The sequence below is a fragment of the Saccharothrix coeruleofusca genome, assembly GCF_014648515.1.
Lineage (GTDB): Bacteria > Actinomycetota > Actinomycetes > Mycobacteriales > Pseudonocardiaceae > Actinosynnema > Actinosynnema coeruleofuscum.
Genome location: NZ_BMRG01000001.1, coordinates 131,101 through 185,186, shown reverse-complemented (window position 1 = coordinate 185,186; position 54,086 = coordinate 131,101). Strand labels below are relative to the sequence as shown.

61 protein-coding genes and 1 pseudogene (1 of these 62 running past the window's edge) are annotated in these 54,086 nt (G+C 73.1%); 32 read left to right on the top strand and 30 right to left on the bottom strand.

Annotation, left to right across the window (positions count from 1 at the left end; translation table 11 throughout):
• Positions 1–54, top strand: partial view of an HAD-IIA family hydrolase gene (locus tag IEZ00_RS01005; protein ID WP_189221119.1) — the end only. The gene continues 741 nt to the left of window position 1, outside the view; 54 of the gene's 795 nt are visible here — the last part of the coding sequence; the start codon falls outside the window, past its left edge; the stop codon is at positions 52–54.
• Between the two features lie 47 nt (positions 55–101).
• Positions 102–836: a maleylpyruvate isomerase family mycothiol-dependent enzyme gene (locus tag IEZ00_RS01000; RefSeq protein ID WP_189221118.1), complete on the top strand. Its 735-nt coding sequence runs from the start codon at positions 102–104 to the stop codon at positions 834–836.
• A 19-nt stretch (positions 837–855) separates the two neighbouring features.
• Here IEZ00_RS01000 and IEZ00_RS00995 read toward each other — a convergent pair whose 3' ends face one another.
• Positions 856–1,131 (bottom strand): hypothetical protein, encoded by a 276-nt coding sequence (locus tag IEZ00_RS00995; RefSeq protein WP_189221117.1) that lies wholly within the window; start codon positions 1,129–1,131, stop codon positions 856–858.
• A 143-nt stretch (positions 1,132–1,274) separates the two neighbouring features.
• Here IEZ00_RS00995 and IEZ00_RS00990 point away from each other — a divergent pair, with 143 nt between their 5' ends.
• Positions 1,275–2,066: a metallophosphoesterase gene (locus IEZ00_RS00990; RefSeq protein WP_189221116.1), complete on the top strand. Its 792-nt coding sequence runs from the start codon at positions 1,275–1,277 to the stop codon at positions 2,064–2,066.
• Between the two features lie 20 nt (positions 2,067–2,086).
• Here IEZ00_RS00990 and IEZ00_RS00985 read toward each other — a convergent pair whose 3' ends face one another.
• Entirely contained in the window at positions 2,087–2,461 is a 375-nt protein-coding gene (locus IEZ00_RS00985) for a YccF domain-containing protein (protein ID WP_189221115.1), read from the bottom strand.
• A 32-nt stretch (positions 2,462–2,493) separates the two neighbouring features.
• On the opposite strand from IEZ00_RS00985, the gene IEZ00_RS00980 reads away from it, so the two are divergent.
• Positions 2,494–3,465 (top strand): Gfo/Idh/MocA family protein, encoded by a 972-nt coding sequence (locus tag IEZ00_RS00980; protein WP_189221114.1) that lies wholly within the window; start codon positions 2,494–2,496, stop codon positions 3,463–3,465.
• On the opposite strand, the gene IEZ00_RS00975 is transcribed toward IEZ00_RS00980, so the two are convergent.
• Positions 3,458–4,036: a TetR family transcriptional regulator gene (locus tag IEZ00_RS00975; protein WP_189221113.1), complete on the bottom strand. Its 579-nt coding sequence runs from the start codon at positions 4,034–4,036 to the stop codon at positions 3,458–3,460. The genes IEZ00_RS00980 and IEZ00_RS00975 overlap by 8 nt on opposite strands.
• Positions 4,037–4,087: 51 nt before the next feature.
• Between IEZ00_RS00975 and IEZ00_RS00970 the strand changes: the two genes are divergently transcribed.
• Complete coding sequence (locus IEZ00_RS00970) at positions 4,088–4,747, top strand: HAD family hydrolase (RefSeq protein WP_189221112.1); 660 nt, start codon at positions 4,088–4,090, stop codon at positions 4,745–4,747.
• Here IEZ00_RS00970 and IEZ00_RS00965 read toward each other — a convergent pair.
• Positions 4,713–4,904 carry a hypothetical protein gene (locus IEZ00_RS00965; protein ID WP_189221111.1) on the bottom strand — a complete coding sequence of 64 codons (192 nt, stop codon included), beginning with the start codon at positions 4,902–4,904 and terminating at the stop codon, positions 4,713–4,715. The two genes, IEZ00_RS00970 and IEZ00_RS00965, sit on opposite strands and share 35 nt — an antisense overlap.
• A gap of 121 nt (positions 4,905–5,025) precedes the next feature.
• Between IEZ00_RS00965 and IEZ00_RS00960 the strand changes: the two genes are divergently transcribed.
• Complete coding sequence (locus tag IEZ00_RS00960; protein ID WP_189221110.1) at positions 5,026–5,412, top strand: cold-shock protein; 387 nt, start codon at positions 5,026–5,028, stop codon at positions 5,410–5,412.
• A 198-nt stretch (positions 5,413–5,610) separates the two neighbouring features.
• Here the strand turns inward: IEZ00_RS00960 and IEZ00_RS00955 are convergent, their stop codons facing one another.
• Genes IEZ00_RS00955 through IEZ00_RS00945 form a run of 3 tightly spaced genes read right to left on the bottom strand, consistent with a single transcriptional unit; the run spans position 5,611 to position 8,461 of the window.
• Positions 5,611–6,084 carry a DUF2771 family protein gene (locus IEZ00_RS00955; protein WP_189221109.1) on the bottom strand — a complete coding sequence of 158 codons (474 nt, stop codon included), beginning with the start codon at positions 6,082–6,084 and terminating at the stop codon, positions 5,611–5,613.
• A gap of 10 nt (positions 6,085–6,094) precedes the next feature.
• A complete protein-coding gene (locus IEZ00_RS00950; protein WP_189221108.1) occupies positions 6,095–7,639 on the bottom strand; it encodes an MFS transporter in 1,545 nt (514 codons plus the stop codon).
• 60 nt (positions 7,640–7,699) lie between these two features.
• Positions 7,700–8,461, bottom strand: a complete 762-nt coding sequence (locus IEZ00_RS00945) for a glutaminyl-peptide cyclotransferase (RefSeq protein ID WP_209624612.1) — start codon at positions 8,459–8,461, stop codon at positions 7,700–7,702.
• A 78-nt stretch (positions 8,462–8,539) separates the two neighbouring features.
• Between IEZ00_RS00945 and IEZ00_RS00940 the strand changes: the two genes are divergently transcribed.
• Together IEZ00_RS00940 and IEZ00_RS00935 are read left to right on the top strand one after the other, a co-directional pair.
• Positions 8,540–9,352: a DUF3027 domain-containing protein gene (locus IEZ00_RS00940; protein ID WP_229794862.1), complete on the top strand. Its 813-nt coding sequence runs from the start codon at positions 8,540–8,542 to the stop codon at positions 9,350–9,352.
• Positions 9,349–12,168, top strand: a complete 2,820-nt coding sequence (locus tag IEZ00_RS00935; protein ID WP_189221105.1) for a sacsin N-terminal ATP-binding-like domain-containing protein — start codon at positions 9,349–9,351, stop codon at positions 12,166–12,168. The genes IEZ00_RS00940 and IEZ00_RS00935 overlap by 4 nt, the downstream gene beginning before the upstream one ends.
• 52 nt (positions 12,169–12,220) lie before the next feature.
• On the opposite strand, the gene IEZ00_RS36080 is transcribed toward IEZ00_RS00935, so the two are convergent.
• Positions 12,221–12,496, bottom strand: a complete 276-nt coding sequence (locus IEZ00_RS36080) for a DUF2530 domain-containing protein (RefSeq protein ID WP_229794861.1) — start codon at positions 12,494–12,496, stop codon at positions 12,221–12,223.
• Between the two features lie 76 nt (positions 12,497–12,572).
• Here IEZ00_RS36080 and IEZ00_RS00925 point away from each other — a divergent pair, with 76 nt between their 5' ends.
• Genes IEZ00_RS00925 through IEZ00_RS00915 form a run of 3 tightly spaced genes read left to right on the top strand, consistent with a single transcriptional unit; the run spans position 12,573 to position 15,824 of the window.
• A complete protein-coding gene (locus IEZ00_RS00925; protein WP_189221103.1) occupies positions 12,573–14,024 on the top strand; it encodes an NCS2 family permease in 1,452 nt (483 codons plus the stop codon).
• A 47-nt stretch (positions 14,025–14,071) separates the two neighbouring features.
• Positions 14,072–14,503, top strand: a complete 432-nt coding sequence (locus IEZ00_RS00920) for a MarR family winged helix-turn-helix transcriptional regulator (protein WP_189221102.1) — start codon at positions 14,072–14,074, stop codon at positions 14,501–14,503.
• A gap of 4 nt (positions 14,504–14,507) precedes the next feature.
• Positions 14,508–15,824, top strand: coding sequence for an MFS transporter (locus IEZ00_RS00915; protein ID WP_189221101.1), 1,317 nt, complete (start codon positions 14,508–14,510; stop codon positions 15,822–15,824).
• A 39-nt stretch (positions 15,825–15,863) separates the two neighbouring features.
• Here IEZ00_RS00915 and IEZ00_RS00910 read toward each other — a convergent pair whose 3' ends face one another.
• The 4 genes from IEZ00_RS00910 to IEZ00_RS00895 form a co-directional block, all read right to left on the bottom strand.
• Complete coding sequence (locus IEZ00_RS00910; protein WP_189221100.1) at positions 15,864–16,274, bottom strand: hypothetical protein; 411 nt, start codon at positions 16,272–16,274, stop codon at positions 15,864–15,866.
• A gap of 4 nt (positions 16,275–16,278) precedes the next feature.
• On the bottom strand, positions 16,279–17,895 hold the full coding sequence (locus IEZ00_RS00905; RefSeq protein WP_189221099.1) for an ABC-F family ATP-binding cassette domain-containing protein: 1,617 nt from the start codon (positions 17,893–17,895) through the stop codon (positions 16,279–16,281).
• 157 nt (positions 17,896–18,052) lie between these two features.
• Positions 18,053–18,721: a hypothetical protein gene (locus IEZ00_RS00900; protein ID WP_189221098.1), complete on the bottom strand. Its 669-nt coding sequence runs from the start codon at positions 18,719–18,721 to the stop codon at positions 18,053–18,055.
• Between the two features lie 325 nt (positions 18,722–19,046).
• Positions 19,047–20,543 (bottom strand): glutamate-cysteine ligase family protein, encoded by a 1,497-nt coding sequence (locus IEZ00_RS00895; RefSeq protein WP_189221097.1) that lies wholly within the window; start codon positions 20,541–20,543, stop codon positions 19,047–19,049.
• Between the two features lie 195 nt (positions 20,544–20,738).
• Here IEZ00_RS00895 and IEZ00_RS00890 point away from each other — a divergent pair, with 195 nt between their 5' ends.
• Together IEZ00_RS00890 and IEZ00_RS00885 are read left to right on the top strand one after the other, a co-directional pair.
• Positions 20,739–21,524 (top strand): TrmH family RNA methyltransferase, encoded by a 786-nt coding sequence (locus tag IEZ00_RS00890; protein ID WP_189221096.1) that lies wholly within the window; start codon positions 20,739–20,741, stop codon positions 21,522–21,524.
• Positions 21,525–21,563: 39 nt separating this feature from the next.
• Positions 21,564–22,205 carry a DUF2537 domain-containing protein gene (locus tag IEZ00_RS00885; RefSeq protein ID WP_189221095.1) on the top strand — a complete coding sequence of 214 codons (642 nt, stop codon included), beginning with the start codon at positions 21,564–21,566 and terminating at the stop codon, positions 22,203–22,205.
• A gap of 16 nt (positions 22,206–22,221) precedes the next feature.
• On the opposite strand, the gene IEZ00_RS00880 is transcribed toward IEZ00_RS00885, so the two are convergent.
• Both IEZ00_RS00880 and IEZ00_RS00875 read right to left on the bottom strand, forming a co-directional pair.
• Positions 22,222–24,099 carry an ABC transporter ATP-binding protein gene (locus IEZ00_RS00880; protein WP_189221094.1) on the bottom strand — a complete coding sequence of 626 codons (1,878 nt, stop codon included), beginning with the start codon at positions 24,097–24,099 and terminating at the stop codon, positions 22,222–22,224.
• Positions 24,096–25,859 carry an ABC transporter ATP-binding protein gene (locus IEZ00_RS00875; protein WP_229794860.1) on the bottom strand — a complete coding sequence of 588 codons (1,764 nt, stop codon included), beginning with the start codon at positions 25,857–25,859 and terminating at the stop codon, positions 24,096–24,098. The genes IEZ00_RS00880 and IEZ00_RS00875 overlap by 4 nt, the downstream gene beginning before the upstream one ends.
• A 108-nt stretch (positions 25,860–25,967) precedes the next feature.
• Between IEZ00_RS00875 and IEZ00_RS00870 the strand changes: the two genes are divergently transcribed.
• Entirely contained in the window at positions 25,968–26,195 is a 228-nt protein-coding gene (locus IEZ00_RS00870; protein WP_189221092.1) for a hypothetical protein, read from the top strand.
• Positions 26,196–26,214: 19 nt separating this feature from the next.
• On the opposite strand, the gene IEZ00_RS00865 is transcribed toward IEZ00_RS00870, so the two are convergent.
• From IEZ00_RS00865 to serC, 4 genes are all read right to left on the bottom strand, one after another.
• A complete protein-coding gene (locus IEZ00_RS00865) occupies positions 26,215–26,643 on the bottom strand; it encodes a hypothetical protein (protein WP_189221091.1) in 429 nt (142 codons plus the stop codon).
• Positions 26,636–27,058 carry a hypothetical protein gene (locus IEZ00_RS00860; protein ID WP_189221090.1) on the bottom strand — a complete coding sequence of 141 codons (423 nt, stop codon included), beginning with the start codon at positions 27,056–27,058 and terminating at the stop codon, positions 26,636–26,638. The genes IEZ00_RS00865 and IEZ00_RS00860 overlap by 8 nt, the downstream gene beginning before the upstream one ends.
• Before the next feature lie 79 nt (positions 27,059–27,137).
• The gene (gene sepH, locus IEZ00_RS00855) at positions 27,138–27,995 is read right to left on the bottom strand and encodes a septation protein SepH (protein WP_189221089.1); all 858 of its coding nucleotides are present in this window, start codon (positions 27,993–27,995) and stop codon (positions 27,138–27,140) included.
• Between the two features lie 231 nt (positions 27,996–28,226).
• Positions 28,227–29,360 (bottom strand): phosphoserine transaminase, encoded by a 1,134-nt coding sequence (serC, locus tag IEZ00_RS00850; protein WP_189221088.1) that lies wholly within the window; start codon positions 29,358–29,360, stop codon positions 28,227–28,229.
• A gap of 645 nt (positions 29,361–30,005) precedes the next feature.
• On the opposite strand from serC, the gene IEZ00_RS00845 reads away from it, so the two are divergent.
• Genes IEZ00_RS00845 through IEZ00_RS00835 form a run of 3 tightly spaced genes read left to right on the top strand, consistent with a single transcriptional unit; the run spans position 30,006 to position 32,724 of the window.
• Positions 30,006–30,752 carry an ATP-binding cassette domain-containing protein gene (locus tag IEZ00_RS00845; protein ID WP_229794859.1) on the top strand — a complete coding sequence of 249 codons (747 nt, stop codon included), beginning with the start codon at positions 30,006–30,008 and terminating at the stop codon, positions 30,750–30,752.
• Complete coding sequence (locus tag IEZ00_RS00840) at positions 30,745–32,028, top strand: hypothetical protein (RefSeq protein WP_189221086.1); 1,284 nt, start codon at positions 30,745–30,747, stop codon at positions 32,026–32,028. The genes IEZ00_RS00845 and IEZ00_RS00840 overlap by 8 nt, the downstream gene beginning before the upstream one ends.
• 39 nt (positions 32,029–32,067) lie before the next feature.
• A complete protein-coding gene (locus tag IEZ00_RS00835; protein ID WP_189221085.1) occupies positions 32,068–32,724 on the top strand; it encodes a hypothetical protein in 657 nt (218 codons plus the stop codon).
• A 47-nt stretch (positions 32,725–32,771) separates the two neighbouring features.
• Here IEZ00_RS00835 and IEZ00_RS00830 read toward each other — a convergent pair whose 3' ends face one another.
• The 3 genes from IEZ00_RS00830 to IEZ00_RS00820 form a co-directional block, all read right to left on the bottom strand.
• Positions 32,772–33,890: a citrate synthase 2 gene (locus tag IEZ00_RS00830; protein WP_189221084.1), complete on the bottom strand. Its 1,119-nt coding sequence runs from the start codon at positions 33,888–33,890 to the stop codon at positions 32,772–32,774.
• Between the two features lie 146 nt (positions 33,891–34,036).
• Positions 34,037–34,468, bottom strand: a complete 432-nt coding sequence (locus IEZ00_RS00825) for a DUF5980 family protein (protein ID WP_189221083.1) — start codon at positions 34,466–34,468, stop codon at positions 34,037–34,039.
• A 179-nt stretch (positions 34,469–34,647) separates the two neighbouring features.
• Entirely contained in the window at positions 34,648–34,926 is a 279-nt protein-coding gene (locus tag IEZ00_RS00820) for a helix-turn-helix domain-containing protein (RefSeq protein ID WP_189221082.1), read from the bottom strand.
• Between the two features lie 177 nt (positions 34,927–35,103).
• On the opposite strand from IEZ00_RS00820, the gene IEZ00_RS00815 reads away from it, so the two are divergent.
• Positions 35,104–35,598, top strand: coding sequence for an RICIN domain-containing protein (locus tag IEZ00_RS00815; protein ID WP_189221081.1), 495 nt, complete (start codon positions 35,104–35,106; stop codon positions 35,596–35,598).
• 104 nt (positions 35,599–35,702) lie between these two features.
• Here the strand turns inward: IEZ00_RS00815 and IEZ00_RS00810 are convergent, their stop codons facing one another.
• Positions 35,703–36,347, bottom strand: a complete 645-nt coding sequence (locus IEZ00_RS00810; protein ID WP_189221080.1) for a TetR/AcrR family transcriptional regulator — start codon at positions 36,345–36,347, stop codon at positions 35,703–35,705.
• Positions 36,348–36,492: 145 nt separating this feature from the next.
• Between IEZ00_RS00810 and IEZ00_RS00805 the strand changes: the two genes are divergently transcribed.
• The 7 genes from IEZ00_RS00805 to ureG all read left to right on the top strand — a co-directional run bounded on the left by IEZ00_RS00805 (position 36,493) and on the right by ureG (position 41,619).
• Positions 36,493–37,272, top strand: coding sequence for a glucose 1-dehydrogenase (locus tag IEZ00_RS00805; protein WP_189221079.1), 780 nt, complete (start codon positions 36,493–36,495; stop codon positions 37,270–37,272).
• A complete protein-coding gene (locus tag IEZ00_RS00800) occupies positions 37,269–37,757 on the top strand; it encodes a nitroreductase/quinone reductase family protein (protein WP_189221078.1) in 489 nt (162 codons plus the stop codon). The genes IEZ00_RS00805 and IEZ00_RS00800 overlap by 4 nt, the downstream gene beginning before the upstream one ends.
• Positions 37,758–37,845: 88 nt before the next feature.
• Complete coding sequence (locus tag IEZ00_RS00795) at positions 37,846–38,148, top strand: urease subunit gamma (protein WP_189221077.1); 303 nt, start codon at positions 37,846–37,848, stop codon at positions 38,146–38,148.
• Between the two features lie 55 nt (positions 38,149–38,203).
• Positions 38,204–38,515 (top strand): urease subunit beta, encoded by a 312-nt coding sequence (locus IEZ00_RS00790; protein WP_189221708.1) that lies wholly within the window; start codon positions 38,204–38,206, stop codon positions 38,513–38,515.
• A complete protein-coding gene (locus IEZ00_RS00785) occupies positions 38,512–40,221 on the top strand; it encodes an urease subunit alpha (RefSeq protein WP_189221076.1) in 1,710 nt (569 codons plus the stop codon). The genes IEZ00_RS00790 and IEZ00_RS00785 overlap by 4 nt, the downstream gene beginning before the upstream one ends.
• A 44-nt stretch (positions 40,222–40,265) precedes the next feature.
• The gene (locus IEZ00_RS00780; protein ID WP_189221707.1) at positions 40,266–40,919 is read left to right on the top strand and encodes an urease accessory protein UreF; all 654 of its coding nucleotides are present in this window, start codon (positions 40,266–40,268) and stop codon (positions 40,917–40,919) included.
• Between the two features lie 4 nt (positions 40,920–40,923).
• Positions 40,924–41,619, top strand: a complete 696-nt coding sequence (gene ureG, locus IEZ00_RS00775) for an urease accessory protein UreG (RefSeq protein ID WP_189221706.1) — start codon at positions 40,924–40,926, stop codon at positions 41,617–41,619.
• Here the strand turns inward: ureG and IEZ00_RS00770 are convergent.
• Positions 41,589–42,125 carry a DUF4232 domain-containing protein gene (locus IEZ00_RS00770; RefSeq protein WP_189221075.1) on the bottom strand — a complete coding sequence of 179 codons (537 nt, stop codon included), beginning with the start codon at positions 42,123–42,125 and terminating at the stop codon, positions 41,589–41,591. The genes ureG and IEZ00_RS00770 overlap by 31 nt on opposite strands.
• 77 nt (positions 42,126–42,202) lie before the next feature.
• On the opposite strand from IEZ00_RS00770, the gene IEZ00_RS00765 reads away from it, so the two are divergent.
• Both IEZ00_RS00765 and pdxH read left to right on the top strand, forming a co-directional pair.
• Positions 42,203–42,949: an urease accessory protein UreD gene (locus IEZ00_RS00765; RefSeq protein WP_189221074.1), complete on the top strand. Its 747-nt coding sequence runs from the start codon at positions 42,203–42,205 to the stop codon at positions 42,947–42,949.
• Positions 42,950–43,091: 142 nt separating this feature from the next.
• Positions 43,092–43,748, top strand: a complete 657-nt coding sequence (gene pdxH / locus IEZ00_RS00760; protein ID WP_189221073.1) for a pyridoxamine 5'-phosphate oxidase — start codon at positions 43,092–43,094, stop codon at positions 43,746–43,748.
• A 54-nt stretch (positions 43,749–43,802) separates the two neighbouring features.
• Here the strand turns inward: pdxH and IEZ00_RS00755 are convergent, their stop codons facing one another.
• Entirely contained in the window at positions 43,803–44,393 is a 591-nt protein-coding gene (locus tag IEZ00_RS00755) for a TetR family transcriptional regulator (protein WP_189221072.1), read from the bottom strand.
• Positions 44,394–44,455: 62 nt separating this feature from the next.
• Here IEZ00_RS00755 and IEZ00_RS00750 point away from each other — a divergent pair, with 62 nt between their 5' ends.
• A complete protein-coding gene (locus IEZ00_RS00750) occupies positions 44,456–45,256 on the top strand; it encodes an SDR family NAD(P)-dependent oxidoreductase (RefSeq protein WP_189221071.1) in 801 nt (266 codons plus the stop codon).
• A gap of 50 nt (positions 45,257–45,306) precedes the next feature.
• On the opposite strand, the gene IEZ00_RS00745 is transcribed toward IEZ00_RS00750, so the two are convergent.
• Complete coding sequence (locus tag IEZ00_RS00745; RefSeq protein ID WP_189221070.1) at positions 45,307–46,908, bottom strand: polysaccharide lyase family 8 super-sandwich domain-containing protein; 1,602 nt, start codon at positions 46,906–46,908, stop codon at positions 45,307–45,309.
• A 72-nt stretch (positions 46,909–46,980) separates the two neighbouring features.
• Here IEZ00_RS00745 and IEZ00_RS00740 point away from each other — a divergent pair, with 72 nt between their 5' ends.
• Complete coding sequence (locus IEZ00_RS00740; protein WP_189221069.1) at positions 46,981–48,240, top strand: MFS transporter; 1,260 nt, start codon at positions 46,981–46,983, stop codon at positions 48,238–48,240.
• 7 nt (positions 48,241–48,247) lie between these two features.
• On the opposite strand, the gene IEZ00_RS00735 is transcribed toward IEZ00_RS00740, so the two are convergent.
• From IEZ00_RS00735 to IEZ00_RS00725, 3 genes are all read right to left on the bottom strand, one after another.
• On the bottom strand, positions 48,248–49,003 hold the full coding sequence (locus IEZ00_RS00735; RefSeq protein WP_189221068.1) for a hypothetical protein: 756 nt from the start codon (positions 49,001–49,003) through the stop codon (positions 48,248–48,250).
• Between the two features lie 705 nt (positions 49,004–49,708).
• Complete coding sequence (locus tag IEZ00_RS00730) at positions 49,709–49,918, bottom strand: DUF397 domain-containing protein (protein WP_189221067.1); 210 nt, start codon at positions 49,916–49,918, stop codon at positions 49,709–49,711.
• Between the two features lie 12 nt (positions 49,919–49,930).
• Positions 49,931–50,770: a helix-turn-helix domain-containing protein gene (locus tag IEZ00_RS00725; RefSeq protein ID WP_268248641.1), complete on the bottom strand. Its 840-nt coding sequence runs from the start codon at positions 50,768–50,770 to the stop codon at positions 49,931–49,933.
• 94 nt (positions 50,771–50,864) lie between these two features.
• Here IEZ00_RS00725 and IEZ00_RS00720 point away from each other — a divergent pair, with 94 nt between their 5' ends.
• The gene (locus tag IEZ00_RS00720) at positions 50,865–51,104 is read left to right on the top strand and encodes a hypothetical protein (protein ID WP_189221065.1); all 240 of its coding nucleotides are present in this window, start codon (positions 50,865–50,867) and stop codon (positions 51,102–51,104) included.
• A gap of 70 nt (positions 51,105–51,174) precedes the next feature.
• Entirely contained in the window at positions 51,175–52,557 is a 1,383-nt protein-coding gene (locus IEZ00_RS00715; protein ID WP_189221064.1) for an APC family permease, read from the top strand.
• 1 nt (position 52,558) lies between these two features.
• On the opposite strand, the gene IEZ00_RS00710 is transcribed toward IEZ00_RS00715, so the two are convergent.
• The gene (locus IEZ00_RS00710; protein ID WP_189221063.1) at positions 52,559–53,374 is read right to left on the bottom strand and encodes an MBL fold metallo-hydrolase; all 816 of its coding nucleotides are present in this window, start codon (positions 53,372–53,374) and stop codon (positions 52,559–52,561) included.
• Positions 53,371–53,940, bottom strand: coding sequence for a TetR/AcrR family transcriptional regulator (locus tag IEZ00_RS00705; RefSeq protein WP_189221062.1), 570 nt, complete (start codon positions 53,938–53,940; stop codon positions 53,371–53,373). The genes IEZ00_RS00710 and IEZ00_RS00705 overlap by 4 nt, the downstream gene beginning before the upstream one ends.
• Before the next feature lie 56 nt (positions 53,941–53,996).
• Here IEZ00_RS00705 and IEZ00_RS36075 point away from each other — a divergent pair.
• Positions 53,997–54,086 (top strand): annotated as a pseudogene (locus IEZ00_RS36075) (aldose epimerase); the annotation flags it as partial.

The following is a 54,086-nucleotide window of genomic DNA, read 5'->3' as shown; positions in this document are numbered from 1 at the left end:
TCGATCGCCGACCTGGTCGGCAACTCCGCCAACCCGTTCCCCGACCAGGGCTGACCCGGCGGCCCCGGAAACTGTCGGTGCTCGGGGCTAGCTTGCCCGGCATGAGCATCGACCACATGGCGGTCCTGGAGGCCTACAGCGCGTCGTTCACCTCGGCGGTGGAGGGCGCGCTGGACCGCCCCGTGCCCAGCTGCCCCGGTTGGACGGTCGACGACCTGGTCGAGCACGTGGCCGAGGTCCAGGCGTGGTGGACCACCGCGGTGCTGGCCAAGGGGGAGTACCCGGACGAGGAGGCGGCCCGCCGGGCCGCCGACACCGGGCCGGACCGGGTGGCCGGGTGGCGCGAGATCAACGCCCGGTACCTGGCGGTGCAGCAGACCTACCCGGCCGACGGGCCGGTGTGGACGTGGTGGAACGAGGCCCGGTGCGACACGGCGGCGGCGCTGGCGTCCCGGCAGGCGCACGAGATCGTCGTGCACTGCTGGGACGCGCGCAACGCGGTGGGCGCGGTCGAGCCGATCCCGGCCGACATCGCGGCCGACGGGGTGGGCGAGTTCCTGGAGCGCTTCCTGCGCGGCGGGGAGTGGGCCCGCCCGTTCCTGCTGCGGCTGGCCGCCGTCGACGCCCCCGCCTCGTGGTCGGTCGCCTCCACCGGCGGCGCGCCCGCCCTGGTGGCCGAGGAGGTGCCGGAGGCGATCGTGCCGGACGCGGTCGTGCGGGGCACCGCCGAGCAGCTCTACCTGCTGCTGTGGCGCCGCCTGCCGGTGTCCGGGGTGGCCGTGGAGGGCGACGCCGCACTGGTCGCCGAGTTCCTGGCCTGGCCGGGGCTGGACTGAGCAGCGGGACGCCGGGCTCTCAGACCCCGGTGGGGTGCGGCACCGGGTCGGGCTCGAACGCGGGCACCCGGTTGAGCCGGTCGGCCATCCGCTCCGCCTCGTCGCGCAGCAGCGCCGCCCGCCCGGACAGCGGGTGGCCGGGGCCCGCCGCCGCGGCCAGCCGGTCCAGCAGGTCCGCCTGCAGGCGCAGCCACTCCACGTGCTCCCAGGGGGTCCAGGTCGAATCCGCCGCGGCGGTGGCGGTCATCGTCTCGTCCAGCGTGTGGGCGATCCGCTCCAGGTGGTGTGCCCTCATACTGGCGGGGTGCGCCCCGCCGGGGGTGTTCTCACGTGCCCTCACGCTGCTTCACCCACTCAGGCAGGTGGGTGTGGCGGTCCGCCGGTGACGGTCTGATCGACTTCTGCGCTCCCCGCCACCCCGTTGCATAAGGTTGTTCCGTGGAAAGACCGCTCTTCGTGGTCGGCGACGTGCACGGGCACCTCGCCGAACTCGTCCGCGCCCTGCACGCCGCCGAGCTGGTCGACGCCGACGGCGGGTGGTGCGGTGGCGAGGCGGAGCTGTGGTTCCTGGGCGACTTCGTCGACCGCGGCCCCGACGGCGTCGGGGTCATCGAGTTCGTGATGGGGCTGTCCGAGCAGGCCGCCGGGGCGGGCGGCAAGGTGGACGCGCTGGTCGGCAACCACGAGGTGCTGCTGCTGGGGATGCACCGGTTCGGCGACGAGCAGGTGCCCGGCGCGCCGTCGCCGCGCAGCTTCGCGCGCAGCTGGACGATCAACGGCGGCCTGCGCAGCGACCAGGACCGGCTCACCGACGAGCACATCGCGTGGCTGACCTCCAGGGCGGTGCTGCGGCTGGTCGACGACCACCTGCTGATGCACTCCGACACGCTGGCCTACCTGGAGTGGGGCGGCACCATCGACGAGGTCAACGCCGCCGTGGCCGAGGTGCTGCGCGGCGACGACCTGGCCGAGTGGTGGGAGTGCTGGCGGCGGATGACCACCCGCTACGCCTTCCGCGGCCCGGACGGCGGCGCGGTCGCCGAGCAGCTGATGCGGATGCTGGGCGGGCGCGAGGTGGTGCACGGGCACAGCGTCATCGCCGACCAGCTCGGCGTGCCGCCCGCGCAGGTGGACGGGCCGCTGCGCTACGCCGACGGCAAGGTGCTGGCGGTCGACGCGGGCCTCTACAGCGGCGGCCCCTGCCTGGTCGTCCCCCTGCCCTACCGCTGACCCGCCGCGGGCTGGGCCGGTCAGGGTGCGGGGACGATCTCCTTGCCCAGCGGCATCAGCGACACCGGCACCATCTTGAAGTTCGCCACGCCCAGCGGGATGCCGATGACCGTCACGCACAGCAGCGCGCCGGTCACCACGTGGCCGATGGCCAGCCAGATGCCCGCGACCACGACCCAGATGACGTTGCCCAGCAGCGACGGCGCACCCGCGTCGGGTCGGTCCACCACGGTGCGCCCGAACGGCCACAGCGCGTAGTTGGCGATCCGGAATGCCGCCAACCCCCACGGGATGGTGACGATGAGCAAGCAGCAGATTACTCCGGTGATGACGTAGCCCACCGCCAGCCAGAACCCGCTGAGCACCAGCCAGATCACGTTGAGGATGAGCCGCATGTGCCCATCTTGCCCGATTAAGCTGCTCCCTCGTGGTGAACAGAGTGCGCTGGGGAATCGTGGCCACGGGCGGCATCGCCGACGTCGTCACCGCCGATCTGCTGCGGGTGGCCGAGGCCGAGGTGCTGGCCGTGTCCTCCCGGCAGCTGCCGAGGGCGCTGGAGTTCGCCGCCAAGCACGGCATCCCGCGCGCCTACGGCGGCACCGCCGAGCTGCTGGCCGACCCGGACGTGGAAGTGGTCTACGTGGCCACCCCGCACGCGCAGCACTACGAGGTGACCCGCGCGGCGCTGGAGGCGGGCAAGCACGTGCTGTGCGAGAAGCCCATCACGCTGGACCTGGCGGGCGCGCGGGACCTGGTCGACCTGGCCCGCGAGCGCGGGCTGTTCCTGATGGAAGCCATGTGGACGCGGTTCAACCCGCTGATCCGCGAGCTGCGCGGGCTGGTGGCGGAGGGCGTCGTCGGCGAGGTGCGCAGCGTCCGCGCCGACTTCGGGTTCGTGCACGAGTTCCTGCCGCAGCACCGGCTGTGGAACCTGGCGCTGGGCGGCGGGTCGCTGCTGGACCTGGGCGTCTACCCGGTGGCGTTCGCGCAGATGCTGCTGGGCGAGCCCGCGGTGGTGCACGCGCACGGCTCGCTCGCGCCGACCGGCGTCGACGCGGAGGCCGCGCTCCTGCTGGGCTACCCCGACGGCGCGCACGCGCTGCTGACCTCGACGCTGACCACCGCCCCGGCGGCCAGCGCGACCGTGTACGGCACCAAGGGCCGCATCGACGTGCCGGACCGGATGTACAACCCGGACCGGATCGTGGTCAACGGCGAGGAGCGCCGCGCCGAGATCGAGGGCTCGGGCTACACGCCGCAGCTGCGCGAGGTCGTCGCGCGCGTGCGCGCGGGAGATACGGAGAGCCCGGAGATGTCCCTGGAGGACACGCTCGCCGTCATGCGCACCATGACCACCGCGCTGGACCAGCTCGGCGTCCGCTACCCCGTGCTCAGGTAGCGGGCGCGGGAGTGGCGGGCGCTGGAGTAGCGGGCAGCAGCGCCGCCACCACGGCCACCACGTCGTCCACCGGGTCGTGGGTGGTCGGGGTGAGCAGGTGGCTCATGCCCAGCCGGGCGGTGGTCTCGGCCACCAGCCGGACCCGCTCGGCGGGCAGCGCGGGCCAGTGCCGCCGCACGTGCTCGGCGAACACCTCGGTGGCCTGCGCCAGCACCGGCTGCCCCCTGGTGGTCAGCAGCGGCAGCATGTCCTCGGCGTTCGCGCCGGAGAACACCGAGCGGGCCAGCGCGTCCCGCTCGGCCAGGTCGAGGGCGAACCGCAGGCCCGCGCGCAGCCCCTCGACCGGGTGCGGCTCGCGGGCCAGCCGCTCGCCCACGCCGTCCAGGAACTCGCCCACCTTGACCAGGGTGACCTGCTGGACCAGCCGCTCCTTGTTGCCGAACTCGTTGTAGACGGTCTGCCTGCTGACGCGCGCCCTGGCGGCCACGTCCACCACGCGCAACCCGTGCGAGCCGCGTTCCGCGAGCAGTTCCGCGGCGTGGAGCAGCAGCGATCGGGTGAGATCGGTCACGGCGCGTACTTTACACAATAGGGTTGTTTGTAAAGCCCGTAGAGTGGCAACGTGCCGCTGATCGTGGGATTCGACCTGGACATGACCCTCATCGACCCCCGACCCGGCATGGCGGCGGTGATGGACGCGGTGGCCGCCGAGAGCGGCTACCCCCTCGACGGGGCCCACTTCGCGGCCAACCTCGGGCCGCCCCTGGACATGACCTACCGGGACTTCGGCGTGCCCGAGGAGGAGATCCCGGAGCTGGTGGCGCGGTTCCGCGCGCTCTACCCGGAGATCGTCATCCCGGCCACGGTGGCGCTGCCCGGCGCGGCCGAGTCGCTGGCGGCGGTGCGCGAGCTGGGCGGCACCACCATCGTGGTCACCGGCAAGTACCGGGCCAACGCCGCGCTGCACCTGGCCGCGCTGGACTGGGAGGTCGACCACCTGTTCGGCGAGCTGTGGTCCACCGGCAAGGCCGAGGCGCTCAAGCTGCACGGGGCGTGCGCGTACGTCGGCGACCACGTGGGCGACGTGCGCGGCGCCAAGGCCGCCGAGGCGGTCTCCGTGGCCGTGGTCAGCGGCCCGTGCAGCGCCGAGGAGCTGACCGCCGAGGGCGCGGACGTGGTGCTGCCCGACCTGACCGGGTTCCCGGACTGGCTGCGCGCCAACGCCGAGCGGCTCAGCGCCAAACAGGTCAGCGCCGCGAACGGGCGTCGCGCACCGCGCTGAACACCCCGATCGCCAGGCCGAGCGGGGCGAGCAGCCACCCCGCCACGAACACCCAGACGGGCAACCCGGCCGCGCCCGCGGCGAACATGGCGGCGATCGCCACGACGCCGAGCGCGAACATCGCCACTGCCAGCGGCATCAGCTTCGAGGTCGACATGCGGGTGAGCGTAGTCGCGCGATCGGAGGTGCCCTGTCGGCGGTGGACTGGCTAGTCTGGTCAGACGCGTCCTGGGCACGCCCCCGGACGCGTTCGTCATGTGGAACGAAGGAGCGGTGAGGTGCCGACCGGCAAGGTCAAGTGGTACGACTCGGAGAAGGGCTTCGGCTTCGTCACCCAGGACGGTGGCGAGGACGTCTACGTGCGGAAGTCCGCGCTGCCTCCGGGGGTCGAGGGCCTGAAAGCCGGTCAGCGCATCGAGTTCGGCATGGCGGAGGGCAGGCGCGGCCCCCAGGCGCTGTCGGTGCGCCTGATCGACCCGGCCCCGTCCGTGGCCGAGGCGCGCAGGCGGCCCGCGGAGGAGCTGCACGGCCTGATCGAGGACATGATCAAGCTGCTGGAGCTGAAGGTGCAGCCGGAGCTGCGCCGGGGCCGGTACCCCGACCGCAAGAACACCAAGCTGATCGCCGACGTGGTCCGCGCCGTCGCACGGGAGCTCGACCCGTAACCCCCCGCCCCCCACTCCTGGTGCGTCGGCAAGTACTACCCGGCGGGGCTGAGAGGGCAGGTAAGTACCGCCCGAGGCGCGAGAGCGGGGTCGGGGTGCGCGAATGGTGAATTCGCGGTGTCTGGACGTTCGACTCGCGGGGGCGACACGCCCACCACGCCCGCAACCGGGTGAGACCGGGGGCGGGCGTGGTGGGGGTCAGTGCCTGTCGTCGACGGAGAGGACCCAGGTGCCTCGGGCGACGAAGTCGAACGCGCCGGTGGTGCTGGTCTCGATGCGCGCGCCGTACTGCTGGACCTCGACGCTCTCCAGCTGGTCGTCGGGGTTGGGCAGCACGAGCGTGTACGCGTAGCGCGGCTCGTTCGCGGTGAACAGCTTGCTGCGCAGCGGCTCCTGCTGCTCGCCTCGGGCGTTGCGGTAGGTGAACTTCACCGACCACGCCGACTCCGCCAGCTCGCCGGGCACCGAGATCTGCACCGGCTTGCCGGGGCGCACCCGCAGCACGCCCGCGGCCTCGACGTCCACCTCGCAGTTCTCCGACTCCAGGTCGCAGTACTGGGTGGGCTCGACGTTGATCGCCTCGCCGTCGGCGTAGAAGGTCACCTCGGGGTCGGTGGGGGCGGCGCAGCCGGCCGCCATGGCCAGCAGCAGCACGGTGAGGACTTTGCGCACGCCAGGCACCCTACGGGGTGACCGGGGTGGGCTTGAGCGGGCGGTCGCCGCCGAGGCCGGGGACCAGCGACCCGCCGCGGCGGGTGGCGATGGTCTGGGCCAGGCCCAGCGCCAGCAGCGCCGACAGCACGGTGAAGCCCACCCAGTACTCGGTGGGCAGCAGCACGCCCAGCGCGCCGCCGAACACCCAGCCCAGCTGCAGGATGGTCTCCGAGCGGCCGAACGCCGACGCGCGGGACTCCTCGGGCAGGTCGTCCTGGATCACCGCGTCGAGGCTGATCTTGGCCAGCGAGCTGGCCGTCGCGCCGATCAGGCCGACCGCCGCGGCGGTGATCAGGCCGGGCAGCACGGCGGCCACCACGGTGGTCGCCAGCGCGCCCACCAGGCAGCCGATCACCACCTGGTCGGGCGAGCCGAAGTGCAGCCGCGCGCCCACCGCGTTGCCCAGGAAGCTGCCCACGCCCGCCGCGCCCGCGATCACGCCGAGCAGCAGCAGCTGCAGCAGCGCCTCGCCTTCGGTCTGGGCGCGCACCACGAACGCGGCGAACAGCGTCAGGAAGCCGGTGAGCATCCGGATGGCGCCGTTGCCCCACAGCGCCACGACGACCGAGCGGCCCAGCGCCTGGCGGGGCTTGCGCGGCCGGGCCCGCAGTGAGGTGGGCACCTCGCCCTCGGTGACCTCCACCCAGGCCGGGATGCGCAGGCAGAACCAGGCGTTGGCCAGGGACAGCACGGCGGTGAACCACAGCGCGCCCGGCGAGCCGAACAGGTTCGCGAAACCGGCCGCGACCAGGCCGAACACGCCGCCCGCAGCCAGGCCGAACACGGTCATCCTGGCGTTGGTCTTGGACAGCGTGATCTCCGGCGGCACCACGCGGGGCGTGATCGCCGCCTTGAGCACGGTGAACGACTTGGACAGCACCATGCTGCCCAGCGCCGCCGGGTACAGGCCCCAGTTGTCGAAGTTCAGCGCCATGACGATCGACAGCAGCACGCGCAGCGCGCACGAGGCGGCCAGCGCCACCCGCCTGCCGTGCTGGACGCGGTCCAGCGCGGGCCCGATCACCGGGGCCACCAGCGCGAACGGGGCCACCGTGATCAGCAGGTAGAGGGCGACCCGGCCGCGGCTCTCGCCGGTGGCGGCGGAGAAGAACAGGGTGTTGGCCAGCGCCACGGCCATAGCCGCGTCGGCGGCGTAGTTCAGCATCACCGCGTAGGTCAGCGACGACAGCCCGGACTGCTTGGCGCCGTCGGCGTGCGCGGCGCGGCGGAACGCGGCCACGCCCCGCGTGGTGAGCTGCCGCGTCCGGTAGAGCGCGACGCGCGTCACGGTCAGCTTCTTCGGCGGTGGGGGCGCGCCCTGGAGGCGGGCCCTGGCGCGGGGCTGAGCGCGGGGTTGGGGACGCGGTTCGGGCTCGGGGGGCCTGCCCGGCGTGGGGTAGGGGCGGGTGTCGCGGGGGCGGGGGCGGTACTCGTCGTCCTCCCACGGGTACCGGCGGGGTGGCGGCGTGCCCCGGCCTGCCCGGCCGGGCTGGTCCTCGGGACGTCGCGTCACGGCGTCAATCCTGCCTCACCGGGGACGGCCTGTCCGCCGCATCGGCGCTCGTGGGCGCGCTCACCCCGTGGTGAACCGAATCCGGAAGATCGTCGGCCAGTTCTTGCCGGTCACCAGGAACTCGTCGGTGCCGGGGACGGCGGCGATGCCGTTGAGCACGTCGGTGGGCGGCACGCCCGGCGGGCGCAGCGGGCCGAGGTCGGCGGTGGTGAGCACGCGGCCGGACGCCGGGTCGACGCGCACCACCTCCTCGCTCTGCCACACGTTGGCCCAGACCTGCCCGTCGACGCACTCCAGCTCGTTGAGCCGGTCCAGCGGCCTGCCGTCGCGGGTGACCCGCACCGCGCCGGTCTCGGCGAAGGTCACCGGGTCGCGGAAGGTCAGCTCGTCGGTGCCGTCGCTCATGACCAGCCGCCCGCCGTCCAGGCACAGCCCCCAGCCCTCGCCGTCGTAGCGGACCCGGCGCAGTTCCCGCAGGCTGGCCCGGTCGCGCTCGATGGCCACGCCGTCGCGCCAGGTCAGCTGCCAGATGCGGTCGTCGACCACGGTGATGCCCTCGCCGAACAGCGGGGCGGGCAGCTCGACGCGCTGGGCCACCTCGCCGGTGGTCGGGTCGAGCCTGCGCAGCGACGAGCGCCCCTCCAGGCCGGTGCCCTCGTACAGCGCGCCGTCGGCCAGTTCGAGGCCCTGGGTGAACGCCTCCGGGTCGTGCGGGATGGTGCCCAGCACCTCGGCCCGCGCGGTGGTGGGAGCGGTGCTGGACGGGGGTGGTGAGGGGGCGGGTTCGGCCGCGCAAGCCGACGCGACCGCTGCGAACGCCACTGCCACCGGGAGCCACCGCACGTCCGAAAGGGTGGCACGTGTGCGCGGCCCTGCGAAGACGTGCGGCACAATCAGGACGTGACCGCCACGCCGACTCAGCAGCCCCAGCCCGTGCTCGCCGACCAAGCGGCCGTCCGGTTCGCCCGCGCCGCCGCGCAGGAGGAAGCCGGTGCGGAACGGGTGGGCGCGCACGTCGGCGTGCTCGCCGAGGACGAGGTGTCCGCGACCCACCTGTTCGAGGCCGAGCACGCGGGCTACCGCGGCTGGAACTGGGCCGTGACCATCGCGCACGCCGGCCCCGGCACGCCGCTGTCGATCAGCGAGGTCGTGCTGCTGCCCGGCCAGGACGCGCTGGTCGCGCCGCAGTGGGTGCCGTGGAACGAGCGGGTCCGCGCGGGCGACCTGGGCGTGGGCGACCTGCTGCCGCCGAAGGAGGACGACCCCCGGCTGGTGCCCGGCTACGTCGCCTCGGACGACCCGGCGGTGGAGGAGGTCGCGCTGGAGGTCGGCCTCGGCCGGGTGCGGGTGCTCTCCCGCGAGGGCGTGCTCGACGCGGCCCAGCGCTGGCAGGGCGGCGACTTCGGCCCGCGCAGCGACATGGCGCGCAGCGCCCCCGCGCACTGCGGCACGTGCGGCTTCTACACCCGCCTCGCCGGTTCGCTCGGCGCCGCCTTCGGGGTGTGCGCGAACGAGCTGACGCCCGCCGACGGGCACGTGGTGCACGTGGAGTACGGCTGCGGCGCGCACTCCGAGGTCGAGGTCGAGGGCGGCCCGATGGTGCCGGTGGCCGACGTGGTCTACGACGACGCGGAGCTGGAGGTCGAGCCCACCGGGGCCGAGCCCGGCCCCGCCGCCGACGCCGGTGCGCCGGTGGACGAGACCGCGCGGTGAGCCGGGACCCGTTCGGCACCGAGGCGCTGCGCGAGTCGGTGCTGGCCGCGTGGCGCGGCTCGCCGACCCGGTTCCGCGAGGACGCCAACGCCGAGGAGGACCTGCGGCTGGGCGGCTACCGCGACCGGCTGCTGGTCGAGCTGGCGCAGAACGCCGCCGACGCGGCCGGTGACGAGCCCGGCGTGCTGCGGCTGACGGCGGTGGGCGGCGAGCTGCGGGCGGCCAACACCGGGGCCCCGCTGGACGCGGCGGGCGTGGCGGCGCTGGCGTCGCTGCGCGCGTCGGCCAAGTCGGCCGACACCGTGGGGCAGTTCGGCGTCGGGTTCGCCGCGGTGCTGGCGGTGACCGAGGAGCCGCGCGTGGTGTCGCGGTCCGGCGGCGTGCTGTTCTCCGCGCGGCGCACCAGGCAGGAGGTGCCGGAGCTGGCCGAGCAGCGCGGCGGCGACGTGCCGGTGCTGCGGCTGGTGTGGCCGACCGACGAGGCCGACCTGCCCGACGGGTTCGACACCGAGGTGCGGCTGCCGCTGAAGGCGGGCGTGGACGCGGCGGCGCTGCTGGCCGAGTTCGCCGAGCAGGCGCCGGACCTGCTGCTGGCGCTGCCGGGGCTGCGCCGCGTAGAGGTCGGCGACCTGGCGTGGGAGCGCGCGGAGTCCGCCGGTGTCGTGGTGCTGACCGGGCCCGCGGGCGACCGGCGCTGGCGGGTGCACCGCGTCGGCGGCGAGCTGCCCGAGGACCTGGTGCAGGGCGTCGAGTCGCGTCCGGTGTGGACGGTGTGCTGGGCGTGGCCGATGGACGAGCCGCTGACCGGTGACGTGCTGCACGCGCCGACGCCCACCGACGAGAAGCTGTCCCTGCCCGCGAGGCTGATCGCGACGCTGCCGGTGGAGCCGTCCCGGCGGCGCGTGCTGGTCGGCGCGGCGGCGCGGTTCGTGCTGGAGCGGGCCGCCGCGGCCTACCCGGAGCTGGTGGCCGCGCTGCCCGCGGTGGAGCGCACGTCCCTGGTGCCGTTGCCCGGTTTCCCGCTGTCCGAAGTGGACGGTCGGCTGCGCGAGGGCGTGCTGTCGGCGCTCCGGGTCGCCGAGTGGCTGCCGCTGGCCGACGGCGAGTGGGGCGCCCCGGAGCGCGCGAAGGTCCTGGACGCGCCGTCGGAGGAGCTGGTCGAGCTGTTGGAGGACGTCGTCCCCGGCCTGCTCGACGCCGAGCTGACGCTGCCCGCGCACGCGAAGGCGTTGGCGGCGCTGGGGGTTCCCCGGCTGCCGGTGTCCGAAGTGGTCGCCGCGCTGGCGGGCGTCGGCGGCGACCCGGAGTGGTGGCGGCAGGTCTACGCGGCCCTGGAGCCGATCGCGGACGTGGACTCCTCGGCGCGCGAGGAGATGGGCAGCCTGCCGGTGCCGCTGGCGGACGGGCGGCTGGTGAGCAGCCCGCGCGGCGTGCTGCTGACCGACGAGCCGGTCGACTTCCCCGGCCTGCGGGTGGTGCACCCGGACGCGGCCCACCCGCTGCTGCTGCGGCTGGGCGCGGTGGAGGCGGGCGCGGCCGAGGTGCTGGACTCCGACGCGGTCCGCGAGGCCGTGCGGCACAGCGCGGACGAGCCCGACCCCGAGCTGGCGCGGGCCGTGCTGCGGCTGGTGTCCCGCGCGGGCGGGCGGCCGTGGCTGGGCGAGCTGGCGCTGCCCGACGCCGATGGCCAGTGGCGGCGGGCCGACGAGCTGGTGCTGCCGGACTCGCCGCTGCGCGAGGTGCTGGAGGCCGACGCCCCGGTGGGCGTGCTGTCGGCGGAGCTGGCCGCCGAGTGGCCGCGCGAGGTGCTGGTGGCCGTCGGCGTGCTCGACGGGTTCACCGTGGTCGAGGACGACTCGCCGACCGAGCCCGACCACGACCTGGCCGACGAGGGCTACTGGTGGGACGCCGCCGAGGTGCCGCCCTCCCGCGTGCTGGGCATCCGCGACCTGGACCTGGTGGCGCGGGACAAGTGGCCCCAGGCGCTGCGGATGATGTCGGCCTCGCCCGAGGTGTGGCGGGCGGTGGTCGAGCCCGACGGCTACACCGGGTGGTGGCTGGCCCGCTACGCGCTGCTGGAGGGCAAGCCGCTGGGCTCGTGGCGGCTGCCCGAGGCCGACTCGGTGGACGGCCTGTACGACGTGGTGCCCGACGTGGGGCTGCCCTCGCACGTGCTGGCGGCGGCGGGGGTGCGGACCGGGCTGGCGGTGCTGGACGAGGACGACGTGGCCGACCTGGTGGCCCGGCTGGGCGACCCGCAGCGCGAGCTGTCCGACGCGCTGGTGCTGCGGGTGCACGCCGCGCTGGCGGAGGTCGCCGAGTCGGTCGGCGTGGAGCCGCCGGAGCGGGTGCGCGTGCTGACCGGGGCCGCGGTGCCCGCCGACGACGTGGTGGTGCCCGACCTGCCGTGGCTGCTGGGGGTGCTGCCGCCGGAGCAGGTGCTGGCCGCCGACGGCGCGGCGTCCGCGCTGGCCGAGCTGCTGGCGCTGCCGCTGGCCTCGGAGGAGGTCGGCGGGACCGTGGCCAGCGCCGGGGACGAGGTGGTGTGGGCCGAGCTGGGCGCGGTGCGGCTGGCCTGCGGCCTGCTCGGCGTCGAGCTGCCCGCCGGTTCGCTGGTGGTGCACGACGTGCTGCTGGTGGACGCCGAGGGCGCGCGGCACGAGGTGTCGTGGTGGGTCGACGGCGACGAGCTGCACGCCGCGGACACCCCGGAGGGACTGGCCCGCGCCCTGGCCTGGACCACCGGTCGGTGGGCCGACCGGCACACCTTCGCCGCGCTCATCGCCGACCCGACGCCGACGGTCCTGCTGGCCTGACCGTCGCGAGAGGACCGGCCACCCGAGGACCGGCCACCCGAGGACCGGCCACTCAGGACCGGTCGAGCCCCCGCTGGGCGGTGCGGGAGCCGCGCCGGGACGCGGCGCGCTGCCAGCTGAACACGCCGTAGCCGATCAGCCCGAGCAGCCCGCCGCACAGGCACGTCCACAGCAGGGTGGTGTTGTCCCGCGCGAACAGCAGCACCCCCAGGAAGGCGAGGAACCACAGCCCCGTCCCGGCCACGATCACCGGCACCGGGTCGAGCAGGCGCGGCGGCAGCGGCGGGGGCGGGGGTGCGGGTGGGGGCGTCAGCGACTGTTCGGCCACGTCAGGCAGGCTACCTCCCCGAAACACCGGTGCGGCACGCTCTTGCCCGCACCGGTCACTGGACAAGGGAGACGTGATGGCCACCTCCGCCGGCCTCGACCGCTTCTTCAAGATCTCCGAACGCGGCTCCACGCTGGGCCGCGAGGTGCGCGGCGGCCTGGTCACGTTCGTGACCATGGCCTACATCGTGGTGCTCAACCCGCTGATCCTGGGCAGCTTCGCCGCCGACGACGCGGGCGCGAAGAAGGACGTGCTGGGCGACATCCTGCCGGTGCCGCAGGTCGCCGCGGTGACGGCGCTGGTCGCGGGCGTGCTGACCATCCTGTTCGGACTGGTCGCCAACTACCCGTTCGCGCTGGCCACCGGGTTGGGCATCAACTCGTTCCTGGCGGTCACCCTGGCGCCGCAGATGACCTGGCCCGAGGCGATGGGCCTGGTGGTGGTCAACGGCCTGGTGGTGCTGCTGCTGGTGGTCACCGGGGTGCGCACGGCCGTGTTCAACGCGGTGCCCGCCGAGCTGAAGGCGGCCATCGCGGTCGGCATCGGCCTGTTCATCTGCTTCATCGGCCTGGTCGACGCCGGGTTCGTGCGGCGCGTGCCGGACGAGGCGGGCACCACCGTGCCGGTCGGGTTGGGCATCGGCGGCTCCATCGCGTCGTGGCCGACGTTCGTGTTCGTGGTCGGCTTGGTGCTGACCGGCATCCTGGTGGCCCGGCGGGTGCGCGGGGCGATCCTGATCGGCGTGCTGTCCGCCGCGGTGCTGTCGATCGTCCTGGAGGCCCTGGTCAAGGCGGGTCCGTCGCAGGGCACCAACCCCAAGGGCTGGAACCTGGGCTACCCGGCGCTGCCGGAGCAGGTGTTCGGGCTGCCGGACCTGTCGCTGCTGGGCGAGGTCTCCTTCGGCGCGTGGACGCGGGTGCCCGCGCTGACCGCCGCGCTGCTGGTGTTCACCCTGGTGCTGACCGACTTCTTCGACACCGTGGGCACGATGACCGGCCTGGGCAAGGAGGCGGGCCTGATCGGCCGGGACGGGCAGCTGCCGGGGGTGAGCAGGGCGCTGTTCGTCGACGGCGTGGGCGCGGTCGCGGGCGGTGTCGGGTCCTCGTCGTCGAACACGGTGTTCATCGAGTCGGCGGCGGGGATCGCGGAGGGCGCGCGGACCGGCCTGGCCAACGTGGTCACCGGCCTGCTGTTCCTGGCGGCCATGTTCTTCACCCCGCTGTACTCGGTGATCCCGGTGGAGGCGGCGGCGCCCGCGCTGGTCATCGTCGGCGCGCTGATGGTCGTGCAGATCAAGGAGATCGACTTCGCCGACTTCTCGGTGGGGCTGCCCGCGTTCCTGACCATCGTGGTCATGCCGTTCACCTACTCGATCGCCAACGGCATCGGCGCGGGCTTCGTCAGCTACGTGCTGCTGCGGGCGCTGACCGGGCGGGCGCGCAGCGTGCACCCGCTGATGTGGGTGGTGGCGGGCGCGTTCGTCGTCTACTTCGCCATCGGGCCGATCCAGGCGCTGCTCGGGGCGTGACGGGATTTCCCTCGGCGGACCCGGAAATCGTGAGGTATGCTAACTACATGGCCGACAGCGACGCGGACCCCGGACTGGCAGGCAGGCTGAGGTTGGCCGTGGTCCGGCTCAACCGCAGGCTGCGCGCGCAGCGGGTCAACTCGACGATCTCGCTGACCCAGGTGTCCGCGTTGTCCACGCTGCACAAGTGCGGCCCGCTGACCCCCGGCGAGCTGGCCGCCAAGGAAGGCGTCCAGCCGCCCTCGATGACCAGGGTCATCGCGGCGCTGGAGGAGTACGGGTTCGCCACCCGCCGACCGCACCCCACCGACGGCCGCCAGGCCATCGTGGAGCTCAGCGAAGCGGGCTTGAACTACATCAACGAAGAGGTCTCGGCCAGGGAGGCGTGGCTGGACAAGCGGCTGGCCGAGCTGACACCGGAGGAGCGCGGCGTGCTCTCGCGCGCCGCCGAGATCATCGACAGGATGGCGGGGCAGTAACGAAGTGCCTGCGTACGAGGGTGGTGCCGGAAGCGATCGGAACGATCCGCGGACAGCGCCACCCCCGCCGCGGCGCACCGGCACGTTCGCCTCGCTGAAGGTCCGCAACTACCGGCTCTACGCGGGCGGCCAGGTCGTCTCCCTGGTCGGGCTGTGGATGCAGCGCGTCGCCCAGGACTGGCTGGTGCTGGAGCTGTCCGACGGCAGCCCGGTCGCCCTGGGCGTCGCCGCGGCGCTGCAGTTCGCGCCGACCCTGCTGCTGTCGCTGTGGGCGGGCGTGCTCGCCGACCGGCTGGACAAGCGCAGGCTGCTGCTGGTCCTGGAGACCGGCCTGGGCCTGTGCGCGCTGGCGCTGGGCCTGCTCGACGTGACCGGCGTGGTCCAGCTGTGGCACGTCTACCTGCTGTGCCTGCTGCTGGGCGCGGTCTCCGCGGTGGAGACCCCGGTGCGCCAGTCGTTCGTGGTCGAGATGGTGGGCCGCGACCAGCTCACCAACGCCGTGGCGCTGAACTCCATGACGTTCAACCTGGCCCGCATGGTCGGCCCGGCGGTCGCGGGCGTGATGATCACCGTGGTGGGCACCGGCTGGGTGTTCCTGGTCAACGCCGTGTCGTTCCTCGGCGTGCTGGCCGGGCTGCTGCTGATGGACGTCGGCGCGCTGCACCGCGGCGAGCCCGTGCCCAGGCGCAAGGGGCAGCTGCGGGAGGGCCTGCGCTACGTGCGCAAGCGCGTCGACCTGGTCGTGCTGCTGTGCCTGGTGTTCTTCATCAGCACGTTCGGGCTGAACTTCTACGTCACCCTGGCGGTGCTGGCCCGCAACACCTTCGGCGGCGACGCCGACGCCTACGGCCTGCTGTCGACCATGCTGGCGGTGGGCACCCTGGCCGGGGCCACGCTGGCCGCCCGGCGCAGCGCCAGGGGGAAGCCGCGGCCCCGGCTGCTGATCGGCGGCGCGCTGGTGTTCGGCGTGCTGGAGGTGGTGTCCGGGCTGATGCCGAGCCTGTGGGTGGTCGGGCTGTCGCTGATCCCGCTGGGGATCGCCATGATGACCTTCACCACCACCGCGAACGCCACCGTGCAGCTGGCCGTCGCGCCCGCCATGCGGGGGCGCGTGATGGGGCTGTACATGCTGGTGTTCCTGGGCGGGAACCCGGTGGGCGGGCCGGTGATGGGCTGGCTGGCCGAGCACTTCACCGCGCGGGCGCCGCTGGTGTTCGGCGGCGTGGTGTCGGTGGTGGCGGCCCTGGTCGGCGGCGCGGTGCTGGCCCGCCTCCCCAGCGCGTCGGCAAGTACTACCCGACGCGCTCGCGAGGGCCGCTGACTACTACCCGTGCTGCGCGAACGCTCGGTTCGCGCGGGGCTAACGTCGCCTGCCCGCCTTGAGCGGGGCCACGTCGGCGCCGTCGTGGGAGCTGCGGCACTCGTCCGGCGTCACCGCTTCCACGGCCAGGGTCAGCATCCCCTTCACCCCGGTGTAGATCGACTCGCCGCGCGAGGCCAGGGACGTGTGCACCCGGTTGGAGTCGGAGAAGTCGCGGTCGTCCTTGGTCCGCTTCTTCCCGACCTCCTCCGGCTTGGTGGCGCTGCGGAGGTTGACCTCCAGCCACGCCGCGACCTCGGCCGGGGTGGTCAGCACCTCCTCGGGGGTGCGCTCCAGGCGCTCCGAGCGCGGCGAGGCGTGGTCCAGCGAGGTGTGCTCCACGTAGGCGTGCCAGTGCGTGTTGCGCAGCGACCACGTCTGCTCGACCGGCCAGTCCTCCTCGGTGCCCATGCGCCTATCTTGCCAGGGTTCGCACGTCCAGGGTGTGCTCCACCCCCACCGCTTCGGCCAGCCTGCGGTCGTGGGTCACCAGCAGCAGCGTCCCGGTGTAGGACCCGAGCGCCTGCTCCAGCTGCTCGATCGCGGCCAGGTCGAGGTGGTTGGTCGGCTCGTCCAGCACCAGGCACGTGGTGCCCCTGGCCTGGAGCACGGCCAGCGCCGCCCTGGTGCGCTCGCCGGGCGAGAGCGTGCGGGCGGGCCGCAGCACCGCGTCCGCGCCGACCCGGAACTTCGCCAGCAGGGTGCGCGCCGCCACGGCGGACAGGCCGGTGGCCTCGGCGACCACCTCCAGCGCGGGCGTGTCGGTGGTGAACGAGGCCCGCACCTGGTCGACCTCGCCGACCACGACCCCCGCCCCCTGGTCGCGCTCGCCCGCCGCCAGCGGCAGCCTGCCCAGCAGCGCGCCGAGCAGGGTGGACTTACCCGACCCGTTGGGCCCGGTGACGCGCCACCGCTCGCCCGCGCCGATGGTCAGGTCGACCGGGCCGAGCACCACGTCGCCGCGCCGCACCACGGCCCCGCGCAGGGTGAACGCGATCCGGCTGCCGCGCCCCGCGCTGGGCAGGGTCAGCCGCAGCTGCCACGGCTCGCGCGGCTGCTCGACCTCCTCCAGCCGTCCCAGCGCGCGGTCGGCGGCGGCGGCCTTCGCGCCCAGGTTCTCCGCGCCCTCCTTGTGCCAGAACCGGATGAACTTGTCGCTCTCGTCGGACTTGGCGTTGCGCCGCACGCCCGCCCGCGACCAGTCGCGGGCCTGCCGCGCCCGCTGGGTCAGCGCGTCGCGCTTGGCCGCGTACGCCTCGTACTCCTCCTGCGCGCGCCGCTCGGCCAGCGCCCGCTCGGTGACGTAGGCGTCCCAGCCGCCGCCGAAGACGCGCACGTCCTTGGTGAACTCGTCCAGCTCGGCGATGGCCGTGGTGGTCCTGGCCAGGAACTCCCGGTCGTGGCTGACCAGCACCATCGCCGCCCGGCCGGCCAGCACGTGCGACTCCAGCAGCTCCAGGCCCGCCAGGTCGAGGTCGTTGGTCGGCTCGTCGAGCAGCAGCACGTCGGCCCGCACCAGCAGCACCGACGCCAGCCGCAGCCGCGCCGACTGGCCGCCGGACAGCTCCCGCGCGCCGCGCCGGTCGAGCAGGTCGGCGGGCAGGCCGAGGCGCTGGCACACCGCGTCGGCGCGCTCGGCGAAGTCGGCGGCGCCCACGGCGGTCCACTGGTCGAACGCCGCCGCGTAGTCGTCCTCCGCGCCCGGCTCCCCGTCCGCGAGCGCCCGCGCGGCCCGCTCGAACCGCGCCTCGGCCCGCGCCACGCCGGTGCGGCGGGCGAGGTGGTCGCGCAGCGACTCGCCGGGGCGCACCGCGGTCTCCTGGGTCAGGTGGGCGACCGGGCCTCGGGCGATCACCGTGCCCTGGTCCGGGGTCAGCTCGCCTGCCAGCACGCGCAGCAGGGTGGACTTGCCCACCCCGTTGGGCGCGATGAGACCTACGCGTTCGCCTGCTGGAACATCGAGATCGACCTCCGAGAGCACGGTCCGGGGACCGAACGACAGCGTGACCTTCCTGGCTGTCAGCGCGGACACGGCACCGATGGTGGCAGCGCGTCGCCGGGGGAGCACCTGATTTTCGGCGCGAGACGAGGCCCCGACCGGCGGTACGACCGGTGCGGGGCCTCGTCATGTTCCCGAACTGACTGCCGCTCCCACCACGAAGCGACGCGCTTAGGTTAGCCTAACCTGGCTATCGGGACAAGGGGTGCCACCGGTCGCCGTCCGGGCTCCCGGCGCGGGGTTGGAGCACCGACGGCTCGTCGTCCAGCGGGAGCCCGCCCAGGTCGTGGCCGGGCACGTGCAGCCACGCCGTGCCGACGAAGGACTTGTTGCGGATGGTCGCCTCGCGGAAGTCCGACCAGGACAGCCGGGTGTGCCCCTGGCCGACCACCTCGACGAACAGCGACGGCGACAGCGCCAGCACCACGTCGGCGGCGGGGCAGGCCAGCAGCGCCCGGCGGGCCGGACGGCTGTCCACCATGCGGGACACGGTGACCACGCCCTGCCCGGCGTACCCGGCGACGGAGGGGCAGACCAGCCCCTGGTGCACGGCCATCCGCAGGCGCAGCCGGGGCTCGTCGGGGTGCTCGTCGTTGTGCGCGCCCAGGGCGTGCGCCAGCGAGCCGGTGAAGTCGTCGACCACCTGCCGCTCGGAGGTGTCGGCGGGCAGCACGGCCAGCTCGCTGTCGCCCGCGTGCTGCACGTCCCAGCGGGTGCGGTCGAAACCGGCCTGCGCGGCGGCCACCTCCAGCACGTCCAGCAGCGCGTGCTGCATGTGGAGCTGCTGTCGGTCGTTGCGGGCGCTGTACGCCTCGGCGTCCACGCTGATCAGGACACGTCGACTGAAGTCGTCGGGCACGGGGTCTTCCTCCGCTTCGTGGTGGTTCTCGGCAGTCTGCGGGAGCGCGCCGGGACCGGGCCCGGTCGTCGAAAATTCAAGGATCGCTTGGGTAATCGGTCGGAGCGACTCGGAAGTTCCTCTTTCGAGCGTTATTCCTTCCACGATCCGGGGTCTTTTCGGACACGCGCAGGTCACCGTGAACACTATGGGTAGAAAGACGTGGTCGGCCCGTGTCGGGGCAAACGTGCCACCCCACCGAACCGGTGACTCGCCTATGGTCAACCGCAAAAATCGGAGTGAAGACGCTCTGTTCGGAAAACCGAAAAAGACGAGCGGTATTCGGTTATTCCACGGCCCAGGTGTGCACCGGTTCCCCGGTGTTCATCAGCTCCACGTAGCGCGCCAGCATCCCGGCCAGCGCCGCCTCCCGGTCCGCGCCGCGCTCCTCCAGCCGCGCCACGGTCTCCCGCTGCCACGTCGAACCGGTCCGCCGGGCCAGGCAGCGGGCCTCGATCACGCCGAGGTAGCGCTCGCGGGCCTCGTCGGACACGCCGCAGGCGCGCAGCCCCTCGTGTGCCAGCGGGAGCAGCTCGCGCAGCACCAGTTCGTCCGGCGACACCCAACCGGCCCCCGGCCAGTACAGCCGGGAGCGCATCCCGTGCCGCGAGCCCGCGTACAGGTTCTCCTCGGCGGCGTGGAAGCTCATCCGGGTCCACAGTGGACTGTCCATCTCCACCAGGGCCCGCTGCGCGCCGTAGAAGAACGCCGCGTTGGCCACGGTGTCCAGCACGGTCGGACCCGCGGGCAGCACGCGGTTCTCCACCCGCAGGTGCGGCACGCCGTCGGCCACGTCGTACACCGGCCGGTTCCAGCGCCACACGGTCCCGTTGTGCAGCCGCAGCTCCAGCAGCGACGGCGTGCGCCCCGCCGCCAGCTCCTCGACCGGGTCCTCCTCGCCGGTGTCGGGCAGCAGCGCGGGGAAGTAGCGCACGTTCTCCTCGAACAGCTCGGTGATCGAGGAGATCCACCGCTCCCCGAACCACACCCTCGGCCGCACGCCCTGGTTCTTCAGCTCCTCCGGCCGGGTGTCGGTGGCCTGCTGGAACAGCGGGATGCGGGTCTCGTGCCACAGCGCCCGCCCGAGCAGGAACGGCGAGTTCGCCGCGATGGCGACCTGCACCCCGGCCAGGCACTGCGCGGCGTTCCAGTGCGCCGCGAAGTCCTCCGGCTCGACCTGCAGGTGCAGCTGCACCGACGTGCAGGCCGCCTCGGGCAGGATCGACTCGGCGTAGCTGAGCAGCTCCTCGCGCCCCCGACCCGGCATGGGCACGCCGTCGATGGACAGCACCGTCTCCTCGCCCCTCGCGGCGAAGATCTGGTCGTTGAGCAGCGCGTAGCGCTGGTGGTGCGACAGCCAGCGCCGGTCGAAGTGCTCGTGCCGCAGCGTGGGCAGCACGCCGATCATCACCAGGCTGGTGCCCGCGTCGTGCGCCTTGGCGTCGGCGGTGCCCAGCAGGGACCGCAGCTCCCGCTCCAGGCCCAGGGTGCCGTCGCCCGCCAGCTCCCTGGGCGGGACGTTGACCTCCAGGTTGTGCTGGCCCAGCTCCAGGGTGAACGAGGGGTCGGCGATCTTCTCCAGCACCACCCCGTTGACCATCGCGGGCTGCCAGGCGGAGTCGACCAGGTTCAGCTCGATCTCCAGGCCCATCTGCCTGCGGGGGAAGGAGAAGCGGCGCTGCGCCAGCATGGTCCCCAGCGCGTCGAGGCACCGCCGGACCCGCTCGCGGTAGCGCTGGCGGTCCTCTCTGGTGAACGTTCGACGGGACACGTCCCTACCCATGCCGCCTCCCCTTCGTCCGGGTGTTCCGGCGGGCCCAGCGGAGGCCAACCGTGACACAGCGGGGAGCCGCCCGTCAGCGCCCAAATCGGTGCTCTCAGTCACGTAGGCGTAACAATGAGCAACGTATGCCTGGTGGGCGGTGCGCCGTTCAGCCCCGTGGACCGGGGGTACCCCCCGCGGTGGGAGACTCCCCCGGTGGCCCAGGTGATCGAGATCGACGACCCGGCCGACCCCAGGCTGGACGACTTCCGGGACCTGTCGACCGCGGACCGCCGCCCGGACCGGCCGGGCGGGCGCGGCCTGGTCATCGCCGAGGGCGTGGTCGTGGTGGAGCGCCTGCTCGCCTCGCCGTACCCGGTCCGCTCGCTGCTGGGCGTGCGCCGCCGGGTGGAGGCGCTGGGCGAGCTGCCCGCGCCCGCCTACGTCACCTCCGCCGAGGTGATGGCCGAGGTCGTCGGCTTCCACCTCAACCGGGGTGTGCTCGCCGCCGCCGACCGCGCGCCGCAGCCGCCGGTCGAGCGGCTGGCGCGGCACGCGCGACGGCTGGCCGTGCTCGAAGGCGTCGGCGACCACGAGAACCTGGGCGCGCTGTTCCGCAACGCCGCCGCGCTCGGCGTGGACGGCGTGATCCTCGGTCCGGGGTGCAGCGACCCGCTCTACCGGCGCAGCGTGCGCGTCTCCATGGGGCACGTGCTGCGCGTGCCCTTCGCCACCGCCCCCAGCTGGCCGGGCACCCTGGGGATGCTGCGGGACGAGGGCTTCCGGGTGGCCGCGCTGACCCCGAGGGCGGGGGCGGCGAACCTGGCCGACGCGGGGCTGCGCGGCGAGCGCGTGGCGGTGCTGCTCGGCTCGGAGGGGCCGGGGCTGACCGAGGAGGCCATCCAGGCCGCCGACCTGGCCGTGCGCATCCCGATGTCGCCCGGCGTGGACTCGCTCAACGTCGCCACCGCCGCGGCCGTCGCCTTCTACGCGCTGCTCTGAACGCGCTACGTTCTTGCCGGGGCGAGAAGGAGGCTATTCGTGGAACTGCGGGTCCAGGGCGGCCGTGCGGTGCTCGCGGGGCGCGACGACGCGGGGGAGCGGGAGGTCGACCCGCGCAGCCTGCCGCTGGCGGCGGGCCTGGCCGAGGCGCTGCACGAGTGGGCCGAGGTCGCCGAGGCGGTGCTGCGGACCGAGCCCCCGGCCGAGGGCGTGGCGGGCGCGCTGGTCACCCGGCGGGGCCGCCAGCTGGCGGGCAGGCTGGCCGCCGAGATGGGCGCCCCGGTGGAGTTCACCGACCCGGTCAGCGGCGAGCGGTTCCTCGTGGCCGCCCCGGCCGACCCGGAACCCGCGGAGCCCGCCCCGGAACCCGCCGAACCCGCCGAAGCCGCTGCCGAGCCCGCCACCCAGGCCCCACCGCCGGGCGAGCCGACCCCGTGGGGCACCGGCCTGACGGTCGCCGCGTTCACCGCGGCGGTGGTCACCTTCACCGTGGTGACGCTGTCGGTGGGGCTGGGGGAGACCAGCGGCTGGCTGGCCCTGCTCGCCAACGTGCTGGTGGTGGGCGGCATCGCCCCGTCGGTGTGGCTGGCGCGCACCGTCCCGGTCTGGCGCTGGGTCGCCTACGGCGTCATGGCAGGCGTCCCGGCCGCCTGGTTCGCCCTCCTGCTCACCCTCCTCTGACGCGCGGGGGAGGGGGTCAGGCGAGGGAGTCGCGCCAGGCGGTGTGCAGGGCGGCGAAGCGGCCGCGCTCGTCGATCAGCTCCTCCGGGGTGCCGTCCTCGACGACCCGGCCGCCGTCGAGCACCAGCACCCGGTCGGCGATCAGCACCGTGGACAGCCGGTGCGCGATGATGAACGCCGTCCGGTCGGCCAGCACCGTCTCCAGCGCCGACTGCACCGCCCGCTCGGTGGGCACGTCCAGGCTCGACGTGGCCTCGTCCAGCACCAGCACCGCAGGGTCGGCCAGGAACGCCCTGGCGAACGCCACCATCTGCCGCTGACCGGCGGACAGCCGCCCGCCGCGCTTGCGCACGTCGGTGTCGTAGCCGTCGGGCAGCGCGGCGATGAACTCGTGCGCCCCCACGGCCGCGGCCGCCGCCTCCACCTCGGCGCGGGTGGCCGACGGCCGCCCCAGCGCGATGTTGTCCGCCACCGTCCCGTCGAACAGGAAGTTCTCCTGCGTCACCGCCACCACGGCGCGGCGCAGGTCCACGTCGGCCACCGACCGCAGGTCGGCCCCGTCCAGCCACACCGTCCCGCGACTGGGGTCGTAGAACCGGGACACCAGCTTGGCCAGCGTCGACTTCCCGGCCCCGGTCGCGCCCACCAGCGCCACCGTCTGCCCGGCGGGCACGTGCAGGTCGAACCGGGGCAGCACCAGCGGGGTGTCCGCCGAGTACCGGAACTCCACCCCGTCGAACCGGATCTCACCGCGCACCTCGCCCAGCGGCACCGGGTCGGCGGGCTCGGGCACCGACGGGACCTCCTCCAGCAGCCCGGAGATCTTCTCCAGCGCCGCGGCGGCCGCCGCGTAGGCGTTGGTGAACACCGCGATCTGGTCGAACGGGTCGTAGAACCGCCGCACGTACAGGGTGAACGCGGCCAGCACGCCCAGCTCCAGCTGCCCGTCCGCGACCCGCCACGCGCCCCACGCCAGCACCACGGCCAGCGAGACGTTGCCGATCACCCGGACCCGCGAGGTGAACGCCGCCATCACGCCCAGCGCCTCGGTGTTGGCGTCCCGGAAGGAGCCGTTGAGGTCGGTCATGATCTGCTCGTTGCGGCGCTCCCGGCGGAACGCCTGCACCGCCCGGATGCCGTTCATGGTCTCCACGAACTGCACGATGATCTTGGCGATGGCGCCGCGGGTGCCCCGGTACGCGCCCGCCGAGCGGCGGTTGAACCAGCGCGTGAGCCCGATCAGCGGCACGAACCCGAACAGCACGACCGCGGCCAGCGGCGGGTCCAGCACCACCAGCACCACCGAGATGCCCACCACCGACAGCAGCGAGGTGAACAGCCCGTCCAGGCCCTCCTCGACCAGGTCCTGCAGCGCGTCCAGGTCGCTGGTCAGCCGGGAGATCACCTTGCCGGAGGTGTACTTCTCGTGGAAGGACACGGACAGCCGCTGGGCGTGCCGGAACACCCGTTCCCGCAGGTCCAGCAGCACGTCCTGGCCGATCCGCCCGGTGAGCCGGACGAAGGCGTAGCGCAGCAGGGTGGCGGCCAGCCCGGCGGCGGCGTACCCGCCGACCGACCAGGCCAGCGCGCTCGGGTCGCCCTCCAGCGCGGCGGGCACGCCCCGGTCGATGGCCGCCGCGATCAGCAGCGGCCCCGCCAGGGTGACCAGGTTCTCCACGACCACGATCGCCAGCGCGAGCGCCGCCGCGCGGGAGTGCGGGCGCAGCAGCGACCCCAGCAGCTCGCGCGACCTGCCGCGCAGCTTGAGCCCGGTGGCCCGGTCCAGCTCTTCGACGTCCTCGGCGGCGACGCCCCGCCACGACTCCTCGGCGGGCGGTCGCTCGGGGGTTCGCTCGGGGGTTCGCTCGGCGGATTCCTCGGGGGTGGTGGTCACGCCGCGACCTCCTCGTCCTCCAGCGTGGACAGCAGGTGCCGGTACTGCTCGTTCTCCGCCAGCAGCCGCCGGTGCTCGCCGACCGCGGCGACGCGGCCGTCGACCAGCATCGCCACCCGGTCGGCCAGCTGCACGGTGCTCGGCCGGTGCGCCACGACCAGCGCGGTCACCCCGGACAGCACGCGCCGCAGCGCGGCCTCCACCTCGGCCTCGGTGTGCACGTCCAGCGCCGAGAGCGGGTCGTCCAGCACCAGCACCGCCGGGCGGCCGACCACCGCGCGGGCCAGCGCCAGCCGCTGCCGCTGGCCGCCGGACAGCGACAGGCCCTGCTCGCCGATGCGGGTGTCCAGGCCCCACGGCAGGGCGTCGACGAACTCCTCGGCCCGCGCGACCCGCAGCGCCTCGCGCACCCGCGCCTGGTCCAGGTCGGGCTGGCCCAGCGCCACGTTCTCGGTGACCGCGGCGGAGAACAGCACCGGCTCCTCGAACGCGGTGCCGACCACCCGGCGCAGCTCGGCCAGGTCCAGGTCGCGCACGTCCACCCCGTCCACGGTCACCCGCCCGGCGGTCACGTCCGCCAGCCGGGGGACCAGGGCGGTCACCGTCGTCTTGCCCGAGCCGGTCGCGCCGACCAGCGCCACCGTCTCACCGGGCCGGATGTCCAGGTCCACGCCGCGCAGCACCTCGCGGTCGCTGCCGGGGTGGCGGAAGCGCACGCCTTCGAACCGGACGTGCCCGCGCACCGGCACCGGCAGCGGTCGGGGCCGGTCCGGGCTGGTGATCGCCACCGGCTCGTCGAGCACCTCGAAGTACCGCTCGACGGCCGAGGCGGTCTGGTTGGTCTCCGCCAGCAGCCACCCGATCGAGTCGGTCGGCCAGCGCAGGTAGGCGCTCACCGTGATGGCCGCGACCAGCGTGCCGACCGTGGTGGTGCCCTGCGCGATGCCCATCGAGCCCAGCGCCAGCTGCCCGGCGATGCCCAGCTCGGGCAGGATGATCAGCACCGCCCACAGCGCGGCGAAGATCCGCACCTTGGCCAGCTCGGTGGCGCGCAGCTCGCGGGCCTGCCGCAGGAACCGCTGGGCCAGCAGCGGGCCGCGGCCGAACGCCTTGAGCACCCGGATGCCCAGCACGGACTCCTCGACCACGGTGGTCAGGTCGCCCGCCTGGTCCTGGGCCCGCCGGGCGACCACCTTGAACCGGGTCTCGAACAGGTAGGACAGCGCCACCATCGGCAGCGTGCAGGCCAGCACGACCGCGCCGAGCAGCGGCGACAGCCAGAACAGCACCCCCAGGCCCACCACCAGCACCAGGCTGTTGACCACCAGGAAGATCACCACGAACGCGACGAAGCGGCGCACCGCCGACAGGTCGGTGGTGGCCCGCGACAGCAGCTGACCGGACTGCCAGCGGTCGTGGAAGGCCACCGGCAGCCGCTGGAGGTGGTGGTAGAGGTCGGCCCGCATCCGGGCCTCGACGTCGGCGGCGGGCCCGGCGATCAGCTTGCGCCGGGCGTAGAAGAGGGCGGCTTCGGCGCAGCCCAGCGCCAGCACCAGGCCGATCAGCCAGGGCAGCGCGTCCAGCTCGCGCCGGGCCACCGGGCCGTCCACGATGCGCTGGGTGATCAGCGGGATGCCCAGCCCGCACAGCATCGCCAGCAGGGCGGACGCGGTGCTGAGCAGGATCGGTGTGCGAACGGGTTTCAGGTACGGCCACAGCCTGCGCAGTGTCGCGGCCGTGGAAGTACGTTGGTCCTTCACGAGTGTCGTCCCCCTCAGGTCCACCCCGACAGTACGAAGGCGTGCCCGTCGCGGCATCCGGTTTTCTCCCGGCTGAACCATGCGAGCTCTACCAAGGTGGAGGTCAAGATGGACACCCGCTACCTGCTCACCCAGGCCGCGATGGCGTTCCCCCGAGGCAGGCTGCTGGCCGTGCGCGGGGGCAGGCTGCACGTGCTCGCCCCGGACGGCTGGGACGTGGTCGGCGGGCCGCGCCCCGACGGCGCGCGGCCGATCAGCCGGGAGGAGGCCGAGGACTGGTGCGAGCACGAGGGCTGGGACCCGGCCCTGCTCGACCGGGTGCCGCTGCCGGAGTGAGTGACGGCAGGCGTGGGGCTCAGCGCTTGCCGCGCAGCATCGCGGGGGTGGTGATGAGCCCGGCCAGCGCGTAGCTCAGGCCCGCCAGCACGGCCAGCGCGGTCCACTCGTCCAGGCCGGGGAACCGCTCGGCCAGCCGGAAGAAGTACGCCACGCCCAGCAGCACCGGCCCCAGCAGCACGATCGGCCACACCGGGCGCACCCGCATCAGCCACAGCAGCGGCCCCGCCAGCAGCGCGCTGACCAGCAGCGCCACCGGCAGCCCCACCACGACCAGCAGCAGGAACTCGCTCAGCGAGGTCTCGTCGACCACCCGGTCCAGCGCCCCCGCCCGGTAGGCGGAGACCCACGCGGCGAGCAGCCCGGCGCCGACCACGCCGGAGATCACCACGCGCAGCAGCACCCGGAACGCGAGGGCGCCCCCCTGGGAGCGCGTGGCCTCAGCCATGGTTCGCGGCGGGGTCGGCGGAGGAGCCCGCGGGGCGGCGCGCGGGGCGGCGCGCGGCGCGGACGGCGGGGTGGCGGGCGGTCACCGGCGCGGCCAGCGCGAACCCCAGCGCCCCGGTCAGCACCGACCCGGAGGTCACCGGGAACCAGATGGTCAGCAGCGTCAGCACGGCGGTGAACGCCGTGCCGACCGCGGCCATGCCCAGCGGGCGCTCGACCTTCGCCGCGGCCAGCACCACCCACCCGACCAGCACGCCCACCACCAGGCTGACCGGGATCGCGAGGAGGCCGAGCCCCAGGCAGTCCCAGTCGTCCTTCGAGCAGGCGGCGCCGGAGGCGATGAACTCCCGCAGCCCCCACCACGCCGCGCCCAGTCCCGCGCCCAGGGCGGCCCCGACGATCACCCGTGCCAGCATGACGCCCGGTTTCCCCGGTGCTCACCCGGCGTAAACCAAGGGCCCCGCCTCGGCGGGGCCCTCGGGCGTCATCCCCAGGTCATCCCCGGTTGGACCGGACGCCCAGCAGGACGTCCTCCCAGGACGGGACGATCGGGTGGTTCTTCTTGCCGCGCTTGGGCGGCTCCTTGCGGGCCTCGTCCACCACGGGCACGGCCTCCGGCTCCACCGGGATCGGCTCGGCCGCGGAGGACACCGGCTCCTCGCGCACGAGGATCTCCGGCTCCGCGCTGGCCTGCGCGGGCACCGGCGGCTTCTCCAGCTCCATCGCCGCCCTGGCCAGCTGGGTCACCGGCCGCAGGCTGCGCAGGCCCCGGTTGGGGTTGGGGTCCATCAGGTCGACGGCGGCGTCGTCCAGCGCGGTCACCGTGCCGCCGTGCGCGCCGGGGTGGAACGCCCAGTGCGCCCGGTTGTCCGAGCGCCCGGCCCGCCAGTGCAGCTGCACGACCCACCGGCCGTCCTCGCCGCGCCAGGAGTCCCAGCTCACGTCGGCGTACTCCTGGCCGCGCAGGCCGAAGGAGTGCGCGACCACCTCGCCGAGGGTCTGCACGTCCGGGCCGTCCTCGCGGACCGGGTGGGCGCGCTGGGCCAGCTCGGCGGTGCGGGAGCGCTCCAGCAGCACCGGGTAGGCGAACCGCTCGACGCGGTGCTTCGGGATGCCCGCCGCCATGGCGACCTGCTCCACCGACTCACCGGCGCGGATGCGGGCCTGGATCTCGCGGGGGCGCATCTGGGACTCGGTCTCGACCTCGATCTGGCCGAGCCGGGTCAGATCACCGCGGGCCGCCGCGCGCAGCCGCTCGTCAGCGGGCAGCACGAAGCGCTCGCCGCGTTCCGGGTCCTCGAGGATGACGGATCTGCCGTCCTCTTCGAGCCCGATGACTCGCAGCGCTCGCATCATGGCCTCCCGAATGACATTCACCTCGCCAGACACTGACGGTAAACCGGCGTGCCGCCTTGACGGGGACGACTCGCCGGACTCATCGATATCTACGTGTGATCTTGCCGTATGTCGGGGCGGCCCGCACGTTCGTTACGGGAGTTCGCGCGACGTTCACCTCCGCGGGCAGACTCCCGTCCCGATCAGACCCGATCGGGCCCGACCGGGACGGGAGGTCGGCCGGTGGGGTCAGAGCTGGCCGACGACCCAGTCGATGGCCTTGGTGAGCGCGGTCACGTCCTCGGGCTCGATGGCCGGGAACATGGCCACCCGCAGCTGGTTGCGGCCCAGCTTGCGGTACGGCTCGACGTCCACGACGCCGTTGGCCCGCAGCACCTTGGCCACCACCGAGGCGTCCACCGAGTCGGCGAAGTCGATCGTGCCGACGACCTGCGAGCGGTGCGCCGGGTCGGCCACGAACGGGGTGGTGTACTCGGTCTTCTCGGCCCAGCCGTACAGCCGCGACGACGAGTCCGCGGTGCGGGCGACCGCCCACTCCAGGCCGCCGTTGCCCAGGATCCACTCGATCTGGTTGTTCAGCAGGAACAGCGTGGCCAGCGCCGGGGTGTTGTAGGTCTGGTCCTTGGTGGAGTTGTCCAGCGCCGTGGTCAGCGACAGGAACTCCGGCACCCAGCGGCCCGAGGAGCCGATCTCGGCCACCCGCTCCAGCGCGGCGGGCGACATCAGGGCCAGCCACAGGCCGCCGTCGGAGGCGAAGGACTTCTGCGGCGCGAAGTAGTAGACGTCGAAGTCGGCGGCGTCGACCGGCAGGCCGCCCGCGCCGGAGGTGGCGTCGATGGCGATCAGCGCGCCCTCGGACCCGGCGGGCCGGGACACCGGCACCGCGACGCCGGTGGAGGTCTCGTTGTGCGCCCAGCCGACCAGGTCCGCGCCCTCGGCGTAGCTGATCTCGGGCGCGCTGCCCGGCTCGGCCTTGACCACGATCGGCTCGCCCAGGAACGGGGCGTCCTTGGTGACCTTGGCGAACTTCGAGGAGAACTCGCCGTAGGTGAAGTGCTGGGCGCGCTCGCGCACCAGGCCGAACGCGGCGGCGTCCCAGAACGCCGTGGTGCCGCCGTTGCCCAGGACCACCTCGTAGCCCTCGGGCAGCGAGAACAGCTCGCGCAGGCCCGCCCGGACCTTGCCGACCAGCGACTTGACCGGCTTCTGCCGGTGGGAGGTGCCCATCAGCGCGGCGCCCTCGGCCGCCAGCGCCTGCAGCGCCTCGGGGCGGACCTTGGACGGCCCGCAGCCGAAGCGGCCGTCGGACGGCTTGAGGTCGGCGGGCAGGACGAGAGTGGTCGGGTCGGCGGTCTGGGTCATCGCGACGCCTCCGGTGCGGGGTGGAGAACCGTGACCGGCGCCGTTGCCGGGGCTACCAGTGTTGCAGCCGGGTGGCGGGCGGGTGACGGCCGGGTGTCGCCGGTCACCGCCGCCCGCGAGCCTTTGCGCGTTGCCCCGCGAGTCGAACGCCCAGGACCCCTGAACTCAACGCTCGGGCTCGGTTATCCATGACTATGGAGGACGCGGGCCTTCGCTGTGATGTGGCGTGGGGCACAACCATGGTTGTCACGCTCGGTGATGAATATTTGGCGGCAATGAGCCGGGGCGAGTTTTGCGCCCAGCTTTGGCGCTGATCCTCGCCGCTCGGGGGGTGAGTGCTGAGCCAAGGGTGAAGTGGGCAGGCCGTTTGGCGCATTGATTATTGGGGTGAGATCGTGGCGCTGATTCGGCAGGGTGTCCGTGCCCTTCGGTCGAGCAGTTCGAGGGGGTTTTCCTGGGTGGGATTTCTCCTGGTGCGCCGACTGCGGGGTTCGCGTTGTGCTGCACGTGGACGATCGGTTCGACCGGTCGTGAGGTAGAGTCCGGTCGCGTGGATACCTGCTGACGCTTGCTCCAGCTATTCGGGGACACCGCCACCGAATGCCCCCGAATAGGTTCCGTCATGCGACCGAGAGTGGACTCTCATTGCTTGTCCATGTTGAACGAGTTGGCTTCTCGTATGGTAGGACCGAGATTCTGCGTGGTGTCGACTGGCGTATTGGCCTCGGGGTCACCGGACTGCTGGGGCCCAACGGCGCCGGTAAGACCACGCTCCTGAATCTCCTGGTGGGGTTGGCGCGTCCGACAGGCGGGACCATCACCATGCGTGACGGTGATCGGGGTGCCGGTTTCGCGGTCGGGTTCGTGCCCCAGCGCTTCTCCCTGGCGGGCGAAATGCGCGTGCTCGACACGGTCGCCTACGCGGCCTGGGTCAACGGAGTGGCGCGCGAGGACTGCGGGAAGGCAGCCGGGACGGCCCTGGAGATGGTGGGGTTGTCGGACAACGCACGCACACGCGTTCGCGCGTTGTCCGGGGGCCAGCGCCAGCGGGTCGGCATCGCGGCCGCGTTGGCCCACCAGCCGAGACTGCTCGTCCTCGACGAGCCGACCGCGGGGCTCGATCCCGGCCAGAGGCTGCGGCTGCGCGAGGTGGTGGCCGCGATCGGCGCCACCAGGGCGGTGCTGCTGTCGACTCACCTGATCGAGGACATCAGTCACCTGTGCGACCGGGTCGGCGTGCTCGCGGGTGGCCGCTTGGTGTTCGACGGCACCGAACGCGAGCTGACCGCCCTCATCGACGACACCGACGCCACCGCCGCGGCCTCGGCGGGGTCGCGCTTCGAACGCGCCTACGACGCGCTCATCACCGGTCTGGGAGCGGCACGTGACTGATCCGGTCCTCCGACGCCTGTGGCCGCTGGGACCGTGGCCGCTGCTGCTGCCCGCTGCCGCCATCGCCGCCGCTGCCGTGCTGGCCACCACGGCCATGCGCTCCTGGCCCTACCAGGAATGGGTCCGGACCTCGGCGGAGTTCCACCAGCAGAACGCCTTCGCCGGTCCCATCGCCGCGGCGGCCGCCACGTACTACGCGGGGCGGTTGACCAGACCCGACCGCGTGTTCGCACTGCCCTCAGCCCCTCGTGCGGGGCGGGACAGCGCCCGTCGCCACCTCGGGCTGCTCGCCGTCACGTTCACCCTGGCCTACCTGGTGGGCATGGCTCCGCTGACGGCCGTCACCGTCGAACACGCCGAGCACGGCGGCCCGGATCCGCTGCCGATCGCCACCGGGCTGCTCGGCCTGTGGGCGTCGATCGCGGTCGGTTACCTCATCGGCGTCGTCGGCAGGGGAGCGCTGTGGGCGCCGATCAGTTTCGTGGCCGTCTTCGCCGTGGTCGTGCTGGGAACCGGCGGTGACACGTTCTCGGCCCTGGTGCCGGTCCTGCACGTCGCTCCCGCCGCGGGCCGGGTGGAGGCTCTGCCGTTCACCGTCTACCGCGTCGCGTTCTTCCTGCTGGTCGCGGTCGCGGCGGTGGTCGCGGCCACCGCCGTGCTGCGCAGGCACCGCACCAGGCACCGCCCCGTTCGGGCGATGGCACCGCTGTTGGTGCCGGTGGTGCTCGCGGTGCCCGCGGTGGTCAGCACACCGGCCTTGTTCGCGGTCGAGCAGGACGTCCAGCGGGTGTGCCGGACCCAACGGGGAATCGAGCACTGCGTGCACGCCGCGCACCGCAGCAGGCTGCCGGTGATGGAACAGGCCACCGCCGCGGTTCTCACCGCCTACGGTGACGACACCTCGGGCCGCGTACGCCGGGTCTACGACGAATCGCTGCGCTGGGCGACGGCGGTCGACGACGCCGCCTCGGGCAACACCGAAGCGCACCAGGATGTCGTGTGGGTCGCCGTGCAACCCATGAGCCCCACTGACCACACCGGACGCGAAGTCGCCTGGTTGCTGGCGGGCGCCACAGCCTGCGCCGCGCGGTCCGACACCACCGATGAGGAACGAGCGCTGACCGTGGAACTGGCCCTCTGGTTGCAGAACGGTGGCCGTGCCGCGTCTTCCGGTCCGCTGAGCGGCATCGCGCCGCACGCGCTCCGCGACTGGATGTCCGCGCACAGGACCGGGCTGGACACCTGCGTCCTCACCGCCGCGGACCTCCCCGGCTGACACCGACCCTCGCCACAACAGCCACCGAAGAGCCCCAGGATGTCATCGCCCGTGCCATCGGACGCCACCCCGCCGCGGATCACCGCGATCATCGCATCGTCCCGCAGCGCACACCTCTACGCCGTGATGCTGGTGGCGCTGGGCGTGCTCTGCCTGGCGCTGGGCAACCGCACCATCGCGATCGCGCTGTCCACGCTCAACCGCGCCAACCGCCTGCCCTATTCGGAGCTCTGCGCCGTGGTGGCCGCCTCGACCGGGACCTGGCTGCTGCGCCCCCGGTTCTGGCAGTGGGACCGCGTCGGCACGCGCAGGGCGGCCGTGGTGGCCGCCACCTGCGCCGTCGTCGGCACGCTCGCCCCGCAACTGATCGTCGTCGCGGGGTCGGTCAACCTCCCGCCGGGCACCCCCTGGGCGTGGGTGGCGTGCAACGCGCTGCTCTACTCCGCCCTGGTCTTCTGCCTGGCCCCGGTGGTCGGTCCTGGTCCAGCCGCCGGGGCCACGCTGCTGCTCTACTTCGCGGTCGCCGTGGTGAACAACGTCTGGCCCACCGCGAGCCGGATCATCCCGGTCAGCCCGTATCCCGGCCCCGGCACGCACTGGACGGCGGCGCTGGTCCTCACCGCGGCGGCCGCGGTCGTCCACGCTCGCACTCGTGGCGCGACCGCCTGGACGCAGCGGGAGCGCGACCACGACTGACACGGCCCGGTCGAGCGCGACGTACGAGCGGCGGGCTCGCCCAGGGCCTAGTGGGAGATCTCGTCCCAGCCCTCGACCTCGGACGGCTTGCGCGGGCCGGGGCCGACGTAGGACGCCGATGGCCGGACCAGCCGCCCGGTGCGCTTCTGCTCCAGGATGTGCGCCGCCCACCCGGCGGTCCGCGCGCAGGTGAACATCGCGGGCATCATGTGCGGCGGCACCTCGGCGAAGTCCAGGATCACCGCCGCCCAGAACTCGACGTTGGTCTCGATGGCCCGGTCCGGCCGCCGCTCGCGCAGCTCCGCCAGCGCCGCCTGCTCCAGCGCCGAGGCCACCTCGTAGCGCTGCGCGCCCAGCTCCTGGCAGGTGCGCCGGAGCACCCGCGCCCTCGGGTCCTCCGCCCGGTAGACGCGGTGCCCGAAGCCCATCAGCCGCTCGCCGCGGTCGAGGATGCCCTTGACGAACGAGCGGGCGTCACCGGTCCGCTCCACCTCCGCGATCATCGGCAGCACGCGGGCGGGCGCGCCGCCGTGCAGCGGGCCGGACATCGCTCCGATCGCGCCCGACATGGCCGCCGCCACGTCCGCGCCGGTGGAGGCGATCACCCGCGCGGTGAACGTGGAGGCGTTGAGGCCGTGCTCGGCGGCGGAGACCCAATAGGCGTCCAGCGCCTTGATGTGCGCCGGGTCCGGCTCGCCGCGCCACCGGGTCAGGAACCGCTCGGTGGTGGTGCGGCACTCGTCGATCCGCTTCTGCGGCACGGCGGGCCGCCCGATGCCGCGCGCGGACTGCGCCGCGTAGGACAGCGCCATCACCGACGCGCGGGCCAGCTGCTCGCGGGCCAGCTCGTCGCTGATGTCCAGCAGCGGCTTGTAGCCCCAGATCGGGGCCACCATGGCGAGCGCGGCCTGCACGTCCACCCGCACGTCCCCGGTGTGCACCGGGATGGGGAACGGCTCGGCGGGCGGCAGCCCCGACCCGAAGCGGCCGTCGACCAGCAGCGCCCACACGTTGCCGAAGGTGACCTTGCCCGCCAGGTCCTCGATGTCCACGCCGCGGTAGCGCAGCGCACCGCCGTCGCGGTCCGGCTCGGCGATCTCGGTGCGGAAGGCGACCACGCCCTCGAGGCCGGGTCGGAAGCCGTCGTCGTCGGTCTGCTGCACCACGTTGTGCGCTCCTTAGCGAGTCCACGAAGTCCAGGGAAAATCCAGGGTTGGATGAACCCTGCTCCTGCCGGAACTCCGTGGCAATCGCCCTCACCCGTGTTGTCGGTCACGATCGGACACCGGTTCGGAAACGGCGATCCGCCAGGTCAGTAGCACCGCTCCTTGAAGGTGATGGTGATCGGGACGGCTTGGGTGACCTCGCCGTCGGAGGCCCACACCTCGGCGGTGTAGACGCCGACCGGGGCGGGCGCCAGCGGCGACATGACCCCTTCGAGGACGTGGTCCTCGTGGTGCCGCTCGGCGGGCGCGATCGTGGTGGGCTGAGGGGACGAGCCGGGGGGCAGGTTCCGCGTCCCGACCTCCAGCGGCGTGGCCCAGTACCCGCGCAGCGGGACCAGGAAGTACTGACCGGGGTGGCCGAAGTCGGACGTGACGCACGTCCGCTGCCCGATGTCGACCAGTTCCCACTTCGACGGGTGCTCCGCCGCGGGAGCGCCCACCGCCGGTGCGGCGCCCACCAGCGCCAGCGCGGCGGTCAGACCGAGCGTCCGGGATGTCGCGCGACGAATTCGTCCCATGTCTTCCTCCGGTTCGGTGCGGGTGCTGACCTCCGGCACTCGGTCTACCAATGTTCCGGGTATTTGCACATACCGTGGAACGGCCCCGCTCCGGTATTGCGCTTAATTACCCGGCGGAATGTCCCCAACCCCTTCACCCGCGCGGTCCAACGGCCCCCTCCGCCGTCTCGACTGGCGGTTCAGCCGCAGCTGCGCGCGGGGGCGAGCCCGAGTCTGCACCTGCAGTCGGGCGGCATGCGCACGCCGGTGGCGATGCGCTCGATGGTGTCCAGCGTCGGCTGCCGCACGCCGCGCATGTACTCGCTGATCCGCCCCTGGGCGATGCCGGTGACCACCGACAGGTCGGTCTGGCTGTACCCGGCGTAGCGCCGGATCAGCACCAGCAACCGCGATATGTCGCGACTCTCCAGCGCCTCGACCACGTCGTCCCGGTGCCACACGCCCTCCGGAACACGCATCGGCCAGCGTGCCAAAGCCCACCCCCTTGGACGTCCCGCTGATGAAGTCGACGGTTGGGCACGCCCTGTTACGGGACCATTGCACGGTGATATCTCACGGTGGGCTGGGGACGGCGAGTGGTGCGCTGTCAAAGTCGTCCCACCGCAACCGTGAATGGGATCGCAAGGGGGATTCCGATGAAGTTCTTCAACGTGCTCGCCGGGGTGGCGCTGGTGTTCGTGGCGATTTTCGCCGCACCCGGCGCGGCGTCGGCCGGACCGGCCGACGTGCGGACTCCGAACTCGCCGATCTACAGCCTGTACGACAGCCGCTGCCTGGACGTCGACGTGGCCACGCCGACGCACAACGGCACCAAGGTGCAGTTGTGGGACTGCAACGGCCGGGACAACCAGAAGTGGACCTACCTGGCCGACCACACCATCCGCAGCACCCATGACGGCCGCTGCCTGGACGCCGATGTCGCCACGCCGACGCACAACGGCACCAAGGTGCAGGTCTGGGACTGCAACGGCCGGAGCAACCAGAAGTGGACGATCTACGACGACGGCAGGATCCTCAGCCACTACGACGCCCGCTGCCTGGACCTGGACGTGGCCACGCCGACGCACAGCGGCAGCAAGGTGCAGATGTGGGAGTGCAACGGCTGGACGAACCAGGGCTGGCGCCACTAGTAACAGCCACCGGGCCGTGCGCCGGAACCCCGCCGGGTTCCGGCGCACGGCCGCGTCGGGAAGGCCCTGGATTGCCAGGACACCGGCTCCTGTGGTGGCGGGGTTCAGTCGTTGGTGGACGCCCCCGGTCCGGTCACGGCGTACCGGGCGGCGATGGTGCGCACGGCCTCGTCGACCACCTGGGCGGCGCGTTCGGCGCTCACCTCCCAGCCCGGCACCAGGAGTGTCGGCCAGAAGACGTAGTTGGAGATCATGCCCAGGAACTGGGTGGCCGCGAGGTCCACGTCCTCGACCCGCACCGTTCCCGCCTCCTGCTCGGCCAGGAGGTAGCCGCGCACGGACTCGAAGTAGGGCATCTTCCCGTGCGCGAACTGCGCGTGGGCCAGCTCGGGGAACCGCGGCAGCTCGGCGATGACGATCCGGAACAGGTCGGTCATCTGGGCGCGGCGCAACAGCTCGGCGTAACGGCGGCCGATGGTGCCGAGCCCTTCGACGAGGTTGCCCGGCCGCGGCGGGTCCTCCTCGCCCTCGGTCGACCACGACTCGGTCACGATGGCGTCGAACAGGGCGGCTTTGCTCGGGAACTGCTTGAACAAGGTGGCCCGCGAAACGCCCGAGCGCTCCGCGATCCGCGCCAGCGACGTCCGGTCGTAGCCCAACTCGAGGAACAGCTCGGTCGCGGCCGTCACGATCAGCGCGCGCTTCTCCCTGGCGATGCGCTGGTGGTACGTCGTCACGCCCCTGCTCATGGCGGTGAGCATACGAGGTGAGTGGCTTGACTCACCACTGTCGCCGACCTAGTGTCGAAAGCATGGTGAGTCAATCGACTCACCACTGACCGCCGTTCACCACTGGTGATCCCGGTCGGTGATCCACGTATTGAAGGAACTTCTGATGCCCCGCTTCGACAACCAGACCGTGCTCGTGACCGGTGGGACCGGTGGCCAGGGAACGAGCCACGTGCGCGCCTTCCACGCGGAGGGGGCCAACGTGGTGATCGGCGACATCGACGCCGAACGCGGCGCCGCTCTCGCCGACGAGCTCGGGCCCCGCGCCCGCTTCACCCACCTCGACGTCATCGACGAGAGCTCGTGGTCCGCCGCTGTGCTGGCCACCGAGAGCGCCTTCGGGGCCCTGAACGTGCTCGTCAACAACGCGGGCGTGCAGAACCCGCCCGCGACGATCGAGGACACGGACCAGGCCACGTGGTCGCGCGTCCTCGACATCAACCTCACCGGGACCTTCCTCGGCATCAAGGCCGCCGTCCCCGCCCTGCGCCGCGCGGCAGGGGGAGTCATCGTCAACATCGCCTCGACGATGGCCCTGGGCGGCACGGCTCACTACGCGCCGTACGTCGCCAGCAAGTGGGCCGTGCGAGGTCTCACCCGGACGGCAGCGCTCGAACTCGGCCGCGACCACATCCGCGTGAACGCCATCCACCCCGGTGTGATCGCGACTCCCTTCATCCACGAACCGGCGGCAGGCGCCACCGCGGCGATCGCCGACTTCTACTCACCCGAGCCGTTCGCCATCCCCCGACTGGGAGAGCCGACCGACGTCACCCGGCTTCTGCTGTTCCTCACGTCGTCAGAGGCGTCGTTCATCACGGGGTCGGAGTACGTCATCGACGGTGGACTCCTCCTCGGCCCCGCCCTCCGGACCGAGGCCGCATGAGCACTCCAGGCACGACCGGGTGGAACGCCCCGGCACGGGACACGTCCTTGTCCCACCTGCCCGACCACATCCGGCGAGCCGTCGAGATCACCCCCGCCGCAGGCACCAGGGAACGGATCATCGACATCACGACGCTGGGGCGCCGCACCGGCAGGCCGCACCGCATCGAGATCTTCTTCTACCGAGCGGCGGGCGCCACCTACCTGTGCAGCGGCGCGGGCGGTGCCGCGACCGACTGGCACGCGAACCTCCTCGCCAATCCCGACTTCACCTTCCACCTCAAGAACGGGGTTCGCGCGGATCTGCCCGCACGGGCCACGCCGGTCACCGACCCGGCCGAACGCCAGGCCGTGCTGGCGGAGATCGTCGCGGATCTCAACCAGCCCCACGACCCCGGCACCATTCGGCCGACTCGGCTCGAAGACTGGGCCGACAGCAGGCTGATGCGCATCAGCTTCTGCGGGAAGGCGTCGCCGGAGCGGTAGGCCGAACGGCCGCCGCGCGGCTTGAAGGTCGGGTTAAGCGCTCGTTTCGCCGACGCGGACCGCGTGTTTCGCGTGGTAGACCTCGGAGATGCACCTGACGCCGCACGAGCGCGACAAGCTCCTGGTCCACGTGGCCGCCGACGTCGCGCGCAGGCGGCTGGAGCGCGGGGTGGCGCTCAACTACCCCGAAGCGGTCGCGCTGATCACCGACCACGTCCTGGAGGGCGCGCGGGACGGCCGCTCGGTCGGCGAGCTGATGGAGAGCGGCAGGCACGTGCTCACCCGCGCCCACGTGCTCGCGGGGGTGCCGGAGATGATCGAGTCCGTGCAGGTCGAGGCGACCTTCCCGGACGGCACGAAGCTGGTGACCGTGCACGACCCGATCGCCTGAGGAGGCGCCCGTGCGGCCGGAGGGGATCATTCCGGGCCAGATCATTCCAGGGGAGATCATCCCTGGGGAGATCATCCCCGGTCGGGAGCCGGTGGAGCTCAACCCCGGCAGGCCGCGCACCGCGCTGGTCGTGGTCAACCGGGGCGACCGGCCGGTGCAGGTCGGCTCGCACTACCACTTCGCCGCGGCCAACCCCGCGCTGGCGTTCGACCGCGAGGCCGCGTGGGGCAAGCGGCTGGACGTGCCCGCGGGCACCGCCGTGCGGTTCGAGCCGGGCGTGGAGCGCGAGGTGGTGCTGGTGCCGCTGGCGGGCAACCGGGTGGTGCCGGGCCTGCGGCCGGAGTGGGCGGGGGAGCTGGACCGGTGACCGAGTCCAACCCGGCGATCAGCCGCGAGCGCTACGCCGAGCTGCTCGGCCCCACGGTCGGCGACCGCATCCGCCTGGCCGACACCGACCTGACCATCGAGGTCACCGAGGACCGCTGCCGCGGCGCGGGCGCGGGCGACGAGGTGGTCTTCGGCGGCGGCAAGGTGGTGCGCGAGTCGATGGGCCAGGGCCGGGCCACCCGCGCCGAGGGCGCGCCGGACCTGGTCATCACCGGCGCGGTCGTGCTGGACCACTGGGGCGTGGTCAAGGCCGACGTGGGCGTGCGCGACGGGCGCGTGGTGGCCGTCGGCAAGGCGGGCAACCCTGACGTGATGGACGGCGTGGACCCGGCGCTGGTCATCGGCCCCACCACGGAGATCGTCTCGGGCAACGGCAAGATCCTCACCGCGGGCGGCATCGACTGCCACGTGCACTTCATCTGCCCGCAGATCGTGGACACCGCGCTGGCTTCCGGCCTGACCACGCTCATCGGCGGCGGCACCGGCCCGGCCGAGGGCACCAAGGCCACCACGGTCACGCCGGGCGCGTGGAACCTGGGCCGGATGCTGGCCGCGATGGACCACATGCCGGTCAACGTGCTGCTGCTGGGCAAGGGCAACACCACCCGCGAGGAAGCGCTGTGGGAGCAGCTGCGCGGCGGCGCGGGCGGGTTCAAGCTGCACGAGGACTGGGGCAGCACGCCCGCCGCGATCGACACGGCGCTGCGCGTGGCCGACGAGTCCGGCGTGCAGGTGGCCATCCACACCGACACGTTGAACGAGGCCGGTTTCCTGGAGTCCACAGTGGACGCCATCGCGGGCCGCTCGATCAACGCCTACCACTCCGAGGGCGCGGGCGGCGGGCACGCGCCGGACATCATCCAGGTGGTGTCCGAGCCCAACGTGCTGCCCTCGTCGACCAACCCGACCCGCCCGCACACCGTCAACACCCTCGAAGAGCACCTGGACATGCTGATGGTGTGCCACCACCTCAACCCGTCGGTGCCCGAGGACCTGGCCTTCGCGGAGAGCCGCATCCGGCCGACCACCATCGCCGCCGAGGACGTGCTGCACGACCTGGGCGCGATCTCCATGATCAGCTCGGACGCGCAGGCGATGGGCCGGGTGGGCGAGGTGGTCATCCGCACCTGGCAGACCGCGCACGTCATGCACCGCAGGCGCGGCGAGCTGCCCGGCAACCTGCGCGCCCGCCGGTACGTGGCCAAGTACACGATCAACCCGGCCATCGCGCACGGCATCGACCACGAGGTCGGCTCGGTGGAGGTGGGCAAGCTGGCCGACCTGGTGCTGTGGGAGCCGAAGTTCTTCGGCGTGCGACCGTCGGTCGTGCTCAAGGGCGGCTTCATCGCGTGGGCGGCGATGGGGGACGCCAACGCCTCCATCCCCACGCCGCAACCGGTGCTCGCGCGGCCGATGTTCGGCGCGCACGCGGCGGCCCGCACCAGCGTGCACTTCGTCTCGCGGCAGGCGGTCGACGCCGACCTGGCCGACCTGCTGCGTCTGTCCCGCCCGCTGGTGCCGGTGCGCGACACCCGCGCGGTGGGCAAGGCGGACATGGTGCTCAACGACGCCATGCCGCGGGTGCGGGTGGACCCGGACAGCTTCGCCGTGCGCGTCGACGGCGAGCTGGTCGAGCCGCAACCGGTCGAGGAACTGCCCATGGCCCAGCGCTACTTCCTGTTCTGACGGGCGCTGTTGTGATGGACGCTGTTCCGATGGACGCCGCTCCGATGGACGCCACCGCGCTGCTGCTGGCCGACTCCCGCTTCCCCGGCGGCGGCCACGCGCACTCCGGCGGGCTGGAGGAGGCCGCCGCCAGGGGGCTGGTCACCGACGAGCCGAGCCTGGCGTCGTTCCTGCTGGGCAGGCTGCGCACGGCGGGCGCGCTGGCGGCGGCCTTCGCCGCGGCGGCCACCGGGGGCGGCGACCTCGGGGCGCTGGACGCCGAGTTCGACGCCCGCACCCCCTCGCCCGCGCAGCGGGCGGCCTCCCGCGCGCAGGGCGGCGGCGTCGCCCGCGCCGCGCGCAGGGCCTGGCCGTCCGCGCGGCTGGACGCGCTGCTGGCCGCGCAACCCCGGCCGCACCACCCGGTGATCGTGGGCCTGCTCGTGCGCGACCCCCGCGACGCCGCGCGGGTCGTGGCCTACCTGGCGGTGACGGGTCCGGCGAGCGCGGCGGTCCGCCTGCTCGGCCTGGACCCGCTCGGCGTCAACGCGGTCCTGGCGCGCCTGGCGGGCGAGGTCGACGCGGTGGCGGCGGACGCGGCGCGGCACGCCCGGACCGCCCCCGAGGACCTGCCCGCGCCCGGATCACCGGCCCTCGACCTGCTGGCCGAGGCCCACGACCGCCACCACAGGGAAGAGGTGCGTCTCTTTGCCAGCTGACCACGTGCACCCGGTGAACTTCGACCCCACCGACACGGGCCACGACCCGCACGACCACGACCACGACCACCAAGGCGGCCACCGGCGCCGCGCGGTGCGCATCGGCATCGGCGGCCCGGTCGGCAGCGGCAAGACCGCGCTGACCGCCGCGCTGTGCCGCGCGCTCGGCGACGAGATCGACCTCGCGGTGGTGACCAACGACATCTACACCACCGAGGACGCCGACTTCCTGCGCAAGGCGGGCGTGCTGGCCCCCGAGCGGGTCGAGGCGGTGCGGACCGGGTGCTGCCCGCACACCGCGATCCGCGACGACATCACCGCCAACCTGGACGCGGTGGAGCTGCTGGAGCACCGCTTCCCCGGCCTGGAGCTGGTCATCGTGGAGAGCGGCGGGGACAACCTGACCGCGGTGTTCAGCCGCGGCCTGGTGGACCGGCAGGTCTTCGTGGTCGACGTGGCGGGCGGGGACAAGGTGCCCCGCAAGGGCGGCCCCGGCGTGACCACCGCCGACCTGCTGGTGATCAACAAGACCGACCTCGCGCCGCTGGTGGGCGCCGACCTCGGCGTCATGGCGGCCGATGCCCACCGGGTGCGCGGCGGGCTCCCGGTGGTCGCCCAGTCACTGGTGGCCACCCCGGACGCCCCCGAGGTGGCCGCGTGGGTGCGGGCTCAGCTGCGCACGCTGGCCACGGTCAGGTGAGCGCCGACCCGGCTCGCGTCGCCCGCGCAGCCCAGCTGCTGGTCCATGTCGAGGTACAGCGGCTCGGTCTCGTCCGGCGGGTAGACCCGCACGCCCCACACCGGCGTCGGCTGGCACACGTCCGGGTCGAAGTTGCGCACCTGCGCGAAACCCACGTCCGAGGCGGCGGTCTCGCCGTGCCGCAGGGTGAGCTGCGGACCCCGGTCACCCACCCGTTCGGCGGCGCCGCCGATCTGGGCGCCGTCGCCGTCCACGTAGGACACGCCGGGGAAGCCGCGCAGCACGCACGGCCGCACCCCCCGGTTGGTCAGCAGCACTTCCCGGTAGACCGTGCCCGCCGCGCCCTCCTCCCTCCCGAAGGAGACGTCCAGCCCGACCGACCGGCACGTGGCCGCCCCCGCCGCCCCCGCCGCCGCGTCCACCACCGCGTCCGCTCCGGTCGCGCCGCCGACCAGCAGCGCCGCGGTCACCGCGGTGACCGAGCCGATCCCCGTCAAACCCATCATCGCCCTCTCCCCCTGCCGTGCGGGGCGGGAAGTCCGCCCGCGCAGTGGACGTGTCGCCGTCCACAAGGGTTGCGCTGGTGAGGGCCCGCGCCCGCCTGGTCGTGGAACGCGACCCGAACGGCCGTACGTCGGTCCGAGAAATGCGGTCGGCGGTCCCCCTGAAGTTGGTACCGCACCGGGGGCGGTTGCGCCGGGCGGACCACGCCTTGGTGCACCTGGTCAGTGCCACGACCGCCCCGCTGGGCGGGGACGACCTGGCGCTGACCGTGCGCGTGGGCCCCGGAGCGCACCTGGTGCTGCGCGGCGTGGCGGCGACCGTGGCGCTGCCCGGCCACCGGCCCGGCGGCAGCCGCGCCCTGGTGCGGGTGGAGGTGGCCGAGGGCGGCAGCCTGCAGTACCTGCCCGAGCCCACGGTGGTGACCGCGCGAGCGCGGCACGAAGCGGTGTTCGAGGCCGAGTTGGCCGGGGACGCGCGGCTGCGGGCGCGCGAGGTGCTGGTCCTGGGGCGGGTGGGGGAGCGGCCGGGTCACCTGGTCAGCACGCTGTCGGTGCGGCGCGGCGGGCCGCTGCTGCGCCAGTCGGTGTCGGTGGGAGCGCCCGAAGTGGACAGCAGCCCGGCCTGCCTGGCCGGGCGGCGGGTGCTCGGCGCGGAAGTCCTGTGCTGGGGCCACGACCCGGCGGAGCCGGTGTCGCGGCCGTGGTGGTCGCTGGTCCCGCTGGCGCGCGGCGGCAGCCTGGCCACCGCGCTGGCCGACGACGCGGTCACCGTCGGCCACGCCTTGGACCAGGCAAGACAACACCATCCCGGATCGGGTGAGTTCTGATTCGATCTCGATCACGATTCCGTGCACAGAGTCACACCACCGACCAGCCATCTCACCGCGCGAGCGGTTCCCCCCGAGCGTGGAAACCCGTACGGTCGCTGGACCACGTGGTGCCACAAGTGCCAACTCCAGGGAGGTCGGGATGTCGGAGTCGACGAGCATCGCGCTGCCGTCCATGCGCGTGTCCTACGAACAGGGGGCGCTGACCGAGGCCGACCTGGCGGGCACGTGGCACGAGCAGCTGCAGCTGTGGCTGGACCAGGCCACGGGCGCGGGTCTGCCGGAGCCCAACGCGATGGTGCTGGCCACCGCCGACCCGCAGGGCCGCCCGTCCTCGCGGACCGTGCTGGCCAAGGGCCTGGACGAGCGCGGCCTGGTGTTCTTCACCAACTACACCTCGGCCAAGAGCCACGACCTGATGGCCACCCGCTACGCCTCGGCCACGTTCCCGTGGTTCGCCATGCAGCGGCAGGCGCACGTGCGCGGCACCGTGGAGAAGGTCGGCCCCGCCGAGACGGCCGCCTACTGGGCCAGCCGCCCGCGCGGCTCGCAGCTGGGCGCGTGGGCCTCGCCGCAGTCGCGCGTGGTGTCCGGGCGGTCCACTTTGGAGAGCGCGCTGCACAAGATCGAGCGGCAGTTCGCCGACGCCGACCAGGTACCCGTGCCGCCGCACTGGGGCGGCTGGCGCATCCGGCCCGAGGAGGTCGAGTTCTGGCAGGGGCGGCGCGACCGGATGCACGACCGGTTGCGCTTCACCCTCGGCCGCGACGGCTGGGAGGTCAAGCGCATCGCGCCGTGAGCCTCGCGAGTCTGTCGTCCGGAAGGCCCCGCCTCGGCGGGGCCTTCCGCCGTCTCACCCCCGGACCGCGGCGGCCACCTCGTCGTAGATCCGCGCCACGTCGCCTTCGCCGCCGGCCCGCACCCACGTCTCCACCGCGACGTCCAGGCAGACCAGCGCGCAGAGCACGAGGGCCTCGGCGCGCGGGTCCGGCTGCGGACCGGGCGGCGCGCCCAGGCGCCGCTGGACCTCGGGCGCCAGCAGCGCCACCCACTGCCGCTGCTTCTCCACCATGCGGGCGCGCAGCGACGGCGTCTCCAGCATCTTCGACATCTTGGCCAGCGATTCGGGAGCGTTGCGCGGGTCGTCCCGCTGCGCGAGGAAGGCGGCGCGCAGGGCCTGCCAGGGCGGCTCGTCGGCGGGCCGGGACTCCAGGGCCTCCTTGAGCACGTGGCCCCGCTCCACCAGCCCGTCCAGGACGATGTCCTCCTTGGTGTCGAAGTAGCGGAACAGCGTCCGGCGGGAGATGCCGGCCTCGGCGGCGACCTGGTCCATCGTCGTGGCGTCGAAGCCCTGGTCGAGGAACAGCCGCTCGGCCACCGAGCCGATCTCGGCCCGCATCATCCGCCGGGTCCGCTCCCGCAGTCCGGGCCTGCTCGCGTCCATGGCCCCAGCTTAAGCACCCGCCGTTGTGGCACTCAGTGTCAGAAGTGGCCTATAGTGCACGCATGACACCTGTTGACTACCGCGGTCAGACCACCCTCGTGACCGGCGCCAGCGCGGGCATCGGCGTCGCGTTCGCGCGCGAGCTGGCCCGGCGCGGCTCGCACCTCGTGCTCGTGGCCCGCCGCGCGGACCGCCTCGAAGCGCTGGCCGCCGAGCTGACCGCCGCGCACGGCGTCCGGGTCACCGCGCTGCCGCTGGACCTGAGCCGCCCGGCGGCCGGGCGCGCGCTCGCCGAGCAGGTCGACCACCGCGGCCTGGAGGTCACCAGCCTGATCAACAACGCGGGCTTCGGCACCCACGGCCCCTTCCACCGGGAGGACCCGCGGCGGCTGACCGAGGAGATCAACGTCAACGTCGCCAACCTGGTCGACACCAGCCGGGCGTTCATCGAACGGCTGCGCGACGCGGGCACCGGCGTGCTGGTCAACGTCGCCAGCATCGGCGCCTACCAGCCCGCGCCCAACATGGCCGTCTACGCGGCGACCAAGGCGTTCGTGCTCAGCTTCACCGAGGCGCTGTGGTACGAGTCCCTGGGCACCGGGCTGCGCGTGCTGACGCTCTCACCCGGCGCGACCAGCACCGAGTTCTTCGACGTCCTCGGCTCGCAGGAGGTGGACCGCGGCCAGGGGCGGCAGACCCCGCAGCAGGTCGTGGCCACCGCCATGAAGGCGCTGGACCGCCGCAACCCGCCGCCCAGCGCGGTCTCCGGCAGGCTCAACGCCCTGCTGTCGCACTCCGCCCGCTTCTTCTCCCGCCGCCGCGCCGTGACGATGATGGGCGCCATCACCGCGCGGGCGAACTGACCGGTCGCCGAGCGCCGGGTCTGCCCGGAGGCGGCCTCGACCCCGGCGTGTCATGGCCGCTCCAGCACCACCCCGCCGCACCGCACGGCCTGCCGCGCCACCGTGTTGGCCAGCACCTCCACCTCCGGCAGGTGCGGGCCGGGCACGATGGCGCAGGCGTAGGAGGCGTCGCGCGGGCCGGGGCCGTGGTCGAACCCGATGGTGAACACGTCGGCCTCCAGCAGCCGGGGCGAACCGGTGCCGCCGATGTCCCGCCAGCTGCCGGTGCGCTGCTCCACGCCGGAGAAGTGCCCCGGCGACAGCGGCAGGTAGACGATCCCGCCGTGGTCGGCCAACCGCTGGTCGATGGTGGTCACCACGGGGTTGCGGGCGTCCGGCGCGGTGATGCCCGCGCCCAGCGCGACCACCACGTCGTCGAAGCAGAACCACGCCTTCCAGCCCTCGGTGAACCCGTCCACGCCCGCCAGGCGCAGCGCCGCCACGCCGTGCCTGCCGTCGCTCCAGCCCGTGGCCTCGCCCGCGCCGCGCGCCCCGGCGGGGCGGGGGGTCAGGCTCCGGCCCAGCTCCGCGGTCACGCCGGGCAGCCGCGCCCAGTCCCACACCGGCAGCACCGCCCGGTAGCCGTCCTCGGCCTGGTCGCCGACGCGGACCGCGGCCACCCCGTCGGCCAGGTGCCTGCCGCGCGGGTTCCCGCCGCTCGCGCCGCCGGAGGTCGCGGTGTCGGAGGTCGCGGTGCGCGGCGACGACATGCGCACCGACACCGACCAGCCGGGGCGGCGGTGCACCAGGTAGCCCGAGCGCGGGTAGTAGCGGGTGCCCACCAGCGGCGCCCCGCGCCCGGCCAACCGGTCGTCGAACGCCACCAGCTCGCCGTGCCGGGGCGCGTCGGCCTCCAGCAGCCGCAGCACAGTGGTGCGCAGGTCCGCGGTGGCGCGGTGGGCCTCGGCGCGGCCCACGTCGTCACCCATCACGGTGAAGTCGAAGCCGCCGCCGTGCACCGCCCACTGCTGCCCGTCGAGCAGGAAGTCGACCAGCCGCCGCACCTCGCGCGGGCCGAACGCCCACGGCGTGCCGTGCACCGCGTGCACCCACAGGGCCAGCTCGCAGGCCAGCGCGTGGCCGTGGCCGCCTGCGTGCGGCACGGGGCCGTGCCGGTGGAAGCTCATGTCGTCCTGGATGCCCTCGCCGCCGGTGCGGCGCAGCGCTTCGGACATCCGGTCCACGGCCCGCGCGACCAGCTCGGGGGCGTCCTCGACCAGGCCGCGCCGCAGCACCACGCCCTGGGCCCGGACCAGGTCCAGCCCGGTCGGCTCGACCGGGCCCGCGCTGGCGGCCAGCCAGCGGCCCCAGGTGGCGCGCTGCTCGGGGGTCAGGTCCAGGTCCAGCAGGGCGTCGCCGACCAGCCGGGGCGCGCCGATCTCGTTGAACCACCGGTTGTGGCTGCGCGGGGCCAGTCGCCGCCACGCCTCCAGCGCGCGCAGCCGGTCCGGGGCGGGCAGGCCCAGCGCGCGGCGCAGGTGCTCCAGCGGTCGGAACAGCCCGCCGTCGCGGTCGGCGTAGTCGATGTCCGGCCAGGTGCCGTCGGGGCCCGGCGGTCGGCTCGGCGGGTGGTGGGCGCGCAGGCGCTCGCGGACGACGTCGAGGTCGCGCATGGTGATCAGTGTGCTGGTGACCTGCGTGACGTTCAGGTGAAGTAGATGTTAGTTGTCGTACGCTAACGGGTTGTGAGGCGTCTGCTGGGCAAGGTCGCGATCGACACCCGCCCCCTGAGGATCCCGGCCTACCGGCGGCTGTGGCTGTCCACCGTGGTCACCGCGATCGGCAGCCAGCTCACCGCCGTCGCCGTGCCCAAGCAGGTCTACGACCTCACCGGCTCCTCCGGCTGGGTGGGCGTGTCCGCGGGCGTGGCGCTGGTGCCGCTGCTGGTCTTCGGCCTCTACGGCGGCGCGGTCGCGGACGTGGTGGACCGCCGCAAGCTGCTGCTGGTGACCAACACCGGCATCGCGGTCACCTCGGTGCTGCTGTGGCTGCAGGCCGCCTTCCCGGTGCGCTCGGTGTGGCTGGTGATCGTCCTGCTCGGCCTGCAACAGGTGTTCTTCGCCGCCAACTCCCCCGCCCGCACCGCCTCCATCGCCCGACTGGTGCCCGCCGAGCAGCTGCCCGCCGCCACCGCGCTGGGCTCCACGGTGATGATGTTCGGCGGCGTGTTCGGCCCGATGCTGGCGGGCGCGCTGATGCCGGTGGTCGGCCTGCCCACGCTCTACCTGGTCGACGCGGTCGCGCTGACCGCGACCATCTGGTCGGTGTGGCGGCTGCCGCCGCTGCCCCCGCTCAACGCGCCCTCCCGGCGGGCGGGCCTGAAGGACGTGCTCGACGGCTTCCGCTACCTGGCCCTGCAACGGGTCCTGCTGGCCTCGTTCCTGCTCGACATCATCGCGATGGTCTTCGGGATGCCGCGCGCGCTGTTCCCGGAGATGGCCGAGAAGACCTTCGGCGACCCGCCGGGCGGCGGCCTGGCGCTGGGCTGGCTGTTCGCCGCCATCCCGCTGGGCGCGCTGCTGTGCGGGTTGGTGTCCGGGTGGACCTCGCGGGTGGCGCGGCACGGCGTGGGCGTGGTGCTGGCCGTCGTCGCCTGGGGCGTGGCGGTGATCGGGTTCGGGTTCTCGCACGCCCTGTGGCTCGCGGTGGTCTTCCTGGCCGTCGGCGGCGCGGCGGACATGATCAGCATGGTGTTCCGCAGCGCGATCCTGCAGACCGCAGCCAGCGACGACATGCGCGGCCGGATGCAGGGCGTGTTCATCGTCGTCGTCGCGGGCGGCCCGCGCCTGGCGGACCTGCTGCACGGCACCACCGGCGCGCTCGTCGGACCCGGAGTAGCCACCGCCGTGGGCGGCGCGCTGGTCGTGCTGGCCACCGGTCTGGCCGTGCTGGCCATCCCGGCGATCTGGCGCTACCGGTTCACGCCCGAGCGCGTGGCGAGCTGACCCCGGCTCACCCGTTCACCACGTCCACCCGGATCGAGTCGTTGTCCCTGAGCGTGGTGATGGTCAGCTTGCGCCGCCCCGGCTCACGGCCCACGATCACCACCCACCGGTCGCCCGCGTAGGCGAACAGCCGCAGCCCGGTGTACCGGTAGGACACCTTCCCGTCCGGGTCCACCAGGCGGGTCTCGGCGACCAGCGGCGCGGGCAGGTCCAGCTTCGCGGCGCTGTGCACGACCAGGGCGGGCCTGCTGGCCGGGTGGCGGTCGACGTGCGCGGCCAGCGCCAGCCCGCTGCGCGTCGCGTGCACCGTGGTCGCCCAGAACACCGCGAACGCGACCACCGCCCCCACCACCGCGCGGCAGGCGAACGCCCGCCGGTCCCGGTGCAGCAGGGGACCGCCGAGCACCGCGGCGGCGGCCAGCGCGAGCGCCCCGAGCAGCGGCTCGAAGCGGCCCGCCAGCGCCGCGCCCGCGCACACCGCCAGGCCCAGCGCCAGCACGGCGCGCAGCGCGGGGACCAGGGGGCCGGGCGGGGTGAACCGCGCCGCCCAGCGGTTGACCAGCAGCAGGAGCACCAGGCCGCACAGCAGGAAGGCCAGCGGCCGGAACACCACCCCGACCCCGCGCAGCAGGTAGTCCTGCACGCTGAACTTCAGCGCCGCCTGGTCCAGGCCGAAGTAGCCGTAGATGGCGGTCTGCCGGTTCCAGCCGAAGTACAGCACCACCGAGGTGAGCGCGGTGAGCGGCGCGGCGACCAGCCCCACCAGTTCCAGCGCGGTGCGCGCGTGGTCCGGTTCACTCCGGGGTGTAGGGGCCGCCGGGGATATCACCCGTCGGCGTGGTGGTTTCCGGAGCAGAATTCGTGTTTGTCGGGGCATCGGGGGTCGACGTGAATTCCTGTTCCTGCGCCGAGGACGGGACTTCCCGCGTCGGCGCCGCCGGGGCCGGTTCCCGCGCTGGTTCGGGCGCGGATTCCGGCGCGGGAGCGTGCTGGCCGGTCCGCTGGTCGGTCCGCGCAGGCGCGACCGGCGGGAGCACGCCCCCGGTCCGCACCGCCGGTGGTGTGTGCGACGTGCTGACCGGCGGTTTCGCCGTGGTGCCCGGAGTGGACGGGGCCTGCGCGGAAGTGGGGTATTCCCGAACGCCGGGGATGGTCTCGCCGTGCGGTTCCTCCGCCCGGTCGCAACCGGCAAGGACACCGTGCAACGCGAGTCCGCCGATCAACAGGAATGATCGAATCTTCGCCATCCGCGCTTCCGGTCGGTAGTCGGGATTTCCCCCAGACTAACCACGCCCCGCTCGCCCGCGTGGGACATCCGGTTCACCAGATCGGTGCATTCTTCCGCCCCGCCCGCGCCTGCAAGTACTACCCGACCCCCGCCAAAGGGCCGGTAACTACTACCCGGCTCAAGGCGCGCCGGGTAGTAGTTACCGGCCCCCGCGAACCGCACGGGTAGTACTTGCAGGCGTCAGGGGGTGTGCAGGAAGCGGCGCCAGGCGGACTCGGGGAACTCCAGGGTGGGGGCGGGGTTCTTGGAGTCGCGGGCCAGCACCCGCCGCCCGCCGAACGCCACCTCCACGCAGTTGGCGGTGCTGTTGCTGTGAGAACTCTTGCGCCACGCGACCTCGACGCAGTTCGCGCTGCTCGCGCTGTGGGAACTCTTGCGCCACAGGGTCATGCCCCCATGGTTTCACGCGAACTGCCGGAGCAACTCCGCTGTTTCCCCTGGCTCGTGCGCCAACTTGCGCAGTTCCGACCAGACCGCCTCGTAGACCTCGATCTGCTCCGGCTCGTCGAGGAAGAGGCTTGCGATCTTGTTCTCCAGCAGCACGAGGCTCGGCTCCTCGTCGTACTCCAGAATCACGAACGCGCCGTTCAACCCGGCGTGCAGTCCGGCCCCGGAGGGGAGCACCCGAACTGTCACGTTGGGCCGTTCGGACATGTCGGCGATGTGGCGGAGCTGTCGAGCGTGGGCCCCCGGCTCGCCGAAGGGGCGTTCGAAGACGCCTTGTTCGACGATCGCTTCGAGCTTGAGCGGGTTGCTCCGGGTGAGCAGGCCTTGGCGGCCCATCCTGCTTGAGACCAAGGCGTCGATCCGCTCCTCGGTGAGGTCGTGGCCGGTCGCGTGGATGATTGCCCTCGCGTATTCGGGCGTCTGGAGAAGACCAGGGATCATCAACGGCTCGTAGAAGAGCAGGGAGCCTGCCTCGTCCTCGAAGTCGGCCCAGGTCTGCCAGTCCTCGGGCAGGTTGGAGTTGTGCATTCGCAGCAGGTTGCGCTGTTCGGCGTTGCGCGCCAGGTCGAGCAGTTCCACCCGCTGCGCGCGGTCGACTTCGTAGAAGTCCAGCAGCTTTTCGAGGTCGTCGAGGTAGATGCCGATTTCGGAGGTCTCGATGCGGCTTATCTTGCTGCCGGACATGCCCACCGCCTCACCGGCGGCATCGGTGCTGAGACCGGTGGCGGTGCGCAATCTGCGGAGGACGTGGGCGAGTCGGCGAGATCGGACCGAACGTCCGGAACGGCGTGCCATGGCGGCAACAGTATGGTCGCCGCAAACAAAACAGCCAGTCCGTTCACACTAAGGTGTAATTGCTGGCCGGTATGCAGCGCTGCACGCTGTGCCCATGAACGATGAACCGATCATCAGGACCAAGAGGCCCAAGCGGGAGTGGCTGCTGCGCTGCGAGGGAGAGGAGGACGAGGTGTTCTCCGTGAACGTCTCGCGCGGCGCGGTGGAGATCCACCCGCCCGAGCACCTCGACTGCGTCCACTTGGAGAAGTCGCAGATCGCCGAGTTCCGGGCGGTCCTGGACGAGGCGATCGAGCGCGCCGAGACCGATCTGCGGGCCGCCGTGGAGTCGTAACCTCAAGCTTTGCCCAAACACCCCCGATCCGCTGTCCACGACCCCTTGTGATCCGGCACACTCCCACGGCATGGCGGAAGCGACTGGCGCACCGGCGCAGCCGGAACTGAAACGGGCCATCGGTCCGAAGCTGCTGCTGTTCTTCGTGGTCGGTGACATCCTCGGCACCGGCGTGTACGCCCTCACCGGCAACGTCGCGGGCAAGGTCGGCGGGGCGCTGTGGCTGCCGTTCCTGATCGCGTTCGCGGTCGCGTTCCTGACCGCGTTCAGCTACCTCGAACTCGTCGGCAAGTACCCCAGGGCGGCGGGCGCGGCGCTCTACACCAACCGGGCGTTCAAGATCCAGTTCCTGACGTTCATGGTGGCGTTCGCGGTGATGAGCTCGGGCATCACCTCGGCCTCGTCCGCCGCGCTGGCGTTCGGGCGCACCTACCTGCAGTCGGTGGTCAAGGAGTTCTTCTCCGACACGTTCACCATCTCCGCCACGCTGGTGGCGGTGCTGTTCATCATCGGGCTGGGCGCGGTCAACTTCCGCGGCGTGTCCGAGTCGGTCAAGGCCAACGTGGTGCTGACCTGCATCGAGCTGTCCGGCCTGGTGATCGTCATCGCGATCGGCGTGTACGCGGTGGCGGTCGGCGACGGCGACCCCGGCAGGCTCACCCAGGTCGACCCGGCGCCGGGGCAGTCCGCGCTGGTGGCCGTCACCTCGGCCACCGCGCTGGCGTTCTTCGCCATGGTCGGCTTCGAGGACTCGGTGAACATGGCCGAGGAGTGCCGCGACCCGGTGAAGATCTTCCCGCGCGCGATGCTGTGGGGGATGGTGGTGGCGGCCACCATCTACGTGCTGGTCGCCATCACCTCCTCGCTGCTGATCCCGGCCGACCGGCTGGCCAAGGCGGGCAGCAGCGCGCTGCTGGAAGTGGTCAAGGTCGGCGCGCCGTCCTTCCCGCTGTGGGTGTTCTCGCTGATCGGCCTGTTCGCGGTGATCAACTCGGCGCTGATCAACATGCTGATGGCCAGCAGGCTGGTCTACGGCATGGCCAACGAGCGCATCATCCCGAGGGCCTTCGGCGTGGTGCACCCGTTCCGCCGCACGCCGTGGATCTCCATCATCTTCACCAGCGGTGTGGCGATCATCCTGGTGATGACCACCGACATCGCGAAGCTGGGCGGCACCACCGCGCTGCTGCTGCTGATCGTGTTCACCATCGTCAACATCGCGGTCCTGGTGCTGCGCAAGGAGAAGGCCGACCACGAGCACTTCCGCGCGCCGACCTGGGTGCCGGTGCTCGGCGCGCTGTCCTGCGCCTACCTGGCCAGCCCGCTGTCGGGCAGGCCCGCCGACGACTACAAGATCGCGCTCTACCTGCTGGGCGCCGGTGTGGTGCTGTGGGGCATCAACCGGGTGGTGCACGGCAAGACCGAGTTCGACGCGCAGAAGCTGGCCAAGTAGGTCACCGCGTCCGGTGGAGCTGGTGCCTGGCCAGCTCCACCGGGTCGTGGGCGCTGAAGACGTCCACCTCGGACCGGTGGTCGCGGACCAGTTCCCGCAGTCGCTCCAAATTGGACAGTCGCAGATCGCGCACCGTCTCCATGCCCTTCTCCAGCAAGGCCAAGCCGGGCGGGCAGCTCGGCCGCTCCTCCAGCTGGCCGTGGAAGAAGTAGCTGTCGCCCGCGTGCAGCAACCACTTCCCGCCGGTGCGCACCGCGACGCCGGTGTGCCCTCGGGTGTGCCCGATGAGGGGCACCAGCAGCACGTCCGGGCGGAACTCGCGCACCCCGTCGAAGCCGAACCACCGCTCGCCGGTCGGCTCGTACGGCCGCCACTTCGGGCCGTGCGCCCGCTGGCCCAGCGGGTAGCGCGCCTTCGAAGCCGGTTCGAGGAGGCCGTCCAGCTCCTCCCGCAGCACGTGCACCTCCGCGTGCGGGAAGTCGCGCAGGCCGCCCGCGTGGTCGAGGTCCATGTGCGTCAGGACGACGTGCCGCACGTCCTCGGCGCGGAACCCGAGCCGCTCCACCTGCCGCAGGGCGGTTTCCGACTCGTCCAGCGAAGGGCGGGCCACCGCCCGCCAGTACCAGGGCAGCGTCGGCGACGGGTCGCGGATGTCCTCCAGGCCGATGCCGGTGTCGACCAGCACGAGCCCGTCGTCGGTCTCCAGCAGCAGGCAGTGGCAGACCAGCTCGGCCGTGGCGAACGCGGAGCCGCGCCCGCTGACCAGCCTGCCGCCGAACGGTCGCATGGTGCCGCAGTTGAGGTGGTGCGCCTTCATGGCGTCGCCTTTCCGAGCAGGGCGCCGAGCCGGGCGGCCACGGCGTCGACGGGGGACAGGTCGCGGCGCGTGCGGGCCAGCAGCAGCGCGCCTTCGATGGCGGCGAGGACCACGGTGGCCAGCTCGTCCGCGTCGGGGAACCGGGTGCGCAGGTGCTCGGCGATGGCGGACCGCCAGCCGTCGTAGACGCCCGCGCACGCGCGGCGGATCGTCTCGCTCTGGGCGGCGGCGTCGAGCGCGACCGTGGCCACCGGGCAGCCGTCGCGGAAGTCCGAGGCCACCAGACCCTCGCTGAGCAGCCACAGCGCCGAGCGCAGCGCCTCGACCGGGTCCTCCTGCCGCGCCAGCACCTCCCTGAGCGCGTCGCCCAGCTCCTGGCCCGCGTGCGCCACCGCCTCGGCGGCCAGCTGCTCCTTGCCGCCGGGGAAGTGGAAGTACAGCGAGCCCTTGGGGGCGCCGCCCTCGGCGAGCACCTGGTTCAGGCCGGTCGCGTGGTAGCCCTGCGACCGGAACAGGGCGGCGGCGGTGCGCACCACCCGATCGCGAGTGTCGTTACGGCGAGCCACGAGATCACTATACAGACTGGTCTACTGAGCAAGTGGGGGCCGTAGGCTGCTGACCCATGCTGGAGATCGCCCGCGGCGCCGCGCGCGCCGTCATCACGCCCGATGGCGCCGGATTGAAGTCCTACGAAGTGGCCGGAGTGCCCTAC

Excerpts from the sequence above, each read along its gene's own strand:
- IEZ00_RS00780 (WP_189221707.1), top strand. The coding sequence starts at position 40,266 with ATGGACGCCACCGCGCTGCTGCTGGCCGACTCCCGCTTCCCCGGCGGC.
- IEZ00_RS00835 (WP_189221085.1), top strand. The coding sequence starts at position 32,068 with ATGTCATCGCCCGTGCCATCGGACGCCACCCCGCCGCGGATCACCGCG.
- IEZ00_RS00965 (WP_189221111.1), bottom strand. The coding sequence starts at position 4,904 with ATGTCGACCTCGAAGCTGATGCCGCTGGCAGTGGCGATGTTCGCGCTC.
- sepH (WP_189221089.1), bottom strand. The coding sequence starts at position 27,995 with ATGCGAGCGCTGCGAGTCATCGGGCTCGAAGAGGACGGCAGATCCGTC.
- IEZ00_RS00810 (WP_189221080.1), bottom strand. The coding sequence starts at position 36,347 with ATGAGCAGGGGCGTGACGACGTACCACCAGCGCATCGCCAGGGAGAAG.
- IEZ00_RS00805 (WP_189221079.1), top strand. The coding sequence starts at position 36,493 with ATGCCCCGCTTCGACAACCAGACCGTGCTCGTGACCGGTGGGACCGGT.
- IEZ00_RS00720 (WP_189221065.1), top strand. The coding sequence starts at position 50,865 with ATGAACGATGAACCGATCATCAGGACCAAGAGGCCCAAGCGGGAGTGG.
- IEZ00_RS00820 (WP_189221082.1), bottom strand. The coding sequence starts at position 34,926 with ATGCGTGTTCCGGAGGGCGTGTGGCACCGGGACGACGTGGTCGAGGCG.
- IEZ00_RS00910 (WP_189221100.1), bottom strand. The coding sequence starts at position 16,274 with ATGGGCACCGAGGAGGACTGGCCGGTCGAGCAGACGTGGTCGCTGCGC.
- IEZ00_RS00870 (WP_189221092.1), top strand. The coding sequence starts at position 25,968 with ATGGACACCCGCTACCTGCTCACCCAGGCCGCGATGGCGTTCCCCCGA.
- IEZ00_RS00995 (WP_189221117.1), bottom strand. The coding sequence starts at position 1,131 with ATGAGGGCACACCACCTGGAGCGGATCGCCCACACGCTGGACGAGACG.
- IEZ00_RS00815 (WP_189221081.1), top strand. The coding sequence starts at position 35,104 with ATGAAGTTCTTCAACGTGCTCGCCGGGGTGGCGCTGGTGTTCGTGGCG.
- IEZ00_RS00710 (WP_189221063.1), bottom strand. The coding sequence starts at position 53,374 with ATGAAGGCGCACCACCTCAACTGCGGCACCATGCGACCGTTCGGCGGC.
- IEZ00_RS00800 (WP_189221078.1), top strand. The coding sequence starts at position 37,269 with ATGAGCACTCCAGGCACGACCGGGTGGAACGCCCCGGCACGGGACACG.
- IEZ00_RS00925 (WP_189221103.1), top strand. The coding sequence starts at position 12,573 with ATGGCCACCTCCGCCGGCCTCGACCGCTTCTTCAAGATCTCCGAACGC.
- IEZ00_RS00985 (WP_189221115.1), bottom strand. The coding sequence starts at position 2,461 with ATGCGGCTCATCCTCAACGTGATCTGGCTGGTGCTCAGCGGGTTCTGG.
- IEZ00_RS00825 (WP_189221083.1), bottom strand. The coding sequence starts at position 34,468 with ATGGGACGAATTCGTCGCGCGACATCCCGGACGCTCGGTCTGACCGCC.
- IEZ00_RS00920 (WP_189221102.1), top strand. The coding sequence starts at position 14,072 with ATGGCCGACAGCGACGCGGACCCCGGACTGGCAGGCAGGCTGAGGTTG.
- IEZ00_RS00750 (WP_189221071.1), top strand. The coding sequence starts at position 44,456 with ATGACACCTGTTGACTACCGCGGTCAGACCACCCTCGTGACCGGCGCC.
- IEZ00_RS00730 (WP_189221067.1), bottom strand. The coding sequence starts at position 49,918 with ATGACCCTGTGGCGCAAGAGTTCCCACAGCGCGAGCAGCGCGAACTGC.
- IEZ00_RS00715 (WP_189221064.1), top strand. The coding sequence starts at position 51,175 with ATGGCGGAAGCGACTGGCGCACCGGCGCAGCCGGAACTGAAACGGGCC.
- IEZ00_RS00755 (WP_189221072.1), bottom strand. The coding sequence starts at position 44,393 with ATGGACGCGAGCAGGCCCGGACTGCGGGAGCGGACCCGGCGGATGATG.
- IEZ00_RS00770 (WP_189221075.1), bottom strand. The coding sequence starts at position 42,125 with ATGATGGGTTTGACGGGGATCGGCTCGGTCACCGCGGTGACCGCGGCG.
- serC (WP_189221088.1), bottom strand. The coding sequence starts at position 29,360 with ATGACCCAGACCGCCGACCCGACCACTCTCGTCCTGCCCGCCGACCTC.
- IEZ00_RS00895 (WP_189221097.1), bottom strand. The coding sequence starts at position 20,543 with ATGGGTAGGGACGTGTCCCGTCGAACGTTCACCAGAGAGGACCGCCAG.
- IEZ00_RS00745 (WP_189221070.1), bottom strand. The coding sequence starts at position 46,908 with ATGCGCGACCTCGACGTCGTCCGCGAGCGCCTGCGCGCCCACCACCCG.
- IEZ00_RS00795 (WP_189221077.1), top strand. The coding sequence starts at position 37,846 with ATGCACCTGACGCCGCACGAGCGCGACAAGCTCCTGGTCCACGTGGCC.
- IEZ00_RS00865 (WP_189221091.1), bottom strand. The coding sequence starts at position 26,643 with ATGGCTGAGGCCACGCGCTCCCAGGGGGGCGCCCTCGCGTTCCGGGTG.
- pdxH (WP_189221073.1), top strand. The coding sequence starts at position 43,092 with ATGTCGGAGTCGACGAGCATCGCGCTGCCGTCCATGCGCGTGTCCTAC.
- IEZ00_RS01000 (WP_189221118.1), top strand. The coding sequence starts at position 102 with ATGAGCATCGACCACATGGCGGTCCTGGAGGCCTACAGCGCGTCGTTC.
- IEZ00_RS00860 (WP_189221090.1), bottom strand. The coding sequence starts at position 27,058 with ATGCTGGCACGGGTGATCGTCGGGGCCGCCCTGGGCGCGGGACTGGGC.
- IEZ00_RS00725 (WP_268248641.1), bottom strand. The coding sequence starts at position 50,770 with ATGGCACGCCGTTCCGGACGTTCGGTCCGATCTCGCCGACTCGCCCAC.